Raw genomic sequence first — 57,671 nt, 5'->3', positions numbered from 1 at the left:
TTATTTTACCGCACACCACTGGGCGTTGCCCGTATTACTGATGATGATGGTTTTATCAGCGCCATATCTATTCGTGATGAGGAATTGGAGATCAATGAACCCGAAACCGAGTTACTTAAAACCGTGGCCACACAGTTTGATGAATACTTTGCAGGTAATAGGAAGGATTTTGATTTCCCGATTAAACAGGCGGGTACCGAGTTTCAGCAAAAGGTATGGGAGCAATTGTTAGAGATACCCTATGGTACCACTACCAGCTATGCTTCGCTATCAAATCAAATGAAAAACCCGCTTGCCATACGCGCGATCGCGTCAGCAAACGGGAAGAATAATTTATGGATAGTAGTACCCTGCCACCGTGTTATTGGTTCGGATGGTAGCTTAACCGGTTATGCCGGCGGACTATGGCGCAAGCAATGGTTGCTTGAGCACGAGGCCCGCATTGCCGGTACCGGGCAAACTAAACTGGCTTTTTAGCCGGGCTTTTCTTTAACAGCTTACTTATCTTTTCGTGCAATTGGTACGGCTGAAATGGTTTTGACAATACATCATCCATACCCGCGGCAAGCGCTTCCTTCTGCTCATAATCAAGCGTGGCGGCTGATAGTGATATGATCGGGATTGAGCGTTTTGGCCCTTCAAAATCCATCCTGATAGCTTTTGCCGCCTGGTAGCCGTCCATTTCGGGCATGTGCGTATCCATCAGTATCATATCGTAATCGCCTTGCTTTAGCTTATCAAGCACCTTACGGCCATTATCAACCACATCGGCGCTTACGTTCCAATCCTTCAGCAATTTGCTGATCATAAACTGGTTCACCATGTTATCCTCAGCAACCAATATGCTCACATTCTCAAAAGGCAACAAGTTTTCCGCAGGGCGGCGTACCTGCTTTTCTTTCGGCATTTCGGTTAGCGTGTACCAGTTAATGAACTTGAACTCGCTACCCTCGCCTACCTTGCTGCTCACCTGTAACTCACCGCCTTTCAATTCGGCAAGCTTTTTAACAATGGCCAGGCCAAGGCCCGTACCACCAAACTTGATCGAGGTATCATCCTCGGCCTGCTCAAACGAATCGAATATTTTTGAAAGGTGATTAGCCGCGATACCTATACCGCTATCGGCTATACAAAACTCAATTTTTGATTTGGTTGATGTTTTTTCGAGCACCTTAACACTTAGCCTTACAAAGCCACGCTCGGTAAACTTAATGGCGTTACTTAGCAGGTTCATCAGTATTTGGTTAAGGCGAAGCGAATCGGCCATGATATGCTCGGGCACATCAGGCGCCATATCAAATTCAAACTCGATATTTTTTTCATCGGCCTTAAACTTAAGCAAGCCGTATACTGATTTTACTATTTCGTGCAGATTGTTAGGGGCACGTATAATGCTGAATTTACCTGCCTCTATTTTTGATATATCGAGCACATCATTCACCACACCTAATAATGATTGTGACGACACCTCGAGCAAATTAAGCATGTTGATCTGCTGCTCATTCACTTCGGTTTTGCGCAACAGGTTGGTTATACCTAATATACCGTTAATAGGTGTACGTAACTCATGGCTCATGTTAGCCAAAAAGTTCTCCTTTATCTTTTTGCCCATCTCGGCAGCTTCCTTTGATTTGATTAGCTGCTGCTGGTAACTCTTTTGCGGCGAAACATCATTAATGTTCAGGAAAAGCATTTTGTTGCGGTATGATGCCCGGCACTCTCCCCAAATAACGTTCTTATTAAATGTTTCAAACTGGAATTCAAATACGGCGTAGGTAAGCCTGTCCTTGATCACCTCGGCCAGTTTTTGGCGAAATGCCGATTGGTCATTTTCAATTACCCTGTCAACTATGCTGGTATCAATAAGTTCAGCCGGTTTAAAGCCCAAAATCTGCTCGGCGGCAGGGTTCATGCTCATTATACGTAGGGTTTGCGCCTCTACGGTACAAATAATATCGGCAGAGTTTTTTACTACGGTAGCGTAGTTTTGCAATTCCTCATTCTTAAGCTTGATCTCCTCCTGCGAGCGAGCCAGCTGTATAAATGAATCAACCTTGGCTGATGTTATATACGGATCGAGTGGTTTATATAAATAATCAACCGCGCCTGCACCTAAACCTTTTACCACATATTTAGCCTCCTTTGATATCGCGGTAACAAATATTACCATAATATCGCGGGTACGAGGGTTTGATTTTAGCATTTCCACCAGTTCAAAGCCATCCATTTCGGGCATCTGCACGTCAACCAGGGCAATGGCAATAGCATTATCCCAGGCAATCTTCAGCGCCTCGTTGGGTGAAGTGGTCGAGTGTATCTTAATATCGTCGCGCTTAAGCAAAGCTTCGAGCGCTACAATATTTTCTTCTCTATCGTCAACAATAAGGATATTAACAGGGGTCATGCTAATTGTGTAAGAGGAATTTGTGGCTAAGTTCGTATTAAATGTATAATATCTTCTGTCTTTAGAATAAATTCTGCGGCATCCATATCAATGGCCGAGCGGGGCATCTCTGCCATTTCGGCCTCTTGTGGGTCCTGGGCTATGGTAAGCGAACCACTTTGCCGCAATTTCAGCAAACCCTCGGCACCATCCTGGTTGGCGCCCGAAAGCAGTATCGCGGCACATCGCCCGTTGAACACCTCGGCGGCGCTTTCAAAAGTTACATCAATTGAGGGTTTAGAATACCATACAGGCTCTGAAACATCAAGGCTAAAATACCCTTCTTTCTCAATTAATGTGTGGTAATTTGCAGGAGCTATATATATGGTGTTTTTTTTTAGCTCGTCTTTGTCTGCAATTTCCTTTAAGTATATACGAGAGTGCTCGGCAAAGAGTTTTTCTATTTCACTAAAAAAGTTCTTTTTACGGTGCATCACCAGTATAATTGTCTTATTAATATCGGCATTAATATTTTTAACTACCGAAAAGAATAGCTTGAACGAACCCGCCGAGCCACCAATCAGCACTATATCTGCTGCTTGCCAACGTTTCAATATTTGCGGATCAAGTGCCAATTTTCTGGTATATGTTTTCTTTGCCGTTTATCACTTTAAATTTCTTCCTGAACGTTTCTGAACGTATAGTTTCTTTTGAACCCAGGCACAAAAACCCGTGTGGTGCCAGGCTGTTGTAAAACAGGTCAAGTATACGTTCCTGCAAGGCATTATCAAAATAGATGAACACATTACGGCAGGTAATCAGCTGAAATTCATTAAAAACACCGTCAGACACCAGGTTATGCACCGAAAACAACGTATCCTGCTTTAACTCGCTGTGTATGGTGGCGGCATCATACATTACCGTAAAATGATCAGTTAATGATCCTTTCAAGGACGCCATCACATAATTCTCGGCGTAGCTCTTTATCTTTCTGAAACTATAAATTCCCTTGCGTGCTTCCTTTAACACCTCGGTATTTATATCGGTGCCGTAAATAAAACATTTATGCTTTATACCGGCCTCGCGCAACAGTATAGCCAGTGAGTACACCTCCTCGCCCGACGAGCATCCCGCCGTCCATATTTTTACATGCTGATAGGTTGACAGGTATGGTATAACCAATTCATTAACCGAGCGGTAAAAATTAGGATCACGAAACATCTCGGTAACGTTAACCGTAACTTCTTCCAAAAAATGCTGAAAAAAGCCATCCTCATTCACCAAACGGTGTTTCAGATCATAAAACGAGAGCTTTTTAAGGCTCATTATCCGGCTTACCCGCCTGGTAAGCGATGCCTTACCATAGTCGCTGAAATCAAACCCATGCACACCCTTTACCAGGCTGATCAGTTCACTTAATTCCTCGGGCGCTATTCCACTCAACTGTACCTTCATATTTTAGCTTTCGAGCCATAGTTGCATCAGGGATATCAATCTGTCCATATCAACCGGTTTGGTAATATAGTCGTTAGCTCCCGCGGCAATACACTTCTCACGATCATCCTTCATCGCCTTGGCTGTTAAAGCAATTACAGGCAACTTGGCCCATTTGTTTTGTTTACGTATCTGGCGGGTTGCCTCATAGCCATCCATTTTAGGCATCATGATGTCCATCAGCACCATATCAATATCAGGCACTTCGTCCAATTTGGTAAGTGCTTCTTCGCCATCATTGGCTATCTCCACGTTCATATCATAGCTTTGCAGCGCGCTGCTCAAGGCAAATATGTTACGCATATCGTCATCAACAATAAGTATCTTTTTATTTTTGATGATATCCTTACCTTTTGATATTGATTTGGCCTTCGGCGCGGTGCCGCTCTCCGTTTCGGTCTTTGATGATTCAGATATCTTGTTCAGGAACAGGTTTACCTCATCTATCAACCTATCCGACGATTTGTTGGTTTTGATAACCATGGCATTGGCATATTGCATCAATCGTGTAACTGATGTTTTATCCAGCTCCATAGCCGTGTTGATGATAACAGGCAATTCCAGGAATTTATCAACCGCTTTGATCTTATCTAACAGGTCGAGGCCTGAAATATCAGGCAGGTTCAAGTCAAGTATCACGCATTGGTACTCGTTCTCGTGCAACATTCTAAAGGCCGATTCGCCATCAAAAGCCTGATCAACTTCAATGCCTTGCGCCTCCATCATATCCTTTAAGGCCTGGCTTTGCGCCTGGTGATCCTCAACAAGTAATATTTGCTTGAATTTAGAGCCGCTTTGCTGCATAATATCTGTAAACAGCTTATCGAGCGCGTTGGTATCAATAGGCTTTTTCAGGAAGCTGATGGCACCCTCGCGGCGAACGCGGTTAGCGGCAGCCTCACCGGCCGACATCAGGTGCACGGGGATGTGCATGGTTTCCTCGTCGTGCTTAAGCTCGCGTAGTATTTGCCAGCCATCCTTACCCGGCAGCATAATATCCAGTATTACGGCATCGGGTTGATTTTCCTTGATGATATTAAAGGCATTGGTACCCTCATTCACCATGATTGATTTATAACCATGATCGCGCGAGTAATCCTTCAATATATCGGCAAAGTTCTTATCGTCCTCTACTATTACTACCAGTGGCTCAACATTCGGTTTTTTAGCGATCTGCGCGGCAGGTTTCAAAAACTCCTTCGGCGGCGTAAAGGTTTCAACGGTTGGCAGTACTTCCTCCTCGGTAGCAGCGGTTTGCGCAACCTCAAACGGAATGGTAAGCGTAAACTCACTACCCTGGCCCGGCTCGCTTTGCAGCGATATTTTACCACCAAGTAACGCTGCAAGCTCACGACTGATAGACAAGCCCAAACCTGTACCACCGTATTTGCGACTGGTTGAACCATCAGCCTGCTGGAATGCCTCGAAAATAAGTTTCTGCTTATCGGCAGGGATGCCTATACCGGTATCCTTAATATGGAAGCTGATGGTTTGCTCTAAGGTATTACCCGTAGCATTGATCATGATGCTGCCATTCTCCGGCGTGAACTTGAACGCGTTTGATAGCAGATTTTTAATGATCTGCTCAACACGTACCTTATCGGTAAATATGGTTTTTGGTATGTTGGCCGTGCTGTTGGTAGTGTAGCTTATCTTTTTATTAACAGCTACCTCGCCAAACATCATCTCCATATCCTTCAGTATGTCGGCCACCTTAACATGCTCGTTCTGCATTTCGAGCTTGCCCGATTCTATTTTCGACAGATCGAGAATATCATTGATCAGCGTTAACAGATCATTACCGGCGTTGAATATAACGCTGGCGTATTTAAGCTGATCCTCGCTCAGGTTTTCTGATTTATTATCTTTCAGGATACGCGCCAACACCAGGATACTGTTTAACGGCGTACGCAGCTCATGGCTCATGTTAGCCAAAAACTCCGATTTGTATTTGCCGGTAGTTTCCAGTTCTTCAACCTTAATGTTGATGGCCTGGCGGGCCTCCTCAATAGCCTGGTTCTTTTCTTCAAGCAAGCTGGCTTTTTCTTCCAGTTCGGCATTGATGGTGCGCAATTCTTCCTGTTGTACACGCAACTCCTCCTCTGATGCCTGCAGCATTTCGGTTTTGTTGAGCAACTCCTCGTTAGTAACGCGCATTTCCTCTTGTTGCGCTTCCAGTTCTTCGGCTTGTTGTTGAGTTTCCTCAAACAAGTCGTGCATTATGGTGCGCGCCTGGGCTGTATTTACGGCAATACCTACATCATTGGTAACTGTAAGCAAATAATCGCGAACAGCCTCGTGCATATCGCCCTGGTAAGCCAGTTCAATTATACCCTTCAGTTTTTTATCGTAAAAGAAAGGCAGAACAAAGCTATCAACAAGCTCATCAGCCACTATTGATGATGATAACTCAAGTTTGTTATTAAGCTTACCATTAATTAGTTTGGCTTTTTGCTCAACTGCAACCTGCCCCAACACACCCTCTGACAGGCGGATAGATTTCTTCAGCATATCCGGGTTATGGAACGCGTAAGAGCCGTAGAGATCAAGCCTGTCATCAGCCTCATTAAGCAGGTAGAAAGTACCTGTTAACGCCTGGGTATAATTACACAACTCGTTAATAACGTTTACAGCAAGTTCCTTTTCGCTTTGCTGACCCTGCATTTTTTCGTTCAGCTGGGCAATGCCGGTAAGCTGCCAATTCTTGGCTTCGTTTTCGCGCAGTACTTTTTCCAATTGTACATTGGCTTCGCTGATGTCCTGCTCAATTTTCTTTTGGCGGTTAAATGTGCCTTGTATGTAGTAAAACAGTACCACAAGTATGATCAGGAAAACAACCGAACCGGCAATGATAATGCTTATGGCCTGATTTGATGAAGCTATAGAAGCTTTTTTACGTATGTCAAGCAAACCATTTTCAGTGCTAACCATATCAGCCACTACTTTGCGTATCTGATCCATGTTAAGCTTGCCATTAAGCAACAAGTCTTTGGCTACCATATAATCTAAACCCTGCGTATCGCGGGTTTGAATATTGTTGGCCATAATGGTCAGCTGCGATGTAACAAGCTTATTTAAAGTATCAACCCTACGTAATTGCCCAGGATTATCCACCAACAAATCACTAAGATCGTACAAGCTTTTACGTACTTTGGGTACAGAAACATTGTAAGGATCAAGGAATTGCTTTTTGCCTGTAGCACAATAACCGCGCACGCCGGTTTCGCCATCTACAATGAATTGTAAAAGACCGGTGCTCGTTTTAATAACCTTTTGCGTATGATCAACACTTACGGTATCATCCTCTAAACGGTTGATACTATTGTATGACATTATTGATACTACAACAAGTAAAATAAATGAAACCGCGAAGCCGATAAGTACCTGCGTACGAAAAGTAAGTTTTACCATTGAAAGGTTTTATTTACTGCAAATATGTTTAAAAAAAGTTGACTGCTATTATACGCAAAACCTGCAAAAAAGGTTAATGCAAACAATCAAATTATATTGATTACGAAACAACCGCGTCGGCAGATTTTACAACAACCTGCTTCTTTGAAAATAGTATCGACAAGCACAACACCGCGCCGGTGAACAACACATACCAACCCCATTTAAATTTAATTTTTGAGGTTAAATAAGCGGCCGTTTTATTCATGTGCAAAAAATCAAACGAGGTGTGCACCTTTAAGTAAGCCCCCAGGTACAGCAAGGCTGCAAGGGCCACGATAGTCCATGCGGCTAAGCGGGCAATTTTAAGCTGATTGAACACCACGCCTATCATACCAATCACCGCCACGATCAAGATGACCATACCGAAGGGTTTGTTCATATCATAAACATTCATGCTAAACAGACCGAACGGGCGCAGCATGGGGCAATAGGTGGCCGCTATCACCATTATAAAACCAATAAGCGAAAGTAATGAGGGGATACGCATAAATTAATTTTCTATCGGGTTATTTCCATTTTATCGGCAAAGTGGGCACAGTAATCGCGCAAATCTTCAACAATGTTGGTTTCCCCTGTGGCACGCAAAAAGCTATCGCCCATGGTTTGCAGGGTTTCGTAGAAAAAGCGTTTCATTTCGTCAACCGGCATATCCTTGGTCCAAAGGTCAATACGCAGGGTGTTTTTAAAGCTTTGATCCCACAGGGCCAGCATCATTGATTTTACCGGAAGCGCCTCCTTATTGGTTGAATCGGTCGACTCCCAAAGGATGTTCTCAGGTACGTTATTATCATCAAGTTCAATAGTCAGTTTTATTTCGGCTTTTTTCATTTTTATATTTATTTAACAAGTAGTAACAGTATAATAATCAGCGCTATAAAGCTAAGTTCAATAGTCCATAGCGTGCGGGTTTCCTTAAAAAAGTTGCGGAAGGTAATATCCAGAAAGGCGATCACGAAGGCGAACAGTAAAAATATCCATACAATGGTACCGCTCCAGTTTTCGTACTGGCTGCCAGTTATGCTTGCGCCAAATATCCATATATAGCCCGCAAGCACAATTAAAAACGCCGAAGCGATGTTTAAAGGTGTTATCCTGAATTTCATCAGTGTTTATTTTCTTTTTGAAGATCGTTTGGTGCTTAATTTTTTGGCTACCCGCGGATTGCGCTTTGCCTTTTCGGCCTCGAATTTCTTTTTCTGGTTCAACGTTTTTTTCTCGTGGAAAGCCCCCTTAAAATCAGGGTTTTCACGACGCTTCTGCATATCGATCTCCTTGGCCTGATCCTGGCGCTCCTCGTACGGCGTTTCCTCCACAAATACATCTGTCGGGATAGCCAGCACAGGTATTTGCTGCCTGATCAGTTTCTCCGCCTTGCGGATATAATATTCTTCTGCCGGATTGCAAAACGTAATAGCCTCGCCCGATTGGTAAGCACGGCCGGTACGGCCTATACGGTGCACATAATCCTCAATAACTATCGGCACATCAAAGTTTATCACGTGGCTTACATCGTTCACATCAATACCACGGGCTGCCACATCAGTAGCTACCAGTATCTTCACCTCATCGGCACGGAAAGCATTGATAGAATTAATGCGTGTGTTTTGCCCTTTATTGGCATGCAACACCCTCACCTCATTCTCGCTATATTTTCTCGACAAAAACCTGAACACCCCCTCGGCCGAAGTACGTGTTTTGCAGAAGATGATCAACTTGGTGATCTCGCCGTCCTCCTCCAGTAATTTTTTAAGCAGGTTTATTTTGGTTTTGAGGTTGGGCACATAGTACAGCTTTTGGTTAACCGTTGCTGCCGGTGTGGCCTGCGGCGTAACCTCAACCACGGTTGGATGCTCCAAAAAGTTGGCCGATAGCTGGTGCACCTTGTCGGACATGGTGGCCGAGAATAGCAGGTTTTGCCTTTTGCGCGGCACTACCTCTAAAATGCGGTTAAGCTGCGGCATAAAGCCCATATCCATCATTTTATCGGCTTCATCCAACACCAAAACCTGTAAGCCCTTGGTAACAATATGGCCTGCCAGGTAAATATCCATAAAGCGGCCCGGTGTGGCCACAATAATATCAACGCCCTTGTTTATATTTTCTATTTGCGTTTTGGGGCCTAAGCCGCCATAAAGCACAACCACCCGTAAATCAGTATAAGTGGCAAAGGTTCTAACATTCTCCTCTATCTGTAAGGCCAGCTCGCGGGTAGGCGCTATGATCAGCGCGCGCGGGTCTTCACCCTGAGCATATTTCAGCTTCATGATGATGGGCAGCACATAGGCAGCCGTTTTACCTGTTCCGGTTTGGGCAATACCCATTACATCCTGCCCATTGGCAATGGGCGGAATAGCCTTTTGCTGTATGGGCGTAGGCTGCTCATAACCGGCATCGGCAATGGCATTTAGTATTTGCCGGTTAAACTTAAAATCATCAAACGTTTCTGCCATGGCGCAAAGATAGTTTTTTCTTTCAAGGTGCGCTTACCTGTATATTGCCCGGCAGCTATTTGATGGTATAATGATAAAAGGCCGTTTGTTCATCGGTATTTTGATATTTTAGGGAAATTTTCAGTCTGAGCAATTAAAACATGACCGATAAAGAAATAAAACCCTGGAAACTATTGAGCGAGCAGGATGTATCGCCCAGCCCCTGGTTCCCGATATTGAAACACAGCGTACAGTTAACCAACGGCAGCGTGGTTGATGATTATTATTTTTCGCCACTTGGCGATGTAGCGCAGGTATTAGCCATCACCAAAAACAACGAGGTAGTATTGGTTCGCCAGTACAAACACGCCCTCGGCCAGATATTGCTTGAGCTGCCCGGCGGCATGCAGCAAAAAAACAAAAGCATCATCGAATCAGCACTGAACGAACTGGAAGAAGAAACCGGCATCAAAGCTACCGCCGATCAGCTGATATCATTGGGCAAAATAGCCAACAACCCCACCAAACTAAAACAAATAACCTACGGCTTTATTTTGTTTGATGCCGAATTCAACTCCCAACAAAAGCTTGATTCTACCGAGGATATAGAGGTCCTCACCCTCCCCGCCCCCGAGGTTTTGCACAAAGCCATCGATGGTGATATTTGGGTTACTGATTCGCTGAACTTTATTTTGAAAGCAGCGTTGGCGTATCCGGATGTTTTTGGGTTGAGGGTATAGTTTGCGAAACCCCCTCCCTGCCCTCCCAAGGGAGGGAATTGTTACGTGATAGGTATTTTTAATTCCCTCCTTGGGGAGGGCAGGGAGGGGTTTCACTAAGTAGTTTAAAGTCCTCCCTCTCAACGAGGATTTAGGAGAAGTAAGAATTTAGGCTTGGTTTTAATATCTTTGCCGCATGGCATCTATCCTGATAAAAGCGGCGACCATTGTTAATGAGAATAAGCAATTCAATGGCGATATATTGATAAAAGACGGCTTTATTGAGCGCATTGATACAAGTATTGATGCTAAGGCCGATACCGAGATCAATGCCGAAGGATTGCATTTGCTGCCCGGCTGTATTGACGATCAGGTGCATTTTCGCGAGCCGGGGTTGACGCATAAAGCCAATATTTTTTCGGAATCGCGGGCGGCGGTAGCGGGTGGCATTACCTCATTTATGGAGATGCCCAATACAGTGCCGAATACGCTTACGCAGGAATTATTGGCCGATAAGTATGCCATCGCCAACAACAGCTCATTAGCAAACTACTCGTTTTTTATGGGTGCCAGCAATGATAATCTGGATGAGGTTTTGCGTACCGATGCCCGTAACGTCTGCGGTATCAAGGTATTCATGGGTTCATCAACAGGTAATATGTTGGTTGATAACCGTACCACGCTCGAAAATATATTTACCAACTCGCCGATGCTGATAGCTACGCATTGCGAGGATGAGGCTACCATTAGGCATAACCTCAACCATTATAAAATGACGCTGGGCGAAAACATACCCATAGCATTACACCCTATAATTCGTAGTGCCGAGGCTTGCTATTTGTCATCATCACTGGCGGTTGAGCTGGCTAAGAAACACGGTACCAGGCTGCATATTCTGCATATATCTACTGAGAAAGAAACCCGCCTTTTTGATAACAACATCCCGCTTGCGGATAAAAAGATTACAGCCGAAGCCTGTATACACCATATGTGGTTTAGCGATGCTGATTATGAAACAAAGGGCAACCTGATAAAATGGAACCCCGCCGTTAAAACCGCCGCCGACCGTGAAGGCATCCTTAAAGCGGTATTGGATGGCCGTATTGACGTAATAGCTACCGACCACGCCCCGCATACCATTGAGGAGAAAGCTCAACCTTACCTGCAAGCCCCATCAGGCGGGCCGTTGGTGCAGCATGCCTTAACGGCAATGCTTGAGCTTTACCATCAGGGTAAGATAACACTTGAACAAATAACAGAAAAAATGGCGCACAATGTGGCCACCTGTTTCCGTATTGACAGGCGCGGCTTTTTGCGCGAAGGCTACTGGGCCGATATGGTTTTGGTTGACCTGAACAAGCCGTGGCAGGTTGAAAAAGATAACATATTATACCAATGCGGCTGGAGCCCTTTTGAGGGAACTACCTTTAAGTCGAGCGTGGTGAACACTATAGTATCAGGTAACCTGGTTTGGGATAATGGTCATTTTGTTAATCACCACCTATCCGGTCAGCGCATGGCGTTTAATCCGCAGGCTTAATTTATTCTATCAGCTTTTTAAGCTCGGCCATCAGGGCTTGCCAGTTATGTTCGGAGTGTTCTTTTTTACCTTCGTCGGCAATATTTTCCTGCGTAATGGTTAAGTGCGTACCTCCGTTGTTATCATCCAGCCGATAGCTAACTACCTGGTAATTCTCGGGCACATCTTCCGTACCCGACATGCTGCTCCAATAGCTATACTTCACCAACTCGTTGGGGATAACCTCCAATACGGTACCTTTGTCTTTATAAACAACGCCGTCCCACTCCCCTGTCCAGATGATGGGGCTGCCGATAGTCCAGTCGGTAATAAGTTGGGTGCCGAAAAAGTATTGCTTTATTAATGCAGGATCGGTTAGCCCTTGCCAAACTTTATCTTTTGAGGCTGTAAAATCTACGGTGGTGGTTAGTGTAATGTCTGTCATGATGATGGGTGTACTCTTGGTGTGATATTTTATAACAGTTGAAATATTGTTTTGTGCAAAAAAACATCCACCGGGTGACAACCCTATGTCAGCAGCAACATTAAATCCCGAAAAAATTATTTTTTGACGATAGCCGAGGCGATCTCCTGAATACGCTCGTTCAAAACATCGGGCGTTATAATAGTTGCCAGATCGCCAAACATCATGAACCAGCGGGCAAAGCCTTCTATCGATGTAGTCAGGAAAGTCATCTCCCACTCATCGCCAACCTCCACTTCGGATACGAAACCGTTGTAGTATTTTTGATTGGTGAGATAATGGTACGTCTTTTTTTTCACCCGCATAATCACCGTTTCCAGTTTATGCTCGCGGGCGGTTTGGTCAATATAATCTTTCAGGGCCGGGTGTTGGTCTGAATATTCATCATCAGTAATATTTATACCTTTTATACGGTCGAGCCTAAAATCGCGGTAATCGCTGCGCATACGGCAATAGGCTATCAGGTGCCAGTAACTATCCAGGTAATAAATACCAACAGGCTCAACCATTCGGCTGGTTTGCTGTTGGCTGTGCATGGCAAAATAATCAAGCTTTAATACCCGCTTTTGCCCTATGGCACTCAGTATGGTTTGTATATGATCCTGATTATTAGCCCGGCGCTGGCTGTGGCTTTTGAGTACGGCAATGCTTCCATCCAGATCCTCCAACGTATTCTTTTCGGCGGTGCGTAATATGGCGCGTATCTTATCCATTGCCGAGCGGTGATAACTTGTGGTAGAGTTATCCGTCAGTTTTTCAATGAATTTTTCGGCGGTTAAAAAGGCTGTGGCTTCCTCTTTGGTAAACATTACAGGCGGCAGGCGGTAGCCGTCCATAATGGAGTAGCCTACTCCGGCCTCGCCCATTAATGGCACGCCTGCTTCTTCAAGCGTTTTAACATCACGGTAAACCGTACGCAGGCTGATGCCGAAACGCTCGGCAATGTCGGCAGCTTTTACCACCCTGCGCGATTGTAACTGGATCAATATGGCTGATATACGGTCGATACGGTTCATCGCACCGAAATTAAATAAAAAGCCTTGGCCAATGCACCGTTAACCGCTGCTTTTTACCAACAATTATACAGCGTAAAAAATCGCTTACATTTGTTAGCAGTAAGTTCGCTCTAACTTATTTTAACTATATTCAGCCATGTTATCTCGCCGAAAATTCATTAAACTATCGTCAGCAGGTGCCGCTTGCGCCTCAATATCAACAACTTTAGCTAAACCATTAAGCAGCGTTGCGCCAAAATTACCTGTAGTTATATCAACCTGGGACTTTGGCATTGCCGCCAACAAAGAGGCCTGGACCATTTTAGGCAAGGGCGGCCGCTCTCTTGATGCTGTTGAGGCGGGCGTAAAAATTCCGGAAGCAGATTTGACAAACCATACCGTTGGCCGTGCCGGTTATCCCGACCGCGACGGCCACGTTACGCTTGACGCTTGTATAATGGACGAGAAAGGCAATTGCGGCTCGGTAGCGGCTATGGAGTACATAGCTCACCCTATATCGGTAGCGCGCATGGTGATGGAAAAAACTCCGCACGTAATGCTGGTTGGCGAGGGTGCTACGCAATTCGCGGTGGAGCAGGGTTTAAAAAAGGAAAAACTGCTTACTGCCGAATCAGAAAAAGAATGGAAAAAATGGCTTGTAAAAAAACAGTACAAGCCGGTTATGAATATTGAGAACAGCAAAAAACCGGGCAACCAATACAACCACGATACCATTGGTATGCTTGCCATTGATGCCGACGGCAATATATCGGGCGCTTGTACTACCAGCGGCATGGCCTTTAAAATGCACGGCCGGGTTGGCGATAGCCCTATTATAGGCGCGGGCCTATATGTTGATAACGAGGTTGGCGGCGCTACATCAACCGGTGTTGGCGAGGAGGTGATACGAAATGTGGGCAGCTTTTTGGTGGTTGAACTAATGCGCCAGGGCTACTCGCCCGAGGCAGCTTGCAAAGAGGCCGTGATGCGCATCGTAAAAAAGAAACCTGATACCGCGAAAGAGATACAGGTAGGCTTTTTGGCCATCAACAAAAAAGGCGAATACGGCGCTTACGCGCTACAGGATGGCTTTAGCTTTGCCGTTTGCGATAATGAGCAGCAGGACAAACTTATTCAAGGTAAATATTACTACCCAAGTACTAATAACAAGTGATTATTTTATAGTACATTTATAGTTAAGCGAAACCCTAATGATATCACTTGAAGTTTGCGCCAACTCCACTGTTTCGGCAGTGGCGGCCCAGGATGGCGGCGCGGTACGTGTTGAACTGTGCGACAATTTAAGCGATGGCGGTACTACGCCCTCTGCCGGCCAAATTTTGTTAGCCCGAAAGCTGCTCCATATTAAAATTTATATATTGATCCGTCCGAGGGGCGGCGATTTTTTGTATAACGATCTGGAATTCGAGATCATGAAGGCCGACATACGCCATTGCGTTGAGGCTGGCTGCGATGGTGTGGTAATAGGCATGCTCACCCCTAACGGGCATGTTGATAAGCCTCGTTGTAAGGAACTGGTTGATATTGCCAAGCAATGGGGCCTGGGTGTAACCTTTCACCGGGCTATTGATATGGCCAATGATATTTATAAGGCTCTTGAGGATATTATTGAGATAGGTTGCGAACGTGTGCTAACATCGGGCGGTAAAACTACCGCCATTGAGGGGGCCAGTGTAATAGCCAGCCTGGTACAACAAGCCGCGGGGCGCATAAGCATTATGCCGGGCTGCGGTGTTGATGAAAACAACGTTAACGATATTGTACGGTTTACCGGGGCAAAAGAAGTACACTCAACCGCCAAAGCCAAAGTGAACAGTGAAATGCTCTACCATAATGAGCATATACTAATGGGCAGCAAAGATGCCGATGAATTCAGTGTGATACTTACCAGCGCCGACAGGGTGAAGAATATATTGGAAGCAGCGAACCAGGATCAGTAATTAGAAATTAGAGATTAGAGGTTAGTGATTGGTAATTAGCACTCACTGATCTCTAACCTCCACCCACAAATCTCTACTCCTAATATTCCAACGGAATAATAGGTTCCTTTTTATTCGTTGACATGATCATCATGGTATGGAATGTTTTAACCACACCTATGCGGCTAATTTTTTCCATGATCAATTGCTCGTACGATTTGATGTCGCGCACGTAAACCTTCAGCAAAAAGTCGCACTGGCCGGTTACGTGGTGGCATTCGGTTACTTCCTTAATGCTTTTAATTTCCTCTAAAAACACCTGTATGGTGTTGCTCTTATGAAAATCGAGCGATACCTGTATAAAGGTTTTTATACCAAGGCCAAGCTTTTCCTCATCAACCAAAGCATGATAGCTTTTGATGTAGTGCGAGTTTTCGAGTTTGCGCACACGCTCTAATGTAGGCGCGGGCGAAAGCCCTATCTCGTTTGAAAGCTGAAGATTGGTAATTCTACCGTTCTCCTGTAATATCTTTAATATCTGAAGATCTATTTTATCTAATTCGGCGGCCATGGTGCTACAAATATATACTATAAAAATATTAGCAAAATAATATTTTTATAACGCGCAGTCATTCAAAAGTATATTTTATTGCATTTTTAGTCTTATCTAATTTTTTTTATTAGATTTGAGAAAATATACTTATTAAAAACATCAGCTTTTGTTTAACGTTTACAAAAGCGAAAAAGATACGGGAGCCACAAAATTTAATTATGGATGCCAGGCACAGCGAATCATTAAGCAATGTACACGGAACGGTAAATACTGAACACAGAACAGGCTGGCGAAAGATATTCGCTTTTTTAGGCCCCGCCTACCTGGTAAGCGTTGGCTATATGGACCCGGGCAACTGGGCAACTGATATTGCCGGTGGTAGCGCCTTTGGTTACCGTTTAATTTGGGTACTGCTGGCCTCAAACTTAATAGCTTTACTACTACAATCATTAAGCGCGCGTTTGGGTATCGTTCGCGGGCTCGATCTGGCGCAGGCCTCAAAAAATGCTTATCCCCGCTTTGTTAATTTTTGCCTTTACATTTTAGCGCAAATAGCCATTGTGGCTTGTGATCTGGCGGAGATAATCGGTATGGCCATTGGTCTTAACCTGTTGTTTGATCTGCCCATGATATGGGGCGTGCTACTCACCATAACCGATACCGTGCTGCTGCTTTTTTTAATGAACAAAGGCATGCGCAAACTGGAAGCCTTTATAGTTTCCATGATATCAGTGATCGGGCTGGCATTCCTTACAGAGATGTTTATTGTTAAGCCCGATGTGGTAGAGATAGCCAAAGGCTTTATCCCGAATAATTTGTTTAAGGATGATGCCGTGAGCCATAAAATGCTTTACATAGCCATTGGTATTATTGGCGCTACGGTGATGCCGCATAATTTATATCTGCATTCATCCTTAGTACAAACCCGTAAAATAACCCGCAATAAGGATGGTATTAAGGCTGCGCTGAAATTCAACATGTTTGATACGGTGATAGCCCTTAACCTCGCCTTTTTGGTGAACGCCGCCATATTGATACTTGCTGCCGGAGCATTTTTCAAGAACGGGTATTTTGAGGTTGCCGAGATACAGGATGCCTACAAACTGCTTGAACATATATTTGGTAAAATAGCCCCGGTGTTGTTCGCGGTGGCGTTGATAGCATCCGGACAAAGCTCAACGGTTACAGGTACGTTGGCCGGACAGATCATTATGGAAGGGCACATTAACCTGCGTATTGAGCCCTGGATGCGCCGTTTGCTTACCCGCCTGCTGGCCATATTACCGGCAGTGTTTACCATACTTTATTTTGGTGAGAATGCACTAAGCGACCTGCTGATATTAAGCCAGGTGGTATTGAGTTTGCAGCTGGGTTTCGCTATTATTCCGCTGATACACTTTACGTCAGACAAAACTAAGATGCATGGCTTCGCCATTGGCCCTATCGCTAAAATAGCCGCCTGGATAAGCGCTGTGCTGATAGTTGGCTTGAATGTAAAGCTGGTTATCGACCAAATAAACGATTGGATAAGCGGCTACCCAAATGCCCGTGTAGAGATATACGCCATTGTTGTACCGCTGGTGATAGCTGTGGGCGCTTTGCTTATTTATATATTCATCAGGCCCCTGCTGTTCAGGTTAAAGGAACGCCCTACCCGTGTACCGCACGGCGAGGCCACCGCCATTGGCGATATTAGCCCTATACTTTATAAAACTATTGCCATCACCATTGATTTTAGCGCGAATGATCGTAACTCCATACGCCATGCCATTATGCAGGGCGGCAAGGGTGCAACTTACACGCTGATACACGTGGTTGAAACCGCCGCTGCCCGCTATCATGAAACTGAGGTAATGGACCGTGAAACACAAAGTGACGTAAAGAACCTGGACATGTATGTTGATGACCTTAAAACAATGGGATATGATGCACATGGCCAAATTGGTTACGGCATACCGGCAAAGGCTATCGCCAAGATAGTGAACGATCAGGGTATTGATTTTATGGTGATGGGATCGCACGGGCACCGGGTATTGAAGGATCTGATCTTCGGCACAACGGTGAACACCGTAAGGCACATGGTAAATGTTCCGGTGCTGGTTGTTAAGCCTCAAGCAAAATAATTTGCATATTTGCACCCGTTTAGGATCATGAGTCAGGATAAAATCTACATAAAAAACAAAAAGGCCTACTTTGAATACCACATACTGGATAAGTATGTAGCCGGTATTCAACTGCTGGGTACCGAAATAAAATCAATTCGCCAGGGCAAAGCCAATATTAACGATGCCTTTTGCAGTTTTATTAACGGGCAGCTATACGTGCGTAATCTGCATATATCGGAGTATTCGTTCGGTTCGTTCTACAATCACGAAGCTAAGCGCGACCGTGTGTTGCTGCTAAATAAAAAGGAATTAAAGAAACTACTTACCAAAGGCGAAGAAAGAGGCTTTACCATAATACCGCTGGCCTTATTCATCAGCGAACGTGGTTTTGCCAAGCTGGAGATAGCCCTTGCCCAAGGTAAAAAAGACTTCGACAAACGCGAAACCATGAAAGAGCGCGACAGCAAACGCGAACTGGATAGGGTAATGAAGCAGTAACCGCCCCTTCCGTCCCCTAAAGGGGAAACTTTTTGAATGTTATAGAATAGATTTGCTACTCCCCTTTAGGGGCTGGGGGCTCCTACCAAGCCTTATCTCCCACCAGGGGCACAAACCTAAAGGTATCAAGTACTACTTTTTCGTAATCGTGTTCGCCAACTTTTAGGATGGTAACCATTTGCTGCGAGTTTTCATCGCCTACGGGGATCACTAATATGCCGCCTATTTTGAGTTGTTGCAGCAATACATCAGGCACGGTTGGCGCGCCTGCGGTCACTATAATTTTATCGTATGGGGCCTGTTCGGGTATGCCCTTTGAGCCATCGCCTAAAAAAAAGTTGGGTTTGTAACCCAAGCGTGTAAGTCCGTCAACCGTACGTTCGTACAGGGCCTGCTGGCGTTCAATCGTGTAAACCTTAGCGCCAAGCTTTAATAATATACAGGTTTGGTAACCGCTGCCGGTGCCAATTTCAAGCACCTTATCGCCCTTATGAATGTGCAGCAGCTGACTTTGATAGGCAACCGTATAAGGCTGCGATATGGTTTGCCCCTCACCTATCGGGAAGGCGATATCCTTGTAGGCCTGGTTCCAAAAGGTTTCGTCGAAAAAGAAATGACGGGGAACCTCCCACATGGCATTCAGCACATTTTCGTCTTCAATGCCCTTCTTTTTTAAAAGTTCTATCAACCGCTTGCGCGCACCCTTTTCACGATAGTTATCAATACTCTTGTAGGCCATTTGATGCCAAAGTTAGCTAAAAAGTGTGGGGTTACCACGCTGCAAACGGTCAATACAGGGCTTGTATAATTTATCTGTTTGTGTAGCATTAGGTTAAAATTGCTCGTACGGGCAGGTAAATACAATGGCATGAAAACAACTTTAAAACCTAACACCCTATTTACAGCCCTGCTTGTTGCGCTTTCTTTTGCCGTAGCATCATGCAAAAAGGATAAAAACGCGAAAGAAGCAGAGGGCATCATCATGAATACCGGCACACCCGCCGCGGATGGTTGCGGCTGGCTGATACAAATGAACAATGTAATGTATAGCCCTGATAACTTACCGGCAAGCTTTATGCAGGATAGCATGCAGGTTAAGGTAACCTACAACACGCTTACAACCCGGTTTAGTTGCGGTATGATAGCCGGCAATGGTTTCCCACAGATACATCTGACCAACATTCGGAAAAAATAAAAATATTAGTACGGGTCAACATCGGGCTGTACAATACTGCCCTTGCTTAGCTTAGTGGTTTGGAATTGGGTGATCACATCCCGAATTACAGCCTTAGCTTTGTTTATAGAGATGCCATCCTTTTCGAACTTAAGCATGATGCTCTTGATATAATAATTACGTATACGGCTCACCAATGGCGCTTCGGGGCCTATCACCCTATCGCCAAATTGCTTGCGTAACTCATTAGCCAGGTATACGGCCTGATTGTACAGCGCATCCGGATCTTTATGTTTAATATCGAGATTGATGATGCGGTAATATGGCGGATATTTAAAGCTGCGGCGCTCCTCCATTTCGGTAAAATAAAGGTCGTGGTAATCATTTTCAATTACCTGCTTAATTACCCTATGACCAACATCATAAGTTTGTATCACCACCTTACCACGCTTACCACGCCTGCCTGCCCTGCCGCTTACCTGCGATAGCATTTGATAACTGCGCTCATTAGCCCGGTAATCAGGAAATTTCAGTAAGCTATCCGCATTAATAATACCTATTACGGTAACATCGGCAAAATCAAGGCCCTTCGCTACCATTTGCGTACCTACCAATACATCTATCTTCTTTTCTTCCAAACTGTTCAGGATATTTTGCAGCGCATTGCGCGAGCGGGTGGTATCCATATCCATACGGGCGAGGCGGGCATCGGGCAATAAAACGCTCAACTCATCTTCAATCTTTTCGGTACCAAAGCCTTTATACTCCATATGCGTAGAGCCGCAAGCCGGGCATACATTGGGCGAATCCTCTTTATAACCACAATAGTGGCAATGCAGCTTACCACTGCTTTTATGGTAGGTAAGGCTCACATCGCAATTAATGCACTTGGGCGTATGCGCGCAGGTACGGCACATCAGCAAGGGCGCGTAGCCCCTGCGGTTTTGAAACAGGATCACCTGCTCCTTATTGATGATGGCCTGCTGCATATCCTTCATCAGCACGCTGGTAAAGTGCGATTGTATAGTTTTTTGGCGGGTTTCGTCGGCTATGCTCACCACCTCAATATCGGGCAGTTCAACACCGCCGTAGCGTTGCACCAGTTCGGTTAAGCCGTATTTATGCACACGGGCATTAAAGTAACTCTCGAACGATGGTGTGGCCGACCCTAACAAAACCTTACCCTTATACATGGCCGATAGGTAAATGGCTACATCGCGGGCGTTGTAGCGTGGGGCCGGGTCAAACTGTTTGTATGATGTTTCGTGCTCTTCATCAACAATGATCAGGCCCAGATCATCAAACGGCAAAAACACTGATGAACGCGCGCCTAATATCACGCGGTAATCGCCATTCAAAACCTTTTGCCAAACCTCGGCACGCTCGTTATCATTAAACTTAGAATGATATACACCTATGTTATTACCAAAATAAGCACGCAAACGTTCGATGATGTGCGTTGTAAGTGCGATTTCGGGCAGCAGATATAGCACCTGCCTGCCGCTGTTTATCATCTCCTCTATCAGCCTTACATAAATTTGTGTTTTGCCTGATGAGGTTACGCCGTAAAGCAATACGGTATCCTTATCATCAAACTGCCGCTGTATATCGGTAAGCGCGGTTTGCTGCTGCTCGCTCAGGTCGAATATGCCGGTATCGTTCTCCTCCTCGTAATGCAGGCGACTAACATTTTTGTCCTCGGCAATAAATATTTCTTTCTCTATCAGCGCCTTTATAGCCGCCGCCCCTGCCCCGCTCTCCTCGGTAATATCATTCTTCGACACCGCCTTTTGGTAACGTGCCAACTTCATGTAAGCCAGCAGTGCATCGGCCTGTTTTGGGGCACGCTCTAAAATATTGAACAGCTCGCGCAGGTTATCCTGATTATGATATACCGGGTTAAGCGTAATAAAGGTACGCTTACGGGGTTTATACCTGTCGCTCACCTCCTCAGATATATTGATGATGTTCTTCTCGAACATCCCCTTCAATATCGGCATCACTGTTTTTTGGCCCAGCAGCTTGGCAATATCGCTCACGGTAAGCTCAGGTTGCAGATCGAGCGCTTCGGCTATCAGAAACTCCTTATCGTGCAGTGTGGCCCGGTCTATCGGGAAGTCCTTGTTCAGTACTATTTTGGTTTCGCTGGCCAGCTTTAATGCCGATGGCAGGGCGGCGTTCATTACCTCGCCCACATTACACATATAGTAATCGGCTATCCATTGCCAAAGCTGTAGCTGGTACGGGGTAACTATAGGCTGATCATCCAATACCTCAAGCAGATATTTGGCCTCATATTTTTCGGGCGCTTGCGTGCCGATAGAGGCTACAATGGCCGTATATAACTTGCTTTTGCCAAACTGCACCACCACCCGTTTGCCAATGGCAACGGCATCATTCATTTCAAAGGGCACGCGATAGGTATAGTTTTTGGCTATGGCCAAGGGCAAAATAACCTCAACAAAAAGCGTTTTCCTTACGGATGTATCTGATGATGCGAACTCGAGCATGTAGTAATATTAACGATTACGTAAGGCGGCCAGTGCAAGGCATACCCAACCGGCAATAAATAACAAACCACCAACAGGTGTTACAGGGCCAAGCGCGCTTAACCAGCCCCAGCCTAACAGCTCGCGGCATGATAGCAGATACAACGAGCCCGAAAATAAAATGATGCCCAATGTAAATAAATAATAGCTTGCCGCAATTAATTTGTTTTTAAAGCGTGTAAATGTAGATAGAAACAGCAAAGCGAATACATGGTAAAAGTTATACTGAACACCGGTTTGCCATACTTCGAGCTGACGTTCAGCTATTAAGGCGCGTAAACCATGCGCGCCAAACGCACCAAGTATAACCGCTATAGCACCAAATATTGCTGCTGTGAATATGATTTGTTTATTCATTGAAAGATAAAAAGACTAAGTTAGGGTAATTTTGGAAAGTAAACGTTTAACGCACTGCCATAATTTACATAACTTGCGAGTGCAAACATATAAATGAAACGGATAATTTTTATTACGGTTATTTTGCTTGTTGCGTGCGGCTATATTACGGTAGCATATTTCAAGAACCTAAACCCGCCCGGACAGCATATAAGCCAGGTAATGCGCAGCATACCTGCCAATGCCGCAATGGTATTTGAATTTCCGAACGACAGGAGCTTTTACGAGATATTTAAGAATAACAAACTACTGGCGGCCGTATCAGGCAAAGAAAACCTGGACGAGCTCGATACCCTGCGCACAGCCTTAGCCGCTTATACTAACAGCGAGGGTTTGTTTAACGGGCAGCACATATTTGTATCGGTACATCCATCAGATACCGGCACATCGCTACTGCTTACAGCCGTGGCACCCAAAGGCTTTAACCTGAACAGCTTTAAACAGGTAGAGAAAAGCGGCAAACTGCTGCTATCGCCATATAATGTGGGTAAGCATAAAGGTTATGCCATCTATATAAAGGATATCAAAAAACGTTTCTATATATTAAGCAAAGGGCATAACATATTTTCGGGCAGTTTTTCGAAGGATCTGATGCAGACTGCCGCTAATTATGAGGCCGAGAGAACTGATTACGCGCTTTCGCCTGCGCAGCAAAATAACAACTCGCTGGCTAACCTATACGTTAATTATCAGCAGTTTAACCCGCTGCTTAAAAGCTATTTTACCAATATCAATAATCTGCCTGCCGATCTGTATGGCTTTGCCTCAACGGCTATACTCAGCCTTAATTACAAAAGCGACGCGCTGATGTTCAACGGTACATCAACACTGATACCGGGTGGAAAGCACAGTTATTTAAACGTATTCATCAACCAAAAACCGGTTGATAATCATTTAAAAAACATACTGCCCTCAACAACGGCATATTATAGCAGCTTCGCGCTATCAAACACGCAGCAATTTTTTACCGATCTGGATAAGTGGCAGCAAAATACCGGCATCAGCAAAAAAGAAAGCACCCTGTATGCCAACATTAAGAACGAAACCGGTGTAAACATAAAGCAGGCCTTTAACGGCTTGGCAAGTAATGAATTCGCGGTGCTAACCACCCGCTTTCAGGAAAAGCTGGCCATTGTGGCCTTAAAGGACGGATCAAAATTACTACCCCATTTCATGAACATCAGCTCGGGCATGAGCGATAACAGCGGCCGTTTAAATTACGACAGGCTGATGTATTATTTGCTGGGAGATGCTTTTGGCAGTTTCCGCAAACCTTTTTTTATGATAGTTGATAACTACCTGATTTTAGCTAACACATACAAAGAGGTTGAAAGCTACTACGAGAGCTACATGAACCGCAAGTTTTTGGCCAAGGCCGATGATTATACCAGCTTTGATAACCTGATGACACAGCGCAGCAACATTTGCTATTTTGTGCACAGCAAAAATGCACGGTACGTTTTCAGGCGCGATATGCGTAAGGAAACCTATAAATCATTCAACGAAAATGAGCCCGGCTGGCAGGATGTTTACGGTGCATCGTACCAGTTAACAGCCGCTCAAAACAGCTTCTATACTAACTTCTGCATAGGCTCAATTGCCCAAAAGGATGAGGAGCAACCGCTGGCATCAAACTAATAACTATTTTATAAATTAAACAACTATACTTACAAATTAGCGTTTAGAGAGAGGCGGTCTGCGTACTGCCAAAAATGCACCAAAGCTATTTATGAAGAAAATTCTACTACTGTTACTACTGTTATCCCCATTATTTGCAGCGGCACAGCAGTTTTCACAATATAACACCGAAACTCTTTTTGATTCGTTCGAGAACCCATCGCAGCGCTCGTTCATCCGCGATTCGAGCTATAACATGGCATCTAACTTTTTGATACCCAACTTTGGGGCTTATGCTGTTTTAACCGGTAACGCGCAGCGATCAATACAAAGCCGTTTGTTTGATAACCGCTACAGCAACAGCCAGCTTGATATAGGCAGCGGCAGGCTAAACCGCGTTTTAAGCAATGCCGGTATTTACTGGGCCATGTTTAAATGGTATGCCGGTCAAAAAGGTGATAAGGAGATGGGCTTATCCTTTAAAACAAACGTTGAAGCCAGCGGCGATATTACAGATGAATCCATAGCACTGTTCAACGGCTCGGCCAATTTTCCGCGCGATACTTATAATAATTTATTCAACAGCAATGGCTACTATCAAACCTACCATCAATTAGGTTTTTCATACCGTGAAAAACTTGATAAGCGTACCGCCTTTGGTTTCAAGGTAAACTTTTTGATGGGTTTGCAATACCAGGAACTTTTGGTTAACCGCTCAAACATCACCTTTAACAGGGCTGCCGACCAGGCTATACTTTTTCTTGATGGCTTGTACTATGTAAGCGAAAGCGGCGGCGAAGGCGGCTCGGGCGCTATTGTACCAAGCTTGAGTAATCCGGGTGCTTCGGTATCCATAGGCGGATCGCACATTACCGAGGATGGTTTTAAGATACAGGCCAACGTTAAAGATCTGGGTTTTATACATTGGAGCGGTGGCTCCGAAAGCTACCGTGTGCTGGGTACTACCACGCTTAGCGATCTTTCACAGCCCTGGCGCGAGGATAGCGTAAAAACACAACTATCGCGCTTTTTGCAGGCTGGCCACAGAAGCCGTGGCTCATTCACCACCCCCACCAATGGTTTGGCGGAGCTAAGTGTTGCCAAAAGATACTATTTAAATTACGACCAAACATTCAGCATGTTGCCAACGCTTATTGTACAAAAGCAATTGTTTTATCAGGGACTTACCGGGGCTTTGGTTGATCATTTCCAGTACAATAAATTCACCGTTACGGCAACGGCATCATACAATGATCTGCGCCTATTCAACTTTGGCGGACAGGTGATGTATAAATCGCCCAATGCGGAGTTTTATATCGGATCGGAAAGATTACTGCCAAGCGGACGTATTGCCTTACGACGCACCGGCTATGATGCACCCTACACCGGCGCGGATGTATTTTTAGGTTTCTCGCTAAAATTTGGCCGACCAATTGAAAGCCCGATGAATGCCAGCTACATACCAATGGGCGATAATGAAAAAGGCTTCTTCGGCCGTTTCTTTGATAAGATATTCGGTAAGCGTAAGGGTGGCGGCGAGTTATAATGCCTTTTTACCGGCAATAAAATCTTTCAGATAAAAAGGCTCGTAATAAGCCACATCCTCAAACTGCCCGGCGGTAAATTTTTGCAATGCTGTTTTGGTAAGATACGCCGCTGAGTTAATAAATTCCGGAATTATAATCGCGTTAGGGTGCGTCAGCACATCCTGAAACTTGGGAGCGCCATCGCCAAAAAATATCACTTTGTTGTTAGCCAATTCATCAGCATAACTACCGGCGTCAATTATTTCGGCAGAAGTTTCTTTAAGTCGATTACCCTCGGCATCAAAAATGGCGGTATATACCTCCATACGGCGGGCATCAATCATTGGGCACAACAATGTACCGGGAATAATTTCGGCTACTCCTGAACCAATGAAACCTTGTGCCATGGCCTCTAAGGTTTCAACAGCTATTAACGGCTTATCCATCGCGAAGCATAAACCCTTAGCGGTTGAAATACCTATACGCAAACCGGTATATGAGCCCGGCCCGGCGCTAACGGCAATGGCATCAAGCGCGTTGTAATCAATGCTTGCCTCTTTAAGCAATTCATCAATATACAGCGTGATCACCTCGGCATGTATGTTGCGCTGGTTTATGGTTTTTACCGCTGTTACCTCGCCGTTTACCGCAAGGGCTACAGAACAGGCAGTGGTAGCGGTTTCAATTTGCAATATGGTATTCATAGAAAATATGTCAGATCAATCAGGTACCGGGTCGTGCCCGTGGCCCCCCCATGGATTGCACCGTGCAATGCGCTTCAAAGTTAACCATCCGCCTTTAAAAGCGCCATGTTTTTTTACAGCTTCAATACCGTATTGCGAACAACTTGGCGTGTAACGGCAGGCGGCACCAAACAAAGGCGACAATAAATACTGGTAAATGCGAATAAGCAGGATAAAGAACGCGCCTATAATACGCTTAAATATATCTGCCAGCCATTTCATTTGAGCACCTCGCCGCTTAGTTGCGCAAAAAGTTTGATCATCTTTTTTTCAATAAACGGATATTCGGCAATTTCCTTGCCTATATAGGTTAATGAAAGCGCTATGCTGTGGCCCGATAGCTGGCTGTAAAGCAGTTGTTGTTTATACAGGCGGTATGCCTCGCGCGAACGGCGTTTTAAGGTATTACGGTCAACTGCCTTTTTAAACCGCTTTTTAGGGACGGAAAAAAGCACTTGTACGGGTACAGTTGCCGCATCATCAGCAGCAACAGGCATCCACGAAACCTTGAAGGGATAACATAAAAAAGAAGAACCATTATGATACAAGCCGGCAATGAGCCGTTTATTACATAATCGTTCTTCTTTTTTAAAAGTATACATAGTTGCAGGGGTTCAACCAATAAATTACAATACGGTTTGGCCCGGGTAACCGCAACTTGTGGAAACCGGAAATTAAGCTTTGTGACGACGCTCGTCAGACACGCTTAATCTTTTTCTGCCTTTAGCTCTTCTTGAAGCTAAAACCCTTCTGCCGTTAGCAGTTGACATACGCTCACGGAAACCGTGTTTATTTCTTCTTTTTCTTTGAGATGGCTGAAACGTTCTTTTCATCGCTGTATATTGTTATTCGTCGTTATATCGTTTTTAAAAACAAGAGCGCAAATGTAGTGCTTTTTTTGTTTTAATCAAACTCCCTGTTAACTAATATTTATAGTATTGCGCCGGTATTTATCAACATATACACAATCAGGCCGATTTACGGGCCAATATATCGCGAATTTCAGCTAACAAAACTTCCTCTTTTGTTGGTGCAGGTGGCGTTGCCGGTGCTGCTTCCTCTTTCTTTTTAAAGCGGTTTATCAGCCTGATGATCATAAATAAGGCAAGGGCTATAATTATAAATGATATTACCTGCGATATAAAATTGCCGTATTTAATGGCTGTACCAGGCACAACCAACTCGCTGAGGTTGGTTAGGTTAGCGGCTTTTAACGCCGGAGTTAATATAGCCGGGGTTAAAATATCCTCAACTAACGAACTCACAATTTTACCAAATGCCGCGCCGATGATAACACCCACCGCCAGATCGACAACGTTGCCACGCATGGCGAAGTCTTTAAATTCTTTTGCAAAGCCCATATATTCAAAAATTTAAGTTTCACTAAAGGTAAAAAATAATACCGTGTTAAAACAAATGTATTCGTTTAGCATTTTACATTCATTATTCGTCAATAACATAACTTATTTTAAAGTTCTGCCTATTTGATGTAATTTTGGTCTTACTTTACTATGCTAAAACAAAATCTTCAACAAAAGCTATTACAAAAGCTATCGCCGCAGCAAATACAATTTATAAAATTGTTGCAGGTGCCAACCGTATCTTTAGATACCCGTATTAAAGAAGAACTGGAAGAAAACCCGGCGCTTGAAGATTTTAGCCTTACCCTTAGCGAACCCGAAGAACAATATCCCGACCGCGATCCTGACGACGACTACAACAGCTCGGATAATGAAGGCGGCGAGGCCGATGAGTTTAATATAGATGATTATTTGCAGGATGACAGCGTGAACGATTACGGATCGCGCTATGATCAGAATGGTGATGATGAGGAAGATAAGAAGGAAATGCCTATCGCCATTCAAAGCTCGTTTATTGAGAACCTGCAAGCGCAGCTGGATCTGCTCCTACTATCGGACAAGGATTTTATGATAGGTAAGCAGATCATCGGCAGTTTAGATGACGATGGTTACCTGCGCCGCCCGATCATGTCACTTACGGATGACCTGGCCTTCTCGGCAAATGTATTGGCCGAGGACGAGGAAGTGGAGGACATGCTGAAGGTGATACAAACTTTTGACCCTCCGGGTGTAGCCGCCCGTACCCTACAGGAGTGCCTGCTGATACAACTGCGTAAAAAGGACGCTAACGACCCTATTGTAAAGAAAGCCATAGTAGTTGTTGAGAATTACCTGGATGAGTTTACACGCAAGCATTACGACAAACTGGAGCGCTCGCTGAATATGAATTCGAATGAGTTGCGTGCTGTGGTTGGCGAAATATTAAAGCTTAACCCTAAGCCCGGCGACGCGAGCGAGGTTAACACCAAGCAGTTGCAGGTAATACCTGATTTTCATATCACCAATAACGACGGTGTGCTGATACTTACCCTGAATGCCAAGAACGCGCCTGAACTAAAGGTAAGCCGATCGTACCAGGAGATGTTTCAGCATTACGATAAGGCATCGCAAAAGGATAAGAAACTTAAGGAGGCTGTTCAATTTGTTAAGCAAAAGCTCGATTCGGCCAAATGGTTTATTGATGCCATTAAGCAGCGCCAGCAAACCCTGCTTAAAACCATGAACGCCATTATGCAATACCAGTACGATTTCTTCCTGACCGGCGATGACAAAAACCTGCGCCCGATGATATTGAAGGATATTGCCGATAAGATCAACATGGATATATCTACCGTATCGCGTGTGGCTAACTCCAAATACGTACAAACCGAGCATGGTACCTTCCTGCTAAAATCATTCTTCTCTGAGGCGATACAAACCGAAAGCGGTGAAGAAGTATCAAACAAAGAGGTGAAGAAGATACTGGAAGAACACATCGGCAAGGAAGACAAACGCCACCCACTGGCCGATGAAAAGCTTACCGAGATTTTAAAAGATGCCGGTTACAATATTGCCCGCCGTACCGTTGCCAAATACCGCGAGCAAATGAACATCCCGGTAGCAAGGTTACGTAAGGAGCTTTAATCCGTTTTATTTTAATAGCGTAATATATCCGCTGTAGGGCTTACTGCCATCCTTCAGATCGATGGTGTAATAGTAAGTACCTGCCGGTAGCTGGTTGCCATTCATGGTACCGTTCCATGCGGTAGTATATCCTTCTGATGTGTATACCTTGGCCCCGTTGCGGTTAACCACGGTAACCACACAATCCGGAAAGCTTTGCAGCAGATCAATATTCCAGGTATCATTTATACCATCGCCATTAGGAGTAAAGGTATTGGGGATGATGAGCTGTTTATTCACCTTAACATTCACGGTTTGGGTGATGCTACACGCTGCTGATGTAACAGTTAAACTATAACTCATATCACTACCTAAAGTGATATTTGGGTTCAATACATCATCCCGATCAAGCCCGGTTGAGGGGGTCCACTTATAGGTTAGGTTATCGCCCGTAGCTTGCAGATCAGCTTTCTTAGGCCGATCGGCAAATACATTCACTACAGCAGGTATTGTAACTTCAGGTATCTTACTCACTGTAACCTCAAAGGTTTTTACAGCGGGGCAGCCGTTATTTGACTGAAAAGTATGAGACAAGCTATGCACCCCTACTCCTGCCCCGGCAGGGTTAAACAAACCATCAGCCGAAATACCTATACCCGCGAATGTACCGGCACCGTCTACACCATTAGCATCAGCGGTGAATTGTACCGGCCCGCTATCCTCGCATATCACAAAGCCTGATGGTGAGGCAATATCTATCTGTGGCTGGGCATACAGCGTTATATCCTGCTCGTACTGCTTACTACAAGTTTGTCCTGAGTAAACAACCAAACGCACCCGTACAGTTTTAGTAGCTGGAGTATAAAAAGGCTCGTACAAATGCTCAACACGGCCATCAGCAGGCATATCGGCTTTGGTGAATGTCAGCTTTTCACCGGGCTTTTGCAGGGCATCAAAATACCACTCTACCTTGGTGATCTCCCCTTGCGTAACTGATGCATTATTAACGAACGCTACAGGTAGGGCAACACATAAATTGTTCTGGCTCTCTACATTGATACCCGCTGCAGAAAAATCATTCCCGCTAACTATAATCTCCTTAACCTGCGTAACTAAACAGCCATTATTGTTAGCCGCGGTAAGCGTTACCTTATATCTGCCGGGGGTAGTATATTGATGTTCACCATCAAATGTTAAACTTGTGTTACTGGCACCGGAAGCAGGATCACCGAAATTCCAGGAATAAACAAGCCCGGCTCCTGAACCATCAGCCAGAGCAGTGGTGTTTTTAAAAACAGCAATATCGGTTATACATACTTCGGGTACTGTAAATTGCATTACAGGCGCGGCTTTAACTGTAATTGTATGGTTTATGGGCTCACTAAAACAAGTTGCGTTAACCAAACGCACCCTGAGTGATACATGATACACTCCGGGTTGTGCATACTGATGTTGCAGATCTTTATCCTTGAAACTCGCCAAAGGCGAACCGTCACCAAAATCAACCTGCCATTCGCCAATATCAGCCATCATTGGCGATGTACCATTTAACTTAACCGTATCACCAGCCGAGCACAACAACGGCGCATATGTAAAATCAGCTACCGGCAGCGGCGCTATTGTTACCTGTTTTGATATTTCGCTTGTACATCCGTTATTATTGGTTACTATCAGTTTAACGGTATACTTGCCATCTGCCGGGTATACATGTGTTGGCGATTGCTCAACACCGGTAGTTCCGTCGCCAAAGTCCCAATACCAGCCTTTTATTTTATTGCCCGGCGCAATAGTGCTATCGGTAAAATTAACCTCATTGGTTAAACAAACATTTTGCGCTCCAAAATTGGCAGCAGGCGGCGCTGAAACATTGAACTCAAGAGGTATTTCACGATTTAATCCGCATACATCATCACTCTGTACAGGGTATACCAATGCTCTAACCAGGTAATTGCCGGGTGGGTATTGTATATTTTGTAACAAATTGTAAATGTATGTGGTATCACTATTAACTACCATGATGCTATCAGGGCTTTTGTTTTGTGTGATCTGTGAACCATCAGCTAAGCGCCACCTGATCGAACTTGTTTTATACGGAAGCCTTAAGCGCAAATTATATTTTGAGAATGTGCAAGCGGCATCAACCTCAATATTTTCACCTTCAGGCACCAATCGCAATTGCTCGTTCAAATTGCGAATGCTGGCTCCGGCAGCATATCCGTACGATTCGAAACGCCCAAACCCATAAGCTACAGCGTTAAAGCCGCCATTAGCCGAAACATTGTGCACTCCCTGCGGAACGGCTATTTGCGCATACGAATATTCAGGATTACCCGGTACCTCAAAAAACTCTGTTTTAATATTTTTGGCTACTTTTACAGTTGGCACATCAGCCGTTTTTATAACCACATTTACATAGTGAACCCTGATTTCCTGCAATGGAGTTGACTCAAACGTTACATTACTTACCGTTTGTTCAAGCGGGTTTAGTAATACCATTTCAGGATCACCATATTGCTCGTTACTTTTAAGGCAATTAAGGGTTTGCGTCATTGATACGGCGTACTGCGCTACCTGTATAGGCTTATCGGCCTTAATGGTGTTAGGCACTGTCGAGTTGAACTCAATATAATTTTTACCGGGATCGGGGCGCCCCATCAGTGTGCCGTTTACATATATATTGGTATTGGGTTTGCTGATAACTACCCTGAAAATATCATAAGCACGCCCTTTAAAAGGCACCGTTATAAAGTTTTTGCCCCAGGCTGATGTTGGGTATGCCTGCTGTATAATATTGTCTGATGTAAAATTCGCGTCGTCACAACCAATAGCGAGTTTTGTACTGCCCGAAAAAACCGCTATCTTTTTACATTCCTCATTGCCTGCACTAATTGACCGTATGCGTGTACCTGTCAAATCTCTATCTGATTTCCCCTGATAAACCTGCCCCCTGTTTAGCTTAAGTGTGTAGGGCCTGTTGGCCGGCTTACCATCAACCATTTCCTGGGTTGGTGTAATTTCAACAGTGGTATTATCCTCTGTACCAATCACCATGAAAACAGAATGGCTTTGCTTACTATTATACGGATCTAATATTGAGTTGGAGAGCTGAGTATAATTAATGGAATAATAATCCCGGCCTAATGAGTTTTCGGGCAATAACAATGTAGCGCCGGATACAGCCGTGGCATAAATATGCGCAAACACGAAAACAGGCTTTTCACTTTTAATGTGTATACCTTTATTAAATATGTCTTGCCCGCTAATGTACATACTTGAAGGCACCGGCACGGTTACTATCCAATTTTGAGGAACGTTTACGGTAACTGACCATGAACCATTGGCAGATGTAATGGTAGCTTTTGTCGCCTCCTCTCCGCCTATGTACAATGACATTTTAGACCCATCTTGTCCCGCACCGGCAATATGCTCCATATAGGCCACCCAAAAGTCGGTACCCTGGCTGGTAAACATTTGTGCAAATGCGTTACGTGCCGGGCATGCAAAAAACAACAACAGCAATATGCGATAAAGAATACGCAAAAGGTTTATTACTTGGTTTTAGAATTAATACCTAAGTAATAAATATACGTAATATGCTGTTATTGAAAGAATTTATTAGGATTTGGCACCAGGTTGAGAAACGACTCGAAGTTTTCTTCGTAGTGCGATTGATCTAAAGTGTAATAAAATGCCCCTTTTTTTGATGATTGCTTATCCTTTTCGTTCAGTTTGATCAACAGGCCGGTTGAGAGCAGCTTACGACTAAAGTTACGATCATCAAACTTGGTTTGATACACACCCTCGTACAGCGCCTGCAATTGCGGAATGGTAAACTTCTCTGGCAATAGCTGGAACAATATCGGGTGCAGGGCCGCCTTATACATCAGTTGTCGACGCGCCATTTTAACCATTTCGGTATGATCGAATATCAGCTCGGGCATTTCTTCGGGCAAAAACCATTCGGCATGGTGTTCATCGTTCAATTGCTTTTCGTATTTGTTGATGTCGATAAGCGCGTAGTAAACAATGGAAAGCGTACGCTCAAGCGGATCGCGATCGGGGTTACCAAAAACCCGCAACTGATCCATATATACATTGTTGAGGCCGGTACGTTGCTCAAGCACACGGTTGGCGGCATCATCAGGCGATTCGCCGGGTTTCATAAAACCGCCCATCAGGCTCCACTTCCCCTTTTCAGGGTCGAGGTTACGCTGCACTAACAGCAGTTTAATGTTCCATCCGTCGAAACCGAATATAATACAATCGGCAGCCACTAAAACCGGGGTTTCGCCTGAATATTTTTGCATGAACTATGTACTGTAGGTTAAATAAGGTGTAAGTATAAATATTTGCCTCAACTGTAACAAATACAATTATTATGCACGCTTAATATTCTTGTTCAGCTTAGGATACAAAAAGCCGAACAAGCCGATAACCGCGTAACAAATAATTGGCAAATAATATGCCTTGGCAACATCGGTATTGGCTATTAAGCCCATAATTGGCGGGAACAAAGCGCCACCTACAACACCCATCACTATAAATGATGATGCCTGCTCAGTATGCTTACCCAGATCCTTCAACCCAAGGCTAAATATAGTTGGGAACATGATGCTAAAGAAGAAGTTGATCAGTATCAAAGCTACAAATGAGGCCCAGCCAAAACCTTGCGCGGCTATAATACACATCAATATTGCACCTGTTGCAAATATGGCTAATAACTTATGTGGCGCTATGAACCTCATCAGGAAAGTACCTACAAAACGACCAACCATCAGCATCACCATACTTACAGCGAAATAGCCTGAAGCATCATGATCGGGCAAACCCATTACCTCATGACCGTAATTAATAAAGAACGCCCATGTACCACCCTGCGCTGCCACGTTAAATAACTGGGCTATTACCGCGAATATAAAATGCTTATTCTGAAACAATCCCTTTGGTACAGTTTGATCACCGGCAATGGCATAACTATCGTTAGCAATAACATGAGGATCTTTTAACAAAGGAACTTTTACAAATGAAAACAGTATGCCAATTGCAGCGATAACTATCCCAATTACAATGTATAATGATTTAACCGAGTCGAGCGTGTTTGGCGCACCGGGGCTAAATACCAAAAACTTACCTATCAACGGACCAATTATAGCACCTACCCCATTAAATGATTGAGCAAAATTGATACGCTGATCACTCGCCCGTTGATCGCCCAATGATGCAATGAACGGATGCGCTACTGTTTCGAGGGTGGCTAACCCACAAGCTAATATAAACAGGGCTACCCTGAAAAAGCCGAATGACTCAGCATCCGAAGCGGGTACAAACAGAAATGCTCCGAGCGCGTATAAAAACAAACCCAATAACACACCTTTTTTATAGCCGTACTTTTTCATGAACAAACCGGCCGGTATACCCATTATAAAATACGCTCCAAAAATAGAGAACTGCACCAAGGCCGATTCAGCCTTACTTACATTTAAAACCAACTGAAATTTACGGTTTAAAACATCGCCCATGGTGATGGCTATGCCCCACAGCAGGAAAAGTGAAGTTACAAAGGCAAAAACAACAAGATATTTGTTCTCGGTTAATTTAGGTTTTTGATCCATAAAATTGATTACTGTTATAATTGGGTTTGCCGCTAATGTATGTAATTTTTAATAAATCGATTTATGTTGTACTTTATTTGTTACTAATATTTTGCATAAAATAAACGCGGCCCGAAAGTACTCACTTTCAGGCCGCGTTGTAATAATTATACCGGGTTAATTGCCGTTTACTGCACCACCGGGAATGATGATATGCGTAAACGCGCGCCGCCCATTGGCACCAGTGTTAAGCTGGTTTGAGGCTGCTCGGTTTTAACCGGGCTTTCGGGCAATACGCCGCACAAACCATACTGGTCTATCTGCCAGCCGGGAATTTGCTTGCCGCTTGCCTTCAGCATAATAGGCGCCGAGGTGTTGGTGAACGGATTATTATCCTTTGGCCATGTACCTTTAACCACCGTGAACGATTGTTCGGGCTTTTGGCTGTTAAGCAGCAACCCGTAGTTCCATGCCGATGCGGGATATATCTCCCAGCTTGGCCATTTTACAGGGTCGGCATTTTCCTGCCATTGCGAATCGCCGATGGCGGTTTGCTTGCTGTCCTTTTTCTCGTAACGCTCATCAATTTTAAGCGAGTATGTTAAAGGGCCGTAGCTTACGCTGGTGCTGTTTTTGTTTTTAGCCCATTGCGTTACAGCTATCTTCATAGGCAGTTGCAGGCTTATCTTGTCGCCGTTTTTCCAGGTGTTATCCAGCTTAATGTACTCACCACCTTTGGCGGTAACCTTAACGGTTTTACCATTAACCTTTACCACGGGGCTGCTGCACCATGCAGGTACACGCAGGTATACCGGGAAGGCATTTTTTTCAAAGGTGATCACCTTCATATCGATCACATCATTAAAAGGATATTGGGTTGTGGTGATGATCTTGGTCAAACCACCTGTACCTACTTTAGCAGTAACCTCACCCGGAGCGTACAGCAGTGCCGCAACACCGTTATCAGGCGTGGCCATCCAGCTGTTCTCGTTATAATACACCCACCCTGCCGAGTGGTTGTGCTGGCAGCAACGGCTACTAAACGGGTTCATGGCCAAGAACGGGCCGGTGTTATCAATACCCGGTGAGTGGTTCTTGCTATCGCTCATTACCATGTTGGGTGCGGTAAGGTAACGCAAGGCCTTATAGTCTGACGTAAACGCCGCCGGGAAGGTATTGAACGCCACATCCTCGCAGTTATCGGCCCAAAAGGTATCGCCGGTAAATTGCAGCAGATATTGGTCTGATGTCATTTGCTCAACCAGTCCGCAGGTTTCAACCGCCTGACGCGGGTCATCATAACCTTTACGTGCATTTTCGTCGGCACCGAACATACCGCCCGGTACCTGACCGTAAATATCACGTATCAGCTTAAAATCATCATACGTAGCTTGCAGATCGGCCGGGTTATTACTTTGCAGGTAATAAGTTGCCGGTTCGCGAAAGCATTGCGCTATGTTAACGTTATGCCAGTTAGGCAGATTGCCTTTTTGCCTCCAGTCGGATGTATTCTTGTCCAGCTTGGTAGCCAGATCCAGCAGAAATTTATCGCCTGTGCGGTTATACAGCCAGTAAACGCTCAGCATGTTATCGCCGCCGCGGCTTTTCTCCCAGTAATCTTCCAAAAACTTATCATCCGGAATGCTTAGCTGCCATTTGAAATACTTGGTCATTACATCCAGCACACGCTTATCGTTCGAGTACTCGTAGTACGATTGCAAGCACCACAGCATCGGCATGTTCGTCCACAGATCGCGCTTGCCCGCACCCTTCTCTACATGCGGACCAAAATCGCCGTTGTCGCGCTGGTTTTCCAGTACCGCGTCTATCCAGAATTTGGTTTCCTTCAGCATCTTTGGGTCTTTAAGCACATAGGCCATATCGCCGTAGCCTTTTAGCCAGTAGGGTAATTCTTCCCAACCGTATTTGCCCTTGCCATCCTTGCTTAACCAGGCATTATCCTTTTTTGAAAGCCATATACTTATCTCGCCCAGGTTACCGGTTAAACCATCGCGCTGTAACTCCAACTGCTTTAGCAACCAACCGCCGGGTTTAATAGCCGTTACGGGCAGCTTTACAAAGTATTGCTGGCGTAACGGGGCTTTGTTTGATACGTAGTATTTATTAACCTTACTGTTATCAACCTGCTTAATGGCCGTAGCGGTTTGCGCCATAAGGCTGCCGCCCTGCAATGCCAGCAGAGATAATAACCAGGTTCTCCTCATTTTTAAAAAACGCATAATTGGTTATTTTTTCGATTTCATTTTATCATACAACATCTTCATGTAGTAACCACTTACCACACTACGCGCCTGGAAGCCTACCATTTTACCATCGGTAGTTTCGTGCCAGTCGTTCAACGGAACGCGTGACGGGGTTTCCATCGCGAATTTCCATATCGGGTTAACCAATGCCTCAAAATCACTTTGGTTGCTGGTAAGGGTAGCTGTCCACATGATCCAGTCAGATTTTGTATAAGTTTTGCGGCTATCCAAAGGCAAACCAAACTCCTTTTGCTTGGTAAGGTAGTATTTAATCTCCTTATCATAAACCTCCTGCGGAAACAGATTTAAGCCCAATACCTTATCCCAAATGATGTTATACTTTTGGCTCCAGGTGCCTTTATTTTCAAAGGTAAGGGCATAGTGATCGCCATCATCGGCAAGCTGCATCCATTTGCCAACCATATCCTTAGCAATAATGCGGTACTTATCGGCAGTGCGTTTCTCGCCTATTTTCTCGGCCATATCGGCATAGCAGGCAATACCTACAATTGCTTTTGCCGATAAGTTGGCATTACGCGCCAGGTGACCGGCAAAATCATCAGTACATAACTGTGTTTTAGGGTCAAAACCATCCTTAACCAGGTAGTTTACCCATTTGCTTAGCACCGTCCAATGTTTTTTGGCGTAAGCCGGGTTACCATCAGCCTTAGTAATCGCGTCAGCAAGGATGATCATGTTGCCTGATTCTTCAACCGGCATATCCTCACCATAGGTTTGACCATTGGCCAGCGGGTAGGTACCCAAGTCGTGCGCGGCCCAATCTTTAGGGAATTTACCGCTCTCGCTGTAATAAAATATACCGTTCATCATGCCTTTAAGCAGATCGGTATTGTAAATAAGGTACATTGGGGCTGATGGATAGGTAATATCAACCGTATTGATAGAACCGTTGCTGAAGTTCTCTTTTGACAACCAAAGTAAATCGCCCTGCGGACTTTTTACCAGCGCATGTGCCGCTATGCTTTGACGATAAGCCAACACACACAGATCGGCATATTTTGCACCGCCTGATTTTTTGGCATCAGCATATAAGGTTTTATCAAAGGCTTCGCATTTACCAATAACTGACTTATACTGATCGGCAGCTAAAGCCAGCTGACCTTCAATGGTTTCTTTACCCGAATTGTTCCACCACGGGCGCAGGTTTTGTTTAAAGTATTGGATAGCATATACTTCGTCATAACCCAACTCAACATATTTTTCGACCGCGGTTGCGCCCACGCTTCCAAACGGAATAACGGTATTCAGCGCCAGCGAACGGCCTTGCTGTGAAGTAGAAGTACTTTTTCCGCTGATAAATGCCGGGGCAGCCTCTGTTTCAGCAGTGATAAATTGGGTTACGCTCTCGGCCTTTGGAGCCGCTACATACATATAACCCCAATCGATACGCAGATCATCGCCACGTTTTTGCAATACGGGCTGTGTGGTAGTGCCGGCTTTTAATATTGATAATTTCGCGGTGGCGTATTTGGTAGCTTTAACTTCCTGCACGGGGGTGTTAACCGCCACATCTGTTGATGCGCTGAAAAGTACCTTAACCGCATGGCTTTTACCATCGTTAGCTTTTGCCTTGTAGCTTATATAGCTTACCGGCCTTGCTATCAAGTTCAGATCGCTCATTAGCAATGGCGACGTAAAAGTTACATCCAGATCAACACCACCGGCTGTAAAATTGTAAATGGTTTGGGTAGCGTTAACGGTAACCTCTTTTTGCTGGGCTACTTCTAATTTATTGGTGCTAACATCCTTTATTTTTTCAACCAAACCGGCATCCAGATAACGGCCACCCGCGGTGTTGGCTACGTGTATGGCCAGTACGTTTTCGCCATCCTTTAGCTTTGCTTTAACGTCATCGCTAAGTTTGAACATTTTGAAATCATTTGTCCAGCCCTCGCGCTCAAAAACTTTGTTGCCGTTTAAATATACCTCAACGTTATCATCGTGGTTTATTTTCAGGTACAGTTCATTCAAATTGGTTTTGGTATAGGTGAACGTACGGCGCACCCAAATATCGTGGCTTTTCCAGGTGGTTTTAACCTGATCATTATCGCCTATCGGCGCTCCGCCGCTTTTCCATGCAACATCATTAAAGGTAGGGTCGCACCAGTTGTTGCCGTCCGGTTTGGCTTCGGTATATTTTACCTGGTAAGCTTTTTCATCAGATGCCGGTAAAATGGTTTTGAACCTATCCGGCGATTCACCTAAAAAACGGTAGAATTTACCATCAACACTAATAACGCCTAACAGCGATTGCGTTGCGCCTGTCCAATGCCTGGTTGGTGATTCTGTCAGCTTATCGGTGTTCGACCAAATGCTGAAGTACGGATTGTGTGTTACTAGTGGGTAAGCCGGTGCCTTTCTATCCTGCGCGTGGGCAACACCCGCAGATAAAAGACATGCGAACGCAATAGAACGAAGACTGATCTTTTTCATTACTTGTTGGTATAGTATTTAATTTAACTTGGTTTAAACTGCAAAGCTGTAAAGTTATAATAAATGTCTAACTGACAAAAAATAAATAAAAAGAGGCAGAGCCACCGCCCTACCTCCTTTTTGTAACTTCACTGCTACAGTTTAGTTAGCAGGTTCAATACGGGCAACCCAGCCCCCATCGGCCTCCATTTTTATGTCAATAGCCTCACCGGCTTTGAAGGTTTTAACCACTTGTTTAAAGTCCATCGCCTGAAAATCGGCATTTACGCCATCCTTTATCAGGGTGATGTTATATGTAACGCCCGCTTTCAGGAAATTCGTATTTATGGTCAGTTCGTGCGGTTTGCCATTAGCCATAGCGCCCACAAACCACTTACCGCCTTTACGGCGCGCGGTAACCACATACTCGCCCAGCGAAGCATCAAGCACACGGGTTTCATCCCAGGTTACGGGTACGCTGGTAATGAATTTTATGGCCTCGGGCTCACGGTAATAGTTATATGGGTTATCGGCCAACATCTGCAAGCCGCTTTCAAATACTACATACATGGCCAATTGATGCGCGCGTGTACCAATGCTCATGGTGTTTACCCAGGTTGGTTTATAATCCTTTTTATGGGCCGAGCGCATGGCACCCGGTGTATAATCCATCGGGCCAACGGCATTGCGCAAAAACGGCAGATACAGGTTATTATCGGGCGTGGCCAAACCGCCACCTATGTTTTGCTCCATACCTATAACCCCCTCGTACGATAGTACGTTAGGGTAAGCATACTCCAAACCGGCAGGCTTGAACGCGCCATGAAAATCAACCAGTATTTGATGCTTGGCCGCCTCTTTAGCCACGCGGGTATAGTAGTTAACCATCCATTGGTCGCTGCGATCCATAAAGTCGATCTTCATACCGGCTATGCCCCATTTTTTCAGGGTTTCAAATATATCAAAGTGATTTTCAACCGATAGCCAGGTAAACCAAAGGATGATTTTTACATTCTTCTTTTTACCGTAATCAATCAGCTCGTGCAGGTTAATGGTCGGGTTTGGCTCAAAAGGATTTTCGGTAGTTTTAGCCCAGCCTTCATCCATAATAATATACGGAATGCCGAATTTTGATGCAAAGTCGATATAGTACTTATACGTATCCTGGTTATAGCCCGATTTAAAATCAACACCATACACGTAGGCATTGTGCCACCACTCCCAGGTAACCTGGCCGGGTTTTATCCATTGGGTATCCTTAAGTTGATTTTGGGTTGACAGGCGAGCCACCATCTGGTTTGCCACCAATTCCTTATCCTGATCGGTGATCACCATAAAACGCCACGGGAAATTACGTTTACCCGAGGTTTTGGCTATGTACGGCGCTTCCTTCTCTATCTTTAAACTACGGTCGCCATCCGGACCAAAGGCCAGCGGCGCTTTCGGGAATATGGCATCAACGGTTTTATCGCCGGTAGTTTTTACGAACAGGCAAGGGTAATCGTACAGATCAGCCTCAGATAGCAGCACCTTGTATTTCTTGTTATCAAACAAAATAGGCAGCACGCTCATTTTGCCTTTATCCACATCGGCCAGTGGTTTGCGCTGATACAAAATTTCGTAAGCAGTTTTAAAGCTGCCCGTTTCCAGGTACGATGCCTCCACGTTATCATTAAAATTCAGGTGCACATCCTCATTGGTAACCGCTATCGAATCCTTTTTATTGGTTATGAAACGATAAGCCACCCCATCATTGTATGCACGGAACTCTACGGCATAATCGCCCTTAAGATCGAGCCTTAACTGATTATAATTATTGGGCACCGAGCTATTTTTTAACGACACTACGGGGTGCAAAACCGTATTTACCGATGTAATGGACTTTTTTGACAGCTTTGGTTTTTCGCCCAGCTTTTGCTTGCCCAGATCGAGCTGCAAATAGGAGTTACTAAGCAACGCATCGCCATTAACGCTAACCGAATAGTTGATACGATCCTTCAGGTCGACCGTTAGTTTGATCTTTTTATCGGGTGAGGTAAGATCGATGGTTTGAGCCATCAGCCTTGCACCTGCCGAGAGCAGTAAACAGGTTAGTAAAAATTGTTTCTTCATATTGTATTTAACTGTGATGTATGTTGATAGGATTATTTAACCACCTCCCATTTTTTGATGATGATCCGCTTGTTTTTGAAACTACCGGAGCGTGCGGCTTTACCTTTGCTACCGGTATAATTAAGGCTGATGTTGTTATAAGTGCCCTTATCGTACCCAAAGGTGGTGCCGTCATCCTCAAACAAATTGCCTGTGGCTTTGTCGCCATACACATAGCAGGTAATTTCAAACTGGGTATCAGGTTTTATATACTCAACCGGTTTGGCCATTGGTAATACTGTACCTTCCTTTATAAAAATGGGGAGATCGGTAAACGCGGTGCTGATGGTGTATTCCTTGCCGCCTTCCATTTTTTTGCCTGTGTTATAATCATACCAGGTACCGGCAGGCAGGTATACTTTGCGTTCGTCGGCCTTCTCGGTAAGCGGGGCGGCTAAAATACCCTGCCCTATCATGTACTCGTCGGCTATGTTGAATACCTTTTCATCCTGTGGATAATCCATCACCAACGCCCTGAACGGCGGTATACCTTTAAAATGATACTCAGCAAAAGCATTATACAGGTATGGCACCAAACTCATGCGAAAATTGAGCAGCTTACGCACATCAGCCTCAACCTGTTTGGCATCGGCCATTAGCTCGTTATCGTTGTTTTTGGCTTTGTTTATCTGTAACCACGGCGGGTTTTGCAGGTACCATGAGTTATACAAGGCCTGTGCCGATAGCACGGCGGTTTGGCTTCGGCGCATCAAATCCTTCACCGTGTTTGATTCACGCACCTCGGGCGACCAGATCAAACCCGAAAAGCCTGAGTTTACCACCATGCCGATATATTCATTATGATCGTAAGTATCGCTATACAGCGCTGCCGGGTACGATGACGCGAACGCGCTTGATGCCCGAACATCCAGATAAGTGCGGATATTGTTTTGCTTATAAACGTTGTAAATGGCCTTTTGATACAGCAAGCCAAAAACTTGGTGCATCTGCTCGCCATCCAATCCCGAAGGGAAACGGCTATGCTCCGGGAAACTCCAGGTTGAACTGCCGTAGTTCAGGTTCGAGTTATCGCACTCATCCATTTTAAAGCCGGATATGCCTTGTTTTACAAAGGTATTCTCATGATAATCGGCAAATATTTTACTGGCTTGCTTATCGGCAAAATCGGGTACCAGGCCATTCCACACCAAATAGTTACCCGATTTATTCTTTAACTGACCATATATAGGTGAACTTGGGTTTACAAAAGCGTGCTCCCACAGGTTGATGTGGAAACCCTGCTGTTTCATACTATCGATCAGATTTTGCGGATTAGGGAAAAAGTCCTTATTCCATACATAGGAGCATGAATATGCGGCCGTTTGCCAGCGTGGTTCAAGGCCAAGCACATCGCAAGGGATATGGTTATCACGAAAGTAAGCGGCCATTTTTTCAACCTGATCCTGCTTAAAATCCGCCTTAACTCGATACTTCACTCCCAGTCCCCAAATGGCGGGCAAAGCGCCACCTCCCGAAAACAGGTTGTAGCGCTGCATTACGCTCAGCATATCAGGGCCCTCAAAAACAAATATCTCAATGCCTTTGGCTCCCGGCACATCAGCTGATACATAACCCGCCGCCGAGCCCTTGCTGCCATAAAGTTCATCAACCGAGTTACCGCCATTACTTTGCGCGGCAGTTTTAACATCGTTTACATTTTTAGCCGTAGTACCACAATAAAAAGTAGTATAGCGGGATGTATTCACCAATATGCCGTAACCCTTGTTTGATACATAAAAAGTTGTGGGCGCATGGGTATAACCCAAATCGTTCGACGGATTATCATTCACCACAGGTTTTTTGCGCAGCCCTCGCTGATTAAATGAACCTATTTGTAAACCGAAACCATAAAGCTGCTCCTTATCATCTAACGGAATTTCAATTAACACACCCCTATCGGTAATATTGATGGCGATATCATTTACGTTGAATGGGAGTTTACCCGCGGGCAGTTTTTGCATGGTAGCCACTTGGGGCTTTTCGTCACAAAAGCTATATGGGCTAAACTGATCGGTTTGGCCAATGGTTATTTTTTTTACACCCGGCGCTACCTCGGTTATTTGCCTTTGCTGCGCGAAAACAGCAGACATAGTAAGTTGAAAAACAGTAAGCAAGCAAAAAAACTCGCGTTTACGAATAGTCATAGGCATATTTAACTGGCTGTGGTTAGCTGTTAAACATACAGATAAAAATATTTAGTTTAAAAATTTATGAAAAAACGATTTTGCTAACCGCTACCCTGTTTATAGAATATTATGGTTTGAGTTGCGGAAATGAGCAATTTTGATCTGGAACATTTCGGCCATTTTGTTGGCCCGCCATTTAGCCTCGGTGGCTTTATCTCCTGTAAAAAGCTCATCAACGGTTTCTTTAAACAGATCAAGCCAGGTTTCAAAATGCTCGCGCTCAACAGGTAGCTGCGCATGGGGCGGAAACGGGCGACCGAAATAGGTATATTCTTCCAGCAGCACGGTTTGCCAAAAACTGTACATTTTTTCGAGATGCTGCGGCCATCTGTCCTTTATACGCTCGTTAAAAACAGGCCCGATAAGCGGGTTGCTTTGCACCTTACTGTAAAAGGTATCAACCAGTTGCTTTATATCGTCAAGGTTAAATATGTCCTTATCTGCTGCCATGTTCAACAAAAATAAATAATGTATTATTTGTCGCTGTTATACTAATGCAATAATCACTCACAAAAGTGTTTAAGTATTCATGTTATTGCGTAAACAAAATGTAAGGTTATGCGCTTATAGATTTAAGTAAATATTATGAAAGACATCCCTATCACAGTAAAACGATCGATAGAACTACTCGGACTGGCCTTGCTTGGCGCATTGTTCATCATCGGCCAAAACCTGATCATGCCTTTGCTGATGGCATTCTTCATCAGTTTGATGCTGTTACCTGTATTGCGCTTTTTCGTGAAGTTAAAGGTACCCGAAGTATTAGCCATATTTTTACCGATACTACTGCTCTTTATCTTTTTAGGGCTGATAGTTTGGTTCTTTTCGGCACAGGTGGGCTCATTGATCGCTGATTTTCCGCAGATAGAAAAGAATGTGGGTAAGCACCTCAACTCATTAAGCCAGTGGATAGCCTCTGAATTTAATTATTCGGCTAAGGATCAGCTTCAATTTGTAGATGAGCAAAGTAACAAGCTGCTTAGTTCGGCCGGGAATATTTTAAGCGGCATGGCTGGTTCAGTAGGTAACATACTGCTGTTTTTTGGCTTGCTGCCTATTTATATATACCTGATACTGCTTTATAAAAACCTGTTGCTGCGCTTCATTTTTATGTGGTTTGAGCCTGCCCATCACAAAAAAGTAGAAGAAGGCATGCGCGCTACCGAAAGCATCATTAAAAGTTATTTGATAGGTTTGCTGATACAGATCACCTATATCACCGTATTGCTTGGTGGCATCTTGTTCCTGTTCGGTATAAAACACGCGCTGCTGATTGGGGTGATATTCGCTTTCCTGAATCTTATCCCCTATCTGGGCGCTTTAATTGGCAACGTATTGGGGGTAGTACTCACACTGGCATCATCGCAGGAGGTATTACCCATATTTATTGTACTGGGAGCCATAGCCGTAGTTCAGTTTTTAGATAACAATATACTGATGCCGCGCATTGTAGGCTCAAAGGTGAAGATAAACGCGCTGGCCGCCATCGTCGGGGTAATACTGGCGGGAACTATGGGAGGCATATCGGCAATGTTTTTAGCCTTGCCGATAATAGCGGTATTAAAGATAGTATTTGATCGATCAGACCAATTTAAACAATGGGGCGTACTATTAGGCGACGAACGCCCCACTCAAAGCCCATTAAGATTCGCTGCATTCCGCAAAAAACGCAATGTACCGGATAAACCGGGGGTGTTTAAGGAGTAGTGATTGGTAGTCAGAGATTAGAGGTTTGTGATTTGCATTTTAGTAAAACTAATCACCAACCTCTAACCTCCAATTACTAACCTAAACCATCCTCTTAGCTACAGCATCCCAGTTCACTACATTCCACCAGGCGTTGATGTAGTCGGGGCGTTTGTTTTGGTATTTCAGGTAGTAGGCATGCTCCCATACGTCTAACCCTAAAAGCGGTGTGCCTTTAATTTCGGCGTTATCAAATAATGGGTTATCCTGATTAGCTGTTGATCCTATTTTAAGTTTGCTGCCATCCTTTACCAGCCATGCCCAGCCCGAGCCAAAACGTTTGGTAGCAGCATCGGTAAACTCAGCCTTAAATTTATCGAACGAGCCGAATGAAGCATTAATGGCATCAGCTACCTTACCGTTTGGCGCGGCAGTTGACGGCGCTTTCAGGCTCTCCCAAAAAAAGTTATGGTTCCAGGCACCACCGGCATTGTTACGCGCCTTTGCCGATAATTTTGAAGCATTGGCAAAAAACTCCTTTTCGGTTTTGTAAGGTATTTTGTCAGTAACAATCAGCTCATTAATAGTTTTAATGTACGTGGCGTGGTGCTTGGTATAATGTATTTCGTTAGTAAGCGCGTCAATACTTGGCTCAAGGTCGGCGTACTTAAAAGGCAGCGGCACTTGCTTAAAGGCAAAGGCGGCAGCTTCCGGCTCGCCGGCTATAGCGTTTGCAATAAATGAATTACCTACGGTTACCGCGGCAGTAGCGGCAAGCGAGGTTTGTATGAATTTACGACGGCTGTTGTTTTCCATGATGTATTAATTATGAATTTGAACACTGCTAACTTAACAATTAATATTATGCCGATGTTTAAACTGATGTTACTAATTCGGGCTTATTGCAATGTTGTTACAAAAATTACACTACCCCGCAAACCATACCTTGCATTTGATAGTTTGAATTATGTAAGTTTGCAGTATGACAGCCGTTACAGAATCATTAGAGGATTTTTACAAACAGAAGTTCAACTGGTTGCCTGATGATCTGAGTCAGGATATCGGGCATTTCAACGTTTTCCGTTTGGAGGATTGCCACGGGCCTAACAAAGCGCCGGTTAAATATTCGCGCCGTGATTATTTTAAGGTAACCCTGTTTACCGGCAAATGCCGCTATCACTATGCCGATAAAAGTGTGGATGTTGATGGCAAGGCCCTGATGTTTTTTAACCCGAATGTACCTTACACGTTCGAGTCCATGTCCGACGATATGAAGGGCTTTTTCTGCATATTCAAGGAAGGCTTTTTTACTGAGCGCCTGCGCAGTAACATTAATGATCTGCCGATGTTCATGCCTGGCGGAAAACCATCGTACGTACTTACTGATGAGCAGTATAACGATGTATCACAGATATTTGAGAAGATGCTTGGCGAAATAGCGTCCGACTATCGTTTTAAGTATGACCTGCTTAACAACTATGTTAACGAGGTGATACACTACGCCTTAAAGCTTCAGCCTACCGAAACACTGTACCGTCACCCCGATGCTAACTCACGCATCACATCTATATTTACCGAATTGCTGGAAAGGCAATTCCCTATCGAGTCAACATCGCAGCGGTTCACCCTGCGTTCGGCTAATGATTTTGCCGATAAGCTATCTGTACACGTTAATCACCTTAACAGGGCAATTCGCCAAACTACGGGGCGTACCACCACAAGCCATATTTTTGAGCGCCTGGCTAACGAGGCACGTGTATTATTAAAGCACACCAACTGGAACATATCCGAAATTAGTTATACCCTCGGCTTTGATGAACCGGCACACTTTAACAACTTTTTCAAAAAGCAAACACAGATAACACCATCCGCATATCGCAATGTGTGAATTTTGTAAGTTTTGGTTTGATTAACGCTATCGCTCCCCTTTAAGGCCATATTACCTTTGTGCTGTACAAATAATAAAACAGCACCATGCAAAACAAACAAATATGGTTTATAACCGGGGCCTCAAAAGGTTTAGGCCTTTCACTTGTAAAAAACCTTTTAAAAGCCGGTCATGCCGTAGCTGCCACCTCACGCAAACTTGTTGAGCTGGTTGCCGCAGCCGGGGCTGATGATAACTTTTTGCCCCTGCAAGCCGATGTTAAGGACGAAGCAGCCATAGCATCAGCCATAAAAAGCACCATTGATAAATTTGGCCGTATTGATGTTGTGGTTAACAACGCCGGTTATGGCATTGGCGGCAGCATTGAAGAACTTAGCGATGCCGAAACCCGACAAAGCTTTGATGTTAACGTATTCGGTACACTGAACGTTATCCGCCATGCTATGCCTTACCTGCGTGCGCAGGGTTCAGGCCATATCATCAACATATCATCAATAGCAGGTATAACCGCCAATACCGGCTGGGCTATATATGGCGCGTCAAAGTATGCCGTGTTTGGCCTTACCGAAGTTTTGGCAGCCGATGTTAAGGAGTTTGGCATCAAGGCTACAGTTGTAGCACCGGGCGCTTTCCGCACCAACTTTCTGGAGCCTGATTCGCTATACATCACCAACAACACTATTGATGCCTACACCGCCGTGCGCGATACACATGCCAAGTACCTTAAACTAAGCGGCGAGCAAGCCGGTGATCCCGACAAGGCAGCCACGGCCATGATGGAACTGGTTAACCTGGAAAACCCACCACTATATCTACTGTTAGGCAGCGACGCTTATGCACGGGCTAACGATAAACTGGAACGATTGAATACAGAATTCAAACAGCATGAAGCATTATCAAAATCAACAGATTATTAAGTAAACACTAAACACCCTATACAAAAATGAAAAAGCAAAAAACATGGTTTGTTACCGGGGCCTCAAAAGGTTTGGGGCTATCACTGGTAAAACAATTACTGGCAGCAGGTTATAATGTTGCCGCCACCTCACGCAACGCCACTGATCTTAACCTGGCCGTGGGCAACCCTAACGACGAGTTTTTACCACTCGAAATGAACATTAAAAGCGAACAAAGCGTAGCCGATGCCATTAATGTAGCGGTTAAGCACTTCGGTAAAATTGACGTTGTGGTAAACAACGCCGGTTACGGTATGCTTGGCAGCCTGGAAGAATTAAGCGAAGACGAAGCTTACGATAACTTCGCGGTAAACGTATTCGGTTCACTGACCGTTATACGTAAGGCTATGCCTTACCTGCGTGCTCAGGGTTCGGGCCATATATTCAACATCGCGTCAATTGGCGGCTTTAGCGGCGATTTCCCGGGCTTTGGTATTTACTGTGCTACCAAATTCGCGGTGCATGGTTTTACCGAATCTCTGGCGGCCGAGATCAAGGATTTTGGATTGAGCGCTACCGTGGTATCTCCGGGCTATTTCCGCACCGATTTCCTTACATCAGGCTCAATGGCGGTACCAGCCAACCCGATAGAGGCCTATAAAAGCGTTCGCGATTCACAAAACTTCCACGAGAATGAGATGAACGGCAACCAGGGTGGCGATCCGGATAAAGCAGCCTTAGCCATGATCAAGGTTAGCGAGGCTGAAAACCCGCCGGTACATTTATTTTTAGGTGAGGATGCTTACAACCTGGCCTACAAAAAAATGGAAAATGTTAAAAATGAGCTCGAAGCCTGGAAAGAGGTAACCATTTCAACAGGTTTTGAAGCTGTAACAGCTGATAAATAAAAGCAATTAAAATGGATAACAAATATGCTGGTTTATGGGTAACCAAAGATGGCTACATACGCCACCACCTGTTACCCAACGGCCGATATGATGAAGCCCGCGGCGACCGCGAAAGCGCTTACCAGGGCAACTACACCCTTAAAGGCGACCACATTGAATACGTGGACGATACCGGCTTTACCGCCGCCGGCGACTTTAGGAACGGTATATTATACCATGCCGGAATGATTTTATATAAGCAGGATTAGAAGCCTCACCCCAACCCCTCTCCTAAAGGAGAGGGGCTTTTTGTTTTAAACGCCTTTTAGCGAGAATGTGACCTGTCATTTCGAAGCGCCAGCGAGAAATCTGTACGCGTTTATGGTCACGTGGCAGATTGCTCCTCGTACAACCCCTCCTAAATCCTCCCCGAGAGGGAGGACTTATATTTATTCACGTCAAGAATGATGTGACTTTTTTTTAATCTGTATGCGTTTATAGCCAGGCGGCAGATTCCTCCTCGTACCTCGTTCGGAATGACAATATTTTATATACCTACTATACCATCTCCAATATCTCCCTAATACTCGCTATACTTTCAAACCTGTCGCTATCAATGGTATCCTCAATTTGCTCGTGCGCCCAGGTGATGTGGTAGGGTACGTGTATGGCTGAGCCGCCGATGTTGAGTATCGGCATAATGTCGGATTTTAGGGAGTTGCCGATCATCAGCAATTCGCCGGGTTGAATGTCAAGGTGCTTTAACAGCTTAAGGTAGTTGGCGTCATCCTTTTCGGACATGATCTCGATGTGATGAAAATAATGGCTCAATCCCGATTTTTTCAACTTACGCTCCTGATCAAGCAGATCGCCTTTGGTGGCTACTACTAAACGGTAACGGCCTTTAAGGGCACTCAATACTTCTTCTACCCCATCAAGCAGTTCAATAGGCTCATCAAGCAAGGCCTTGCCTAAGTCAATAATTTGCCCTATTACCTCGGCAGGGATGGTGTTGTTGGTTACTTGCAAGGCCGTTTCAATCATCGACAGTATAAAACCCTTTACGCCGTAGCCATATAATTTAAGGTTGCCTATTTCGGTTTTAAGCAGTTCCCGCTCAAGCGCGTGTTGTTGCAGATACTCGTTAAGCAATTTATAAAATTCCTCCTCGGTACGCCTGAAATATGGCTCGTTAACCCAAAGAGTATCATCAGCATCAAATGCTATAACTTTAATGCCGGTAGATTCAGAAGTTGAGATCATTGTTCAAATAATAATATATCGCCTTTTTTGCACCCTCAGTGAGCTTTTGTTAAAGGCAATGCAAGATAACGATTTAAGTAACAGAACAGTATTGACCCGATGGACACATAATTGCTCAAACTTTTTTCAATAATCATCAAAAGTGGGTATTGTGTGTGTAGAAGGGAAAGACGAATTTCACATAAAATTAAAAAGGTTACAAATAGTTATCCACATTATTGATACTATTTAAAAACCCAGACGGTTTTAGTGCAATTTTATTAAGCGGAATTAACCGTTGCTCTGAGAAGCTTTAAGTGTATTAAACACTCCTACCTGTAATTTTTAATCTAAAAATTTATTATCATATGAGTAGCATTAGTCATTACGGGCAGCTTGTTGAGCATGCTGTGCGCAAAAGAGGGGTTAGTTTAACCGAGTTAGCCTTAGAATTGGGTGTAAACCGCCGAACCATTTACAACTGGTTTGAAGCGCCTTTTTTAAAAAGTAACGTTATTTACCGTATAGGCATATCCATCAATCACGATTTTTCGGTGGAGTTTCCGCATTATTTTACGGCTGAAATGTTCAGCAATGAGCGTATGCGCACTTCAAACAATGCAAATACAAACAATACCGCATCAGGAGATTGGAAGAATAAATACATTGATCTGTTAGAGAAGTATAACCTTATTCTATCATCAATGCACACAAGGGTATAGTATAATACTACCCGAAAGCGGGGGCTTCAAACCTAAACCTTATCGCAGCAGGATGGAATTACCTGCTGCGTAGTACTTAAAACCTTTATATCACATACTTTTCGCTTAAGTATTCACACTTAGGCTAAGGCGGCTTTTATTTTTTTAAGCTGATGAATATGCCTTTTGGTATGGTAGGCCGCGAAAGCCACACATTCCCTACGCGTTAAATACCCCATTTGAGGCAGTGCGAATGCGGTGCAGGTTTTATCCAGATCGAGCGTGGCCGCGGCGTTGAATAATTGATCTTTGGTATCTTCCAGTTGTTTGAGTTTTTCGCCTTTATCGTACTGTTTATCTTCGGGCACTACAAAATCCGGTGATTGCATTTTGATCTCCATATTACCGAACATGCTGCGTAGCTGACCAACCATAGCATCGGCCGGTCGGTTGGTATCTTCGGTTGGGCCCTGCATCATATCAGCAAAGCCGCTTGCCGATAGGTTAACGTGCTCGGCTACCTGCGCTGCCGTCCAGCTACCCGCGAAAGGCACCTTGTTAACTTCCTTTTTATCAATGGTTTCAAATTCATGAATAAAGGAATTGAGAATATCCTGCAATTCGTGCAGCATTTCGCCCTTGGTTAAAGTTGTTTGTATCATGGTGATTGTTTTTATACAAATTTACCCTGACTAACACCTGAGCGTGATGTGTAAAACAGACCAAAGCAGGGCCATTCAGGACAAAACTACACCGTAACATATTGCCCGGCCAACTTGCGGTAAGCATAAGTGCGCATGGCGGCAAGCGTAACCATCAGGCCAATAATACCTGTAACGGTAAACAGCAGGGCTATGCCCCTATCGGCACCGGTACCAAACCATTGGCCTATCAGTTCGGCACCGCGGCCGTTGGTCATGAATGGGATGAAGATGAACTGCGCTACCGGCCCAATAATAAATGCCGTTATGGGCGATGCCGCCTGCTCAATACTTTGCGCAAAACCAAATACCCTGCCCTGCCGTTCAGGTGGTATCATTTTTTGCATAATGGTTTGCTCGCAAGCCTCAACAACAGGTATAAGGCATAGGTAAACAAACATGCCAATGCCCAGCAATATAATAGAGGCTTGTATGGTGAAGAACACGCAGATAGTCCACATGATTATATTGGAGCGAAACAACGTAATAAGCGGGTTTTTACCCAGGCCTGTACGCGCTACCACAATGCCGCCTATAATAAATCCCGTGCTCAGCACACCCCAAAAAACACCCCATACCTGTACCGTTACCAGCGACAGGCCATAAGCGTCCATCAGCGACATGAACACACCACCCAGAAAATTATTGAAGGTATTGAAAAATATAAGTCCGAACAGGCCAGGTACTTTTTTAACGGCAGCGATGGTACCTTTAATATCTATCTTTTTTGTGTCGGCCTCATCAATATGCATAATGCCCTTTTCATCAATTTTTAAGGTGAACAGATGCAGCAACACCAGTATTTTTATAGCTATGGCGATGATGAGCATCCACATTACACCCATAAAACCAATGATCATGCCACTAAAAATGGAGGAGATCAGGAATGATACACCATTGATAGTACCCACCATACCATTGGCCTTATCACGATCTGGTTCGGGCACCATAATAGTTACCAGGGTTGATAGCGCTATACTGCGGATGTTGCCCGCGATAGCCCCAAACAAATTGAGCACCACAAACACCCATAGCACCACGCTGCCCGGGTTGGTAAATACCTTGGCCGGTGTGCTGATGTAGATAATGAGCGCCAGCGAATACAAGATCAACGAGGCCACGCTGGATAGCAGCATAGAGGTTTTCTTTTTATACCGATCAACCACCGAGCCTAAAAAGAAGCCCGAAAATGCCACCGTAGCCAGGTATACCCCGGCCATTACCGATGTAGCAAACACCGATCTGGTTTCGAGATACAGCCAAAACGTTACCGCGAACCATACCGAGGTATTGGTTAAAAACGCGGCAAGCGAATTAGCCAGCGTGGCATAAAAGGCTTTCATTTGGTGCGAGGGCTATTTATCTTGTTTCATATAATCAAAGGCACCCTTGCGCAGGTTGATGCCATACTCCAGGTACGCCTTTAGGCAGGCCGAAAAGTTTGCCCAACCCTCGGTGTTGCCTTTAAGCCACTGAATGGAGGGTTGTTCGGCAGCGGTAGTTTTTTCGGTGATGGTGATCTGGGTAGCATTATCGCCGCGTGGGGTTAGCAAAAACTCTACTAAAAAAGGCACCTGCTCAACATCCCAGGTTAGGGCTATCAGTTTATTGGGTTCAACCTTTTTAACATCAACGGGGAACTCTCCCTCAAACTCCGGGAAACTCCACATTACCTGCTTGCCTTCTTCTAACCGGGCGCTGCCCCATGATATAAAATAGTTCGACATTTTTGCAGGGTCAACAATTGCTTCAAATACTTCGGCGGCAGGTTTGCTGATCTGAATATTGGTTTTGATCTCAAAATCGGTTGTGCTCATAACTGGTAGATTTAATTTTACTCCAACAAACTTACCATCAAAAAGTTAAAAACAACAGGTGCGGTCGCGACCAATTGAGGGGGTAATAATGCCAAATTGCCCCTCATGCAATTTATAATTAAGCACAGACTTTTTATTGTAGGCCATTATTGCTTAAACTTGCACATCGCCACCCGGCAGATTAATTGAATATGACGCGCATTTGCTTAGTTGAAGACGAAGAAAAGGTTTCATCCTTTATAAAAAAAGGGCTTGAAGAACATAACTACAGCGTTGATGTTGCTGCCGATGGTGTGGCCGGGCTTACCCTGATGCTGCAAAACAAGTATGATCTGTTCATATTAGATATGATGCTGCCCCTGCTTAGCGGCATGGAGCTTTGCAGGCAGGTACGCCAAAAACAACCCGACGCACCTGTGCTGATACTTAGCGCCCTGGGCACAATTGACGATAAGGTGAACGGCCTGCAAGCCGGGGCCGATGATTATTTGGTAAAACCCTTTCATTTTAAGGAGTTACTGGCACGCATTGAAGCGCTGATGCGCCGCAGGCAACCAACCGACCAGGGTGCGAGCCACTACCTTAATTTTAGCGACCTGAAACTCAATATTTGGGATAAAACCGCCGAACGGGGAGGCAAGCAAATAGCGCTTACGGCTAAGGAGTATGCCCTACTGGAGCTATTCATCCGCAACGCGAATAAACTACTATCGCGCGAGTACATTACCGAGAAGGTTTGGGGTATAAACTTTGATACCCAAACCAATATGGTTGATGTTTACGTGAACTATCTGCGTAACAAAATTCAAAAAGGCTTTGATAAAAAACTCATCCACACGGTTATTGGCATGGGTTATATTTTGAAGGAGCAGTAAATGAAGATAAAAACCCGCTTGTCGTTATATTTTACGCTGATCAGTTCGGGCGCTTTGCTGCTGGTGCTGGTGGCGGTATACCTGGCGGTGTATTCGTTTTCGCGCGAGGATTTTTATGACCGGCTTACCGACCGTGCCAATGTAGCCTCGCAACTTTACCTTAAGGCCGATGAGATCAACGCCGACTCGCTGATGCAGGTACAGCAGCGCTACCTTGATAAACTGCATGGCGAGGTAATTAAGGTGTATGATGATGATAATAAATCGGCCTTTAATACCCACAACAATATTTTTTGGACCGATACCATTATTGAGCAGGTACGTAAAGAAAAATCCCTCAAATATCAGGATGGCGACCGCCAGGTGGTAGGTAAGCTATACCATGATAACCAAGGCGATTTCGTGATACTGGTATCTGCTTTTGACCGTAGTTTTCCGCACCGTATAGCTATGCTCACCAATATTGCATTGATACTGTTCATCTCATTTACCGCTGTTTTATTTTTTGCGGGGCAGATATTCGCTAACCGCGCCCTCGCCCCTATTAAAAGGGTGATAACGCAAATGGGGCAAATACGCTCGAGCAACCTGCATATGCGTGTTGAGGGAGCCAAAAACAAGGATGAAATTGACGAACTGATCAGCAACTTTAACAGCCTGATAGAACGTTTAGAGAATGCCTTTGAATTACAGCAAACCTTTGTGGCCAATGCCTCGCACGAGCTGCGCACCCCGCTTACCAGTATTATGGGCGAGGTTGAGGTTGCCTTAACCAAGGCGCGTAACACGGATGAATATGAGCGCATTTTAGCCTCCATATCCGCAGATGCCCAACGTTTGCAGGAAACCATTACCAGCCTGATGGAACTGGCGCAAGTGGATATGAACTACACCCAGGCCAAAATTTCAGCGGTGCGTGTTGATGAATTGTTATGGGAACTGCACGACTACTGGACAGAAAAGAAAGGTGCCGGTAAATTCATGCTCACCTTTGGCAATATGCCTGATGATGAGGCCGATCTGGAAATACAAGGCAACAAACCACTGCTTTACATCGCCCTGAACAATATCATTGAGAATGCGTATAAATACTCAAGCAATAAGCCGGTAACTGTAGAATTTAATGCTTCGGCAAAAAATGTACGTGTTGCCGTAACCGATAGCGGTCCCGGTATTGCTGAGGCTGACCGCGAAAAGATACTGCGCCCGTTTTACCGCGCCGGTGATATTAAAAAACAGCCGGGCAGCGGTCTTGGCTTGTATATTACCGATAAGATCATTCAGCTTTGCAATGGCCGGATACAGGTAATATCTGATGGCTCAACAGGCAGCACTTTTGCCGTTGAATTCGCTAAAAACAGCGAAATCTAAATTTTAATCCCTTTTTAATTCGGGTTTAATTCTCTTCCAATTCGCCCTAAATAATTTTGTTTCATCGAAAGATCAGAATACAAAATGGCACATTATAAAAACCTATTTAAATTACTGTTGCCCGTACTGGCAGTTTGCGCCGCCCCAAAGGCCTACAGCCAGACCGACACACTAAAGCTTAGCTTTAAGGATAGCGAAAAGCTTTTTTTACAAAACAACCTCACTATGCTTGCCCAAAAGTATAATGTTGATGCCAGCAAGGCACTCATTAAACAAGCGGGTTTATGGGATAACCCTGTACTAAGCACCGATCAAAACATTACCGACAACTCGGGCAAGTTCTTTGATCACAGCAAAAACACCGGGCAAATTTTCCTTGAGCTGAGCCAGGTATTTACCACTGCCGGCAAGCGCGGTAAACAAGTGCAAATAGCCAGGGATGACGCCAGCATTCAGCAAGCTGCGTTTGATGACCTGCTGCGTAACCTGCGATATAATATGCTGCTTGATTTTGCGCAGATATCAAACCTGATAGAGCAAGGCAAGGTTTACCAAAACGAAATTACATCGGCACAAAACCTGGTTAACGCCATCCAAAAATCGTACGACGCGGGTAATAACTCATTGAAAGATGTGGTACGTTTAAAGGCCCTGTTATTCGGCCTGCAAAATGACTTGGTGGAGAATAATCGCCAGCTATCACAATTACAAAGCGAACTAAAAACATTACTTGGTATACAGGCAGATAAAATCATCGCTCCGCAAATAAAATTCCACACTACAGATGTTTCACTTAACGCTGCCGAACTTGCCGAAAAGGCTAAAACCTTGCGTGGCGATTACCTGGCAAGCCAGTATACCCTGCAACAAAGCAACAATAACATTGCCCTGCAAAAGGCCCTGGCATCGCCCGATGTAACTGTTGGCGTAGCTTATGATCAAAACAGCAGCTACGCGCCGCACTACGTGGGCTTGCAGATCAGCGTACCACTACCTTTATTCAACCGTAATCAAGGCAACATCAAGGCAGCTAAACTAACCGCGCAAGGCCAACAATATATTGTTGAAAACAATGCCCTGCAATTGCAAAACGATGTATTCTCGGCAGTTAACCAATATCGCTTAAGCAACCAACTGCTTGGCCAAAGCGAAACAGATTTTTACGATCGCTACGATCAGCTTTACAACAATATGCTGAAAGGTTTTAAGCTGAGGCAGATCAGTTTGCCTGAATTCGTCGATTTTTTCGACTCATATAAAGACACCAAGCTGAAGATATTACAACAGCAATTTAACCTCAATAAAGCCATTGCCGATTTGAATTTCGCGGTTGGCACCACAGTAGTTGATCCTCTATAAAAATATTATATATACAAAATGAAAAAGCAATTAGCATACAGCGCTATAGCCCTTGTTTTTGCACTGAGCGCCTGCGAGGAACA

53 protein-coding genes (2 of these 53 running past the window's edge) are annotated in these 57,671 nt (G+C 44.6%); 21 read left to right on the top strand and 32 right to left on the bottom strand.

The features are described from left to right. On the top strand, positions 1–477 hold the 3' portion of the coding sequence (locus IM792_RS01205) for a methylated-DNA--[protein]-cysteine S-methyltransferase (protein WP_194099856.1). Its footprint begins 12 nt before the window's first position; the window shows 477 of its 489 coding nt (coding positions 13–489); its start codon lies beyond the left edge, outside the window; it ends in the stop codon at positions 475–477. Here IM792_RS01205 and IM792_RS01200 read toward each other — a convergent pair. The 8 genes from IM792_RS01200 to IM792_RS01165 form a co-directional block, all read right to left on the bottom strand. After that, a complete protein-coding gene (locus IM792_RS01200) occupies positions 461–2,404 on the bottom strand; it encodes a response regulator (RefSeq protein ID WP_194099855.1) in 1,944 nt (647 codons plus the stop codon). The genes IM792_RS01205 and IM792_RS01200 overlap by 17 nt on opposite strands. A gap of 26 nt (positions 2,405–2,430) precedes the next feature. Next, the gene (locus IM792_RS01195; protein WP_194099854.1) at positions 2,431–2,997 is read right to left on the bottom strand and encodes a chemotaxis protein CheB; all 567 of its coding nucleotides are present in this window, start codon (positions 2,995–2,997) and stop codon (positions 2,431–2,433) included. 10 nt (positions 2,998–3,007) lie between these two features. Further along, the gene (locus IM792_RS01190) at positions 3,008–3,838 is read right to left on the bottom strand and encodes a protein-glutamate O-methyltransferase CheR (protein ID WP_194099853.1); all 831 of its coding nucleotides are present in this window, start codon (positions 3,836–3,838) and stop codon (positions 3,008–3,010) included. Positions 3,839–3,841: 3 nt separating this feature from the next. Further along, the gene (locus tag IM792_RS01185) at positions 3,842–7,288 is read right to left on the bottom strand and encodes a response regulator (RefSeq protein WP_194099852.1); all 3,447 of its coding nucleotides are present in this window, start codon (positions 7,286–7,288) and stop codon (positions 3,842–3,844) included. Between the two features lie 100 nt (positions 7,289–7,388). Next, positions 7,389–7,817, bottom strand: a complete 429-nt coding sequence (locus IM792_RS01180) for a hypothetical protein (protein ID WP_194099851.1) — start codon at positions 7,815–7,817, stop codon at positions 7,389–7,391. A gap of 11 nt (positions 7,818–7,828) precedes the next feature. Continuing rightward, the gene (gene gldC, locus IM792_RS01175; RefSeq protein ID WP_194099850.1) at positions 7,829–8,158 is read right to left on the bottom strand and encodes a gliding motility protein GldC; all 330 of its coding nucleotides are present in this window, start codon (positions 8,156–8,158) and stop codon (positions 7,829–7,831) included. Positions 8,159–8,166: 8 nt separating this feature from the next. Beyond that, positions 8,167–8,433 (bottom strand): hypothetical protein, encoded by a 267-nt coding sequence (locus IM792_RS01170; RefSeq protein WP_194099849.1) that lies wholly within the window; start codon positions 8,431–8,433, stop codon positions 8,167–8,169. 6 nt (positions 8,434–8,439) lie between these two features. Continuing rightward, a complete protein-coding gene (locus IM792_RS01165; RefSeq protein WP_194099848.1) occupies positions 8,440–9,780 on the bottom strand; it encodes a DEAD/DEAH box helicase in 1,341 nt (446 codons plus the stop codon). A 140-nt stretch (positions 9,781–9,920) separates the two neighbouring features. Here IM792_RS01165 and IM792_RS01160 point away from each other — a divergent pair, with 140 nt between their 5' ends. Continuing rightward, positions 9,921–10,499, top strand: a complete 579-nt coding sequence (locus IM792_RS01160; RefSeq protein ID WP_194099847.1) for an NUDIX hydrolase — start codon at positions 9,921–9,923, stop codon at positions 10,497–10,499. A 175-nt stretch (positions 10,500–10,674) separates the two neighbouring features. Next, positions 10,675–12,018, top strand: a complete 1,344-nt coding sequence (locus tag IM792_RS01155) for a dihydroorotase (protein ID WP_194099846.1) — start codon at positions 10,675–10,677, stop codon at positions 12,016–12,018. A 1-nt stretch (position 12,019) separates the two neighbouring features. Here the strand turns inward: IM792_RS01155 and IM792_RS01150 are convergent, their stop codons facing one another. Together IM792_RS01150 and IM792_RS01145 are read right to left on the bottom strand one after the other, a co-directional pair. Continuing rightward, positions 12,020–12,442, bottom strand: coding sequence for an SRPBCC family protein (locus IM792_RS01150; protein WP_194099845.1), 423 nt, complete (start codon positions 12,440–12,442; stop codon positions 12,020–12,022). 116 nt (positions 12,443–12,558) lie between these two features. Continuing rightward, the gene (locus IM792_RS01145; RefSeq protein WP_194099844.1) at positions 12,559–13,497 is read right to left on the bottom strand and encodes a YafY family protein; all 939 of its coding nucleotides are present in this window, start codon (positions 13,495–13,497) and stop codon (positions 12,559–12,561) included. A gap of 136 nt (positions 13,498–13,633) precedes the next feature. Between IM792_RS01145 and IM792_RS01140 the strand changes: the two genes are divergently transcribed. Together IM792_RS01140 and IM792_RS01135 are read left to right on the top strand one after the other, a co-directional pair. Next, complete coding sequence (locus IM792_RS01140; protein WP_194099843.1) at positions 13,634–14,650, top strand: N(4)-(beta-N-acetylglucosaminyl)-L-asparaginase; 1,017 nt, start codon at positions 13,634–13,636, stop codon at positions 14,648–14,650. Positions 14,651–14,687: 37 nt separating this feature from the next. After that, positions 14,688–15,437 (top strand): copper homeostasis protein CutC, encoded by a 750-nt coding sequence (locus IM792_RS01135; RefSeq protein WP_194099842.1) that lies wholly within the window; start codon positions 14,688–14,690, stop codon positions 15,435–15,437. A gap of 79 nt (positions 15,438–15,516) precedes the next feature. Here IM792_RS01135 and IM792_RS01130 read toward each other — a convergent pair whose 3' ends face one another. Continuing rightward, positions 15,517–15,987 carry an Lrp/AsnC family transcriptional regulator gene (locus tag IM792_RS01130; protein ID WP_194099841.1) on the bottom strand — a complete coding sequence of 157 codons (471 nt, stop codon included), beginning with the start codon at positions 15,985–15,987 and terminating at the stop codon, positions 15,517–15,519. 200 nt (positions 15,988–16,187) lie between these two features. Between IM792_RS01130 and IM792_RS01125 the strand changes: the two genes are divergently transcribed. Together IM792_RS01125 and smpB are read left to right on the top strand one after the other, a co-directional pair. Further along, positions 16,188–18,092: an Nramp family divalent metal transporter gene (locus IM792_RS01125; protein ID WP_194099840.1), complete on the top strand. Its 1,905-nt coding sequence runs from the start codon at positions 16,188–16,190 to the stop codon at positions 18,090–18,092. 27 nt (positions 18,093–18,119) lie between these two features. Then, a complete protein-coding gene (gene smpB / locus IM792_RS01120) occupies positions 18,120–18,572 on the top strand; it encodes an SsrA-binding protein SmpB (RefSeq protein WP_194099839.1) in 453 nt (150 codons plus the stop codon). 82 nt (positions 18,573–18,654) lie between these two features. Here the strand turns inward: smpB and IM792_RS01115 are convergent, their stop codons facing one another. Beyond that, positions 18,655–19,311: a protein-L-isoaspartate(D-aspartate) O-methyltransferase gene (locus tag IM792_RS01115; protein WP_194099838.1), complete on the bottom strand. Its 657-nt coding sequence runs from the start codon at positions 19,309–19,311 to the stop codon at positions 18,655–18,657. A 129-nt stretch (positions 19,312–19,440) separates the two neighbouring features. On the opposite strand from IM792_RS01115, the gene IM792_RS01110 reads away from it, so the two are divergent. Next, complete coding sequence (locus IM792_RS01110) at positions 19,441–19,767, top strand: hypothetical protein (protein ID WP_194099837.1); 327 nt, start codon at positions 19,441–19,443, stop codon at positions 19,765–19,767. A gap of 5 nt (positions 19,768–19,772) precedes the next feature. On the opposite strand, the gene priA is transcribed toward IM792_RS01110, so the two are convergent. Together priA and IM792_RS01100 are read right to left on the bottom strand one after the other, a co-directional pair. Continuing rightward, the gene (priA, locus tag IM792_RS01105) at positions 19,773–22,256 is read right to left on the bottom strand and encodes a primosomal protein N' (protein ID WP_194099836.1); all 2,484 of its coding nucleotides are present in this window, start codon (positions 22,254–22,256) and stop codon (positions 19,773–19,775) included. Positions 22,257–22,265: 9 nt separating this feature from the next. Then, positions 22,266–22,652 carry a DUF423 domain-containing protein gene (locus IM792_RS01100; RefSeq protein ID WP_194099835.1) on the bottom strand — a complete coding sequence of 129 codons (387 nt, stop codon included), beginning with the start codon at positions 22,650–22,652 and terminating at the stop codon, positions 22,266–22,268. Positions 22,653–22,745: 93 nt separating this feature from the next. Between IM792_RS01100 and IM792_RS01095 the strand changes: the two genes are divergently transcribed. Both IM792_RS01095 and IM792_RS01090 read left to right on the top strand, forming a co-directional pair. After that, the gene (locus tag IM792_RS01095) at positions 22,746–24,329 is read left to right on the top strand and encodes a hypothetical protein (RefSeq protein ID WP_194099834.1); all 1,584 of its coding nucleotides are present in this window, start codon (positions 22,746–22,748) and stop codon (positions 24,327–24,329) included. A 91-nt stretch (positions 24,330–24,420) separates the two neighbouring features. After that, positions 24,421–25,854, top strand: coding sequence for a DUF5723 family protein (locus tag IM792_RS01090; RefSeq protein ID WP_194099833.1), 1,434 nt, complete (start codon positions 24,421–24,423; stop codon positions 25,852–25,854). On the opposite strand, the gene tsaB is transcribed toward IM792_RS01090, so the two are convergent. From tsaB to mscL, 5 genes are all read right to left on the bottom strand, one after another. After that, a complete protein-coding gene (tsaB, locus tag IM792_RS01085) occupies positions 25,849–26,538 on the bottom strand; it encodes a tRNA (adenosine(37)-N6)-threonylcarbamoyltransferase complex dimerization subunit type 1 TsaB (RefSeq protein WP_194099832.1) in 690 nt (229 codons plus the stop codon). The genes IM792_RS01090 and tsaB overlap by 6 nt on opposite strands. Positions 26,539–26,553: 15 nt before the next feature. Further along, positions 26,554–26,799 carry a membrane protein insertion efficiency factor YidD gene (gene yidD / locus IM792_RS01080; protein ID WP_194099831.1) on the bottom strand — a complete coding sequence of 82 codons (246 nt, stop codon included), beginning with the start codon at positions 26,797–26,799 and terminating at the stop codon, positions 26,554–26,556. Then, a complete protein-coding gene (locus IM792_RS01075; protein ID WP_194099830.1) occupies positions 26,796–27,179 on the bottom strand; it encodes a ribonuclease P protein component in 384 nt (127 codons plus the stop codon). The genes yidD and IM792_RS01075 overlap by 4 nt, the downstream gene beginning before the upstream one ends. A gap of 72 nt (positions 27,180–27,251) precedes the next feature. Beyond that, entirely contained in the window at positions 27,252–27,410 is a 159-nt protein-coding gene (gene rpmH / locus IM792_RS01070; RefSeq protein WP_092390256.1) for a 50S ribosomal protein L34, read from the bottom strand. Positions 27,411–27,545: 135 nt separating this feature from the next. Beyond that, positions 27,546–27,938, bottom strand: a complete 393-nt coding sequence (mscL, locus tag IM792_RS01065) for a large-conductance mechanosensitive channel protein MscL (protein WP_194099829.1) — start codon at positions 27,936–27,938, stop codon at positions 27,546–27,548. A 150-nt stretch (positions 27,939–28,088) separates the two neighbouring features. On the opposite strand from mscL, the gene rpoN reads away from it, so the two are divergent. Then, entirely contained in the window at positions 28,089–29,561 is a 1,473-nt protein-coding gene (gene rpoN / locus IM792_RS01060; protein WP_194099828.1) for an RNA polymerase factor sigma-54, read from the top strand. Between the two features lie 6 nt (positions 29,562–29,567). On the opposite strand, the gene IM792_RS01055 is transcribed toward rpoN, so the two are convergent. The 8 genes from IM792_RS01055 to IM792_RS01020 form a co-directional block, all read right to left on the bottom strand. After that, a complete protein-coding gene (locus IM792_RS01055) occupies positions 29,568–33,080 on the bottom strand; it encodes a PKD domain-containing protein (protein ID WP_194099827.1) in 3,513 nt (1,170 codons plus the stop codon). A 59-nt stretch (positions 33,081–33,139) separates the two neighbouring features. After that, the gene (locus tag IM792_RS01050; protein WP_194099826.1) at positions 33,140–33,847 is read right to left on the bottom strand and encodes an NUDIX domain-containing protein; all 708 of its coding nucleotides are present in this window, start codon (positions 33,845–33,847) and stop codon (positions 33,140–33,142) included. Positions 33,848–33,916: 69 nt separating this feature from the next. Beyond that, complete coding sequence (locus IM792_RS01045) at positions 33,917–35,152, bottom strand: sugar MFS transporter (RefSeq protein WP_194099825.1); 1,236 nt, start codon at positions 35,150–35,152, stop codon at positions 33,917–33,919. A gap of 167 nt (positions 35,153–35,319) precedes the next feature. Then, positions 35,320–37,356, bottom strand: coding sequence for a beta-L-arabinofuranosidase domain-containing protein (locus IM792_RS01040; protein WP_194099824.1), 2,037 nt, complete (start codon positions 37,354–37,356; stop codon positions 35,320–35,322). 21 nt (positions 37,357–37,377) lie between these two features. Further along, positions 37,378–39,849, bottom strand: a complete 2,472-nt coding sequence (locus IM792_RS01035) for a glutaminase family protein (protein ID WP_194099823.1) — start codon at positions 39,847–39,849, stop codon at positions 37,378–37,380. Between the two features lie 141 nt (positions 39,850–39,990). Further along, positions 39,991–41,940: a glycoside hydrolase family 97 protein gene (locus tag IM792_RS01030; protein WP_194099822.1), complete on the bottom strand. Its 1,950-nt coding sequence runs from the start codon at positions 41,938–41,940 to the stop codon at positions 39,991–39,993. A gap of 32 nt (positions 41,941–41,972) precedes the next feature. Further along, positions 41,973–44,123, bottom strand: a complete 2,151-nt coding sequence (locus IM792_RS01025) for a TIM-barrel domain-containing protein (protein ID WP_194099821.1) — start codon at positions 44,121–44,123, stop codon at positions 41,973–41,975. A gap of 99 nt (positions 44,124–44,222) precedes the next feature. Further along, positions 44,223–44,615, bottom strand: coding sequence for a group III truncated hemoglobin (locus tag IM792_RS01020; RefSeq protein ID WP_194099820.1), 393 nt, complete (start codon positions 44,613–44,615; stop codon positions 44,223–44,225). Between the two features lie 135 nt (positions 44,616–44,750). Here IM792_RS01020 and IM792_RS01015 point away from each other — a divergent pair, with 135 nt between their 5' ends. Next, on the top strand, positions 44,751–45,872 hold the full coding sequence (locus IM792_RS01015) for an AI-2E family transporter (protein WP_194099819.1): 1,122 nt from the start codon (positions 44,751–44,753) through the stop codon (positions 45,870–45,872). Between the two features lie 81 nt (positions 45,873–45,953). Here the strand turns inward: IM792_RS01015 and IM792_RS01010 are convergent, their stop codons facing one another. After that, positions 45,954–46,667 (bottom strand): superoxide dismutase, encoded by a 714-nt coding sequence (locus IM792_RS01010; RefSeq protein WP_194099818.1) that lies wholly within the window; start codon positions 46,665–46,667, stop codon positions 45,954–45,956. Between the two features lie 166 nt (positions 46,668–46,833). Between IM792_RS01010 and IM792_RS01005 the strand changes: the two genes are divergently transcribed. The 4 genes from IM792_RS01005 to IM792_RS00990 all read left to right on the top strand — a co-directional run bounded on the left by IM792_RS01005 (position 46,834) and on the right by IM792_RS00990 (position 49,791). Next, entirely contained in the window at positions 46,834–47,739 is a 906-nt protein-coding gene (locus IM792_RS01005; RefSeq protein WP_194099817.1) for an AraC family transcriptional regulator, read from the top strand. An 86-nt stretch (positions 47,740–47,825) separates the two neighbouring features. Continuing rightward, complete coding sequence (locus IM792_RS01000; RefSeq protein WP_194099816.1) at positions 47,826–48,656, top strand: SDR family NAD(P)-dependent oxidoreductase; 831 nt, start codon at positions 47,826–47,828, stop codon at positions 48,654–48,656. Between the two features lie 26 nt (positions 48,657–48,682). After that, positions 48,683–49,543, top strand: a complete 861-nt coding sequence (locus IM792_RS00995; RefSeq protein WP_194099815.1) for an SDR family NAD(P)-dependent oxidoreductase — start codon at positions 48,683–48,685, stop codon at positions 49,541–49,543. A gap of 11 nt (positions 49,544–49,554) precedes the next feature. Then, on the top strand, positions 49,555–49,791 hold the full coding sequence (locus tag IM792_RS00990) for an Atu4866 domain-containing protein (RefSeq protein WP_194099814.1): 237 nt from the start codon (positions 49,555–49,557) through the stop codon (positions 49,789–49,791). Between the two features lie 289 nt (positions 49,792–50,080). On the opposite strand, the gene IM792_RS00985 is transcribed toward IM792_RS00990, so the two are convergent. Then, on the bottom strand, positions 50,081–50,785 hold the full coding sequence (locus tag IM792_RS00985; protein ID WP_194099813.1) for an HAD family hydrolase: 705 nt from the start codon (positions 50,783–50,785) through the stop codon (positions 50,081–50,083). A 347-nt stretch (positions 50,786–51,132) separates the two neighbouring features. Between IM792_RS00985 and IM792_RS00980 the strand changes: the two genes are divergently transcribed. Continuing rightward, positions 51,133–51,486 carry a hypothetical protein gene (locus IM792_RS00980; RefSeq protein ID WP_194099812.1) on the top strand — a complete coding sequence of 118 codons (354 nt, stop codon included), beginning with the start codon at positions 51,133–51,135 and terminating at the stop codon, positions 51,484–51,486. A 119-nt stretch (positions 51,487–51,605) separates the two neighbouring features. On the opposite strand, the gene IM792_RS00975 is transcribed toward IM792_RS00980, so the two are convergent. The 3 genes from IM792_RS00975 to IM792_RS00965 all read right to left on the bottom strand — a co-directional run bounded on the left by IM792_RS00975 (position 51,606) and on the right by IM792_RS00965 (position 53,983). Then, positions 51,606–52,127 (bottom strand): DinB family protein, encoded by a 522-nt coding sequence (locus tag IM792_RS00975; RefSeq protein ID WP_194099811.1) that lies wholly within the window; start codon positions 52,125–52,127, stop codon positions 51,606–51,608. Positions 52,128–52,213: 86 nt separating this feature from the next. Next, positions 52,214–53,509, bottom strand: coding sequence for an MFS transporter (locus IM792_RS00970; protein WP_194099810.1), 1,296 nt, complete (start codon positions 53,507–53,509; stop codon positions 52,214–52,216). A gap of 12 nt (positions 53,510–53,521) precedes the next feature. Continuing rightward, entirely contained in the window at positions 53,522–53,983 is a 462-nt protein-coding gene (locus IM792_RS00965; RefSeq protein ID WP_194099809.1) for an SRPBCC domain-containing protein, read from the bottom strand. A gap of 191 nt (positions 53,984–54,174) precedes the next feature. On the opposite strand from IM792_RS00965, the gene IM792_RS00960 reads away from it, so the two are divergent. The 4 genes from IM792_RS00960 to IM792_RS00945 form a co-directional block, all read left to right on the top strand. Then, on the top strand, positions 54,175–54,858 hold the full coding sequence (locus IM792_RS00960; protein WP_194099808.1) for a response regulator transcription factor: 684 nt from the start codon (positions 54,175–54,177) through the stop codon (positions 54,856–54,858). Next, positions 54,859–56,229, top strand: coding sequence for an ATP-binding protein (locus IM792_RS00955; RefSeq protein WP_194099807.1), 1,371 nt, complete (start codon positions 54,859–54,861; stop codon positions 56,227–56,229). An 84-nt stretch (positions 56,230–56,313) separates the two neighbouring features. Beyond that, on the top strand, positions 56,314–57,588 hold the full coding sequence (locus tag IM792_RS00950; RefSeq protein ID WP_194099806.1) for a TolC family protein: 1,275 nt from the start codon (positions 56,314–56,316) through the stop codon (positions 57,586–57,588). An 18-nt stretch (positions 57,589–57,606) separates the two neighbouring features. After that, positions 57,607–57,671: the 5' end (the start) of an efflux RND transporter periplasmic adaptor subunit gene (locus IM792_RS00945; protein ID WP_194099805.1), read on the top strand. It continues 1,033 nt past the right edge of the window; the window shows 65 of its 1,098 coding nt (coding positions 1–65); it begins with the start codon at positions 57,607–57,609; the stop codon falls past the right edge of the window.

Source organism: Mucilaginibacter sp. JRF, assembly GCF_015223065.1.
Lineage (GTDB): Bacteria > Bacteroidota > Bacteroidia > Sphingobacteriales > Sphingobacteriaceae > Mucilaginibacter.
Note: the sequence above shows the minus strand (reverse complement) of the source record. Positions and strands in the feature narration are given on the sequence as shown.

What these genes read in the sequence shown, in the direction of transcription:
- IM792_RS01200 (WP_194099855.1), bottom strand. Translation starts at nt 2,404, where the DNA reads ATGACCCCTGTTAATATCCTTATTGTTGACGATAGAGAAGAAAATATT.
- IM792_RS01190 (WP_194099853.1), bottom strand. Translation starts at nt 3,838, where the DNA reads ATGAAGGTACAGTTGAGTGGAATAGCGCCCGAGGAATTAAGTGAACTG.
- IM792_RS01185 (WP_194099852.1), bottom strand. Translation starts at nt 7,288, where the DNA reads ATGGTAAAACTTACTTTTCGTACGCAGGTACTTATCGGCTTCGCGGTT.
- IM792_RS01180 (WP_194099851.1), bottom strand. Translation starts at nt 7,817, where the DNA reads ATGCGTATCCCCTCATTACTTTCGCTTATTGGTTTTATAATGGTGATA.
- gldC (WP_194099850.1), bottom strand. Translation starts at nt 8,158, where the DNA reads ATGAAAAAAGCCGAAATAAAACTGACTATTGAACTTGATGATAATAAC.
- IM792_RS01170 (WP_194099849.1), bottom strand. Translation starts at nt 8,433, where the DNA reads ATGAAATTCAGGATAACACCTTTAAACATCGCTTCGGCGTTTTTAATT.
- IM792_RS01165 (WP_194099848.1), bottom strand. Translation starts at nt 9,780, where the DNA reads ATGGCAGAAACGTTTGATGATTTTAAGTTTAACCGGCAAATACTAAAT.
- IM792_RS01160 (WP_194099847.1), top strand. Translation starts at nt 9,921, where the DNA reads ATGACCGATAAAGAAATAAAACCCTGGAAACTATTGAGCGAGCAGGAT.
- IM792_RS01155 (WP_194099846.1), top strand. Translation starts at nt 10,675, where the DNA reads ATGGCATCTATCCTGATAAAAGCGGCGACCATTGTTAATGAGAATAAG.
- IM792_RS01150 (WP_194099845.1), bottom strand. Translation starts at nt 12,442, where the DNA reads ATGACAGACATTACACTAACCACCACCGTAGATTTTACAGCCTCAAAA.
- IM792_RS01145 (WP_194099844.1), bottom strand. Translation starts at nt 13,497, where the DNA reads ATGAACCGTATCGACCGTATATCAGCCATATTGATCCAGTTACAATCG.
- IM792_RS01140 (WP_194099843.1), top strand. Translation starts at nt 13,634, where the DNA reads ATGTTATCTCGCCGAAAATTCATTAAACTATCGTCAGCAGGTGCCGCT.
- IM792_RS01135 (WP_194099842.1), top strand. Translation starts at nt 14,688, where the DNA reads ATGATATCACTTGAAGTTTGCGCCAACTCCACTGTTTCGGCAGTGGCG.
- IM792_RS01130 (WP_194099841.1), bottom strand. Translation starts at nt 15,987, where the DNA reads ATGGCCGCCGAATTAGATAAAATAGATCTTCAGATATTAAAGATATTA.
- IM792_RS01125 (WP_194099840.1), top strand. Translation starts at nt 16,188, where the DNA reads ATGGATGCCAGGCACAGCGAATCATTAAGCAATGTACACGGAACGGTA.
- smpB (WP_194099839.1), top strand. Translation starts at nt 18,120, where the DNA reads ATGAGTCAGGATAAAATCTACATAAAAAACAAAAAGGCCTACTTTGAA.
- IM792_RS01115 (WP_194099838.1), bottom strand. Translation starts at nt 19,311, where the DNA reads ATGGCCTACAAGAGTATTGATAACTATCGTGAAAAGGGTGCGCGCAAG.
- IM792_RS01110 (WP_194099837.1), top strand. Translation starts at nt 19,441, where the DNA reads ATGAAAACAACTTTAAAACCTAACACCCTATTTACAGCCCTGCTTGTT.
- priA (WP_194099836.1), bottom strand. Translation starts at nt 22,256, where the DNA reads ATGCTCGAGTTCGCATCATCAGATACATCCGTAAGGAAAACGCTTTTT.
- IM792_RS01100 (WP_194099835.1), bottom strand. Translation starts at nt 22,652, where the DNA reads ATGAATAAACAAATCATATTCACAGCAGCAATATTTGGTGCTATAGCG.
- IM792_RS01095 (WP_194099834.1), top strand. Translation starts at nt 22,746, where the DNA reads ATGAAACGGATAATTTTTATTACGGTTATTTTGCTTGTTGCGTGCGGC.
- IM792_RS01090 (WP_194099833.1), top strand. Translation starts at nt 24,421, where the DNA reads ATGAAGAAAATTCTACTACTGTTACTACTGTTATCCCCATTATTTGCA.
- tsaB (WP_194099832.1), bottom strand. Translation starts at nt 26,538, where the DNA reads ATGAATACCATATTGCAAATTGAAACCGCTACCACTGCCTGTTCTGTA.
- yidD (WP_194099831.1), bottom strand. Translation starts at nt 26,799, where the DNA reads ATGAAATGGCTGGCAGATATATTTAAGCGTATTATAGGCGCGTTCTTT.
- IM792_RS01075 (WP_194099830.1), bottom strand. Translation starts at nt 27,179, where the DNA reads ATGTATACTTTTAAAAAAGAAGAACGATTATGTAATAAACGGCTCATT.
- rpmH (WP_092390256.1), bottom strand. Translation starts at nt 27,410, where the DNA reads ATGAAAAGAACGTTTCAGCCATCTCAAAGAAAAAGAAGAAATAAACAC.
- mscL (WP_194099829.1), bottom strand. Translation starts at nt 27,938, where the DNA reads ATGGGCTTTGCAAAAGAATTTAAAGACTTCGCCATGCGTGGCAACGTT.
- rpoN (WP_194099828.1), top strand. Translation starts at nt 28,089, where the DNA reads ATGCTAAAACAAAATCTTCAACAAAAGCTATTACAAAAGCTATCGCCG.
- IM792_RS01050 (WP_194099826.1), bottom strand. Translation starts at nt 33,847, where the DNA reads ATGCAAAAATATTCAGGCGAAACCCCGGTTTTAGTGGCTGCCGATTGT.
- IM792_RS01045 (WP_194099825.1), bottom strand. Translation starts at nt 35,152, where the DNA reads ATGGATCAAAAACCTAAATTAACCGAGAACAAATATCTTGTTGTTTTT.
- IM792_RS01040 (WP_194099824.1), bottom strand. Translation starts at nt 37,356, where the DNA reads ATGAGGAGAACCTGGTTATTATCTCTGCTGGCATTGCAGGGCGGCAGC.
- IM792_RS01035 (WP_194099823.1), bottom strand. Translation starts at nt 39,849, where the DNA reads ATGAAAAAGATCAGTCTTCGTTCTATTGCGTTCGCATGTCTTTTATCT.
- IM792_RS01030 (WP_194099822.1), bottom strand. Translation starts at nt 41,940, where the DNA reads ATGAAGAAACAATTTTTACTAACCTGTTTACTGCTCTCGGCAGGTGCA.
- IM792_RS01025 (WP_194099821.1), bottom strand. Translation starts at nt 44,123, where the DNA reads ATGACTATTCGTAAACGCGAGTTTTTTTGCTTGCTTACTGTTTTTCAA.
- IM792_RS01020 (WP_194099820.1), bottom strand. Translation starts at nt 44,615, where the DNA reads ATGGCAGCAGATAAGGACATATTTAACCTTGACGATATAAAGCAACTG.
- IM792_RS01015 (WP_194099819.1), top strand. Translation starts at nt 44,751, where the DNA reads ATGAAAGACATCCCTATCACAGTAAAACGATCGATAGAACTACTCGGA.
- IM792_RS01010 (WP_194099818.1), bottom strand. Translation starts at nt 46,667, where the DNA reads ATGGAAAACAACAGCCGTCGTAAATTCATACAAACCTCGCTTGCCGCT.
- IM792_RS01005 (WP_194099817.1), top strand. Translation starts at nt 46,834, where the DNA reads ATGACAGCCGTTACAGAATCATTAGAGGATTTTTACAAACAGAAGTTC.
- IM792_RS01000 (WP_194099816.1), top strand. Translation starts at nt 47,826, where the DNA reads ATGCAAAACAAACAAATATGGTTTATAACCGGGGCCTCAAAAGGTTTA.
- IM792_RS00995 (WP_194099815.1), top strand. Translation starts at nt 48,683, where the DNA reads ATGAAAAAGCAAAAAACATGGTTTGTTACCGGGGCCTCAAAAGGTTTG.
- IM792_RS00990 (WP_194099814.1), top strand. Translation starts at nt 49,555, where the DNA reads ATGGATAACAAATATGCTGGTTTATGGGTAACCAAAGATGGCTACATA.
- IM792_RS00985 (WP_194099813.1), bottom strand. Translation starts at nt 50,785, where the DNA reads ATGATCTCAACTTCTGAATCTACCGGCATTAAAGTTATAGCATTTGAT.
- IM792_RS00980 (WP_194099812.1), top strand. Translation starts at nt 51,133, where the DNA reads ATGAGTAGCATTAGTCATTACGGGCAGCTTGTTGAGCATGCTGTGCGC.
- IM792_RS00975 (WP_194099811.1), bottom strand. Translation starts at nt 52,127, where the DNA reads ATGATACAAACAACTTTAACCAAGGGCGAAATGCTGCACGAATTGCAG.
- IM792_RS00970 (WP_194099810.1), bottom strand. Translation starts at nt 53,509, where the DNA reads ATGAAAGCCTTTTATGCCACGCTGGCTAATTCGCTTGCCGCGTTTTTA.
- IM792_RS00965 (WP_194099809.1), bottom strand. Translation starts at nt 53,983, where the DNA reads ATGAGCACAACCGATTTTGAGATCAAAACCAATATTCAGATCAGCAAA.
- IM792_RS00960 (WP_194099808.1), top strand. Translation starts at nt 54,175, where the DNA reads ATGACGCGCATTTGCTTAGTTGAAGACGAAGAAAAGGTTTCATCCTTT.
- IM792_RS00955 (WP_194099807.1), top strand. Translation starts at nt 54,859, where the DNA reads ATGAAGATAAAAACCCGCTTGTCGTTATATTTTACGCTGATCAGTTCG.
- IM792_RS00950 (WP_194099806.1), top strand. Translation starts at nt 56,314, where the DNA reads ATGGCACATTATAAAAACCTATTTAAATTACTGTTGCCCGTACTGGCA.